Raw genomic sequence first — 55,210 nt, forward strand, 5'->3', positions numbered from 1 at the left:
GTGGAGGGGTAGGTGATCATGATGCAGGACAGGGCGTCCTTGTGCAGCTCGATCTTGGCGGTCAGGTCCGCGTGGTCGATCGTGCCGTCGGAGGCGGTGGCCACGACCACGACCTTCATGCCCGCCAGCACGGCGGAGGCCGCGTTCGTGCCGTGCGCGGACGCCGGGATCAGGCAGACGGTGCGCTGCTCATCACCACGGGAGAGGTGGTAGCCGCGGATCGCCAGCAGCCCGGCGAGCTCGCCCTGGGAACCGGCGTTGGGCTGGATGGAGACCTGGTCGTAGCCCGTGATCTCGGTCAGCTGCGCCTCGAGGTCCTCGATCAGTTCACGCCAGCCGGCGGTCTGGGATTCCGGGGCGAAGGGGTGGATCGAGGCGAACTCCGGCCAGGAGATGGCTTCCATCTCGGCCGTGGCGTTCAGCTTCATGGTGCACGAACCCAGCGGGATCATGGTGCGGTCCAGGGCCAGGTCGCGGTCCGAGAGGCGGCGGATATAGCGCAGCAGCTGGGTCTCGGAGCGGTGGGTGTTGAAGACCGGGTGCTGGAGGTAGTCGGAGGTGCGCTCCACGGCGGGGTCCAGGCCAAAGCCTTCAGTCGAGTCAGTCACGGACGCGCCGAACGCGGCAATGACGTCGGCGACGACTTCCACGGTCGTGGCCTCGTCGGCGGAGATGCCGACGGTGTCGGCGTCGATGGCGCGCAGGTTGACGCCCTTGGCGTCGGCTGCCGCGATGATCTCAGCTGCCCGGCCCGGCACGGAGACGGTGATGGTGTCGAAGAAGGAGGTGTGCAGCACGTCCAGGCCGGCGGCCTTCAGGGAGGCGGCGATGGTCTTGGCGTGGACGTGGACCGACTCTGCGATTGCCTTCAGCCCGTCCGGGCCGTGGTAGACGGCGTAGAAGGAAGCCACGATGGCCAGCAGGGCCTGGGCGGTGCAGATGTTGGAGGTGGCCTTCTCGCGGCGGATGTGCTGCTCACGGGTCTGCAGGGCCAGGCGGTAGGCCGGGACGCCGGCGGAGTCCTTGGAGACACCCACGAGGCGGCCGGGCATGGAGCGCTCGAGCCCCTTCTGCACGGCCATGTAGGCCGCGTGCGGGCCGCCGAAGAACAGCGGCACGCCGAAGCGCTGGGCGGAGCCGACGGCGATGTCCGCGCCCTGCTCGCCCGGAGGAGTAATCAAGGTCAGGGACAACAAATCCGCCGCCACGGTGACCAGGGCACCGCGTTCCTTGGCCTCGGCGATCACGGCGGTGTGGTCGAACACGCGGCCGGAGACGCCCGGCTGCTGCAGCACGACGCCGTTGATGACGCCCTCGGGCAGGCCCTTGGAGAGGTCGGCGACCTCGACTTCGAAGCCGAGCGCCTCGGCGCGGCCCTTGACGATCGCGATGGTCTGCGGCAGGCAGTCGGCGTCCAGGACGGTCTTGCCGTCGTGGGCGGCCTTGTTCTTGTTGGCGCGGCGCATCATCAGCACGGCCTCGGCGACGGCGGTGGCTTCGTCCAGCAGGGAGGCGTTGGCGATCGGCAGGCCGACGAGGTCCTGGACCATGGTCTGGAAGTTCAGCAGCGCCTCGAGCCGGCCCTGGGAGATCTCCGGCTGGTAGGGCGTGTATGCGGTGTACCAGGCCGGGGCCTCGAGGATGTTGCGGCGGATCACCGGCGGGGTGAGGGTGTCGTAGTAGCCCTGGCCGATCATCTGCACGGCGGTCTTGTTCTTCGACGCCAGCTTGCGCAGCTCGGCGAGGACTTCGACCTCGCTCAGGGCCGCGGCGAGCGCGAGGTCGGCGTCCTGACGGATGTCCTTCGGAACGGCGGTGTCCACCAGGGCGTCGACGGTGTCGTAGCCGACAGCCTTCAGCATGGCGTCGACGTCGGCCTGGCGGCGCGCGCCGATGTGCCGGTCAACGAAGGACGTGGAGGCTGGGGTAACAGTCACAAGGAACTCCATAACTCAGGCGGCGCAGGGTACGCCACATTGATTCGGGTTCCTCCCCGCTCTGTATTGGACCTGAGAGTTTCCGCGCAGCCTGCGTTTCAAGGCTCCGCTTGCACCGTCGGTGAGCACAACATGTCCGGGACACGCCTGCTACTTTCCAGAGATGCCTTGCCGCGGCGGTACGTGGGCCTGAGAGATTCCTGGGGAGGGTTTGCTCCTACGGCGCCTGCTTGTACCTACTTGCAGGACTCTCCCGCCGCAGATCAAAGGCGTATTCAATTGGGGGTGACAACAGTCACAGATCTCATTGTCCTATGCCGGGCGCGCGTCCGCAAACTCCCTCCCGGCGGCGGACCCAGGTTACGGCCGCCGAGCTGCCCGCCGGGAAGTCCGGCGGCCTGAATTCGCCGGAAACGTCCGGGGTCGCCGCAACTTTCCGGCGACCCCGGAGGCTTCCGGCGACTTCGGCGGGGGTGGTCGGCGGGGGTGGCCGGCGGCGGCGGGGTGGGCGTCAGCCGCGCAGGCGCTCGACGGCGGCCAGCAGGCCCTGGACGTCCGCCTCGACTTCCGGCAGGGGCCCGCCGGGGCCCCGGGTCAGCATCGCGTTGAAGTACAGCCCGTCCCCCATATACAGGACGGCCTTCGCCATGGCGGGCCCGACGTCGGCGGCCAGCAGTTCGAGCCAGCTCGCCTGGCCGGCGGCGAAGCGGCGGAGGGTTTCCCCGTGTGCCACCTCGGCGAGCCGCGTGGCCGCCACGAAGACCCGGTCCATGGGCGTGTCCGCCCACACCGAGGACTTGATGAAGTATGCCGCCGCCCCCTCGGGGGCTGCCGCCATGGCCGCGACATCCGCGGCCAGAAGCCGGTCCAGCCGTTCCAGCAGGACCGCGATCATCGCCTCCTTGGTCGGGAAGTGGTAGAGCAGGCCGCCCTTGGAGACGCCGGCCCGCCGCGCGACGGCGTCGAGCGTCGCGGCGCGTTCGCCGACTTCGATGAGCAGGGATTCGAAGGCATCGAGTACGGCCTCGCGGGCGACGGGTTTCCTGGGCATGCCTCCCATCATGCCTGCCCGGCCGCGCATTTCTTAACTGTACCGTCCAGACGGTATAGTTACACTCATGAGCATCACATCGATCACCGCAGCCACCAGCACTCCGGCGACCACCGCCCCCCGGGCACCGTGGCGTGACTGGGTGGCCCTGGCCCTGCTGATGTTCCCCGTCCTGCTCGTGGCCGTGGACAACACCGCGCTCACGTTCGCCCTGCCGGCCATCGCCAGCAGCCTGACCGCTTCCGGCGTCGAACTGCTCTGGATCGTCGACGCCTATCCCCTGGTCCTGGCCGGACTCCTGGTTGCGATGGGCTCCCTGGGCGACAGGATCGGCCGGCGCCGGCTGCTTTTCGTCGGCAGCGCGGGTTTCGCCGCGGTGTCGGCCGTGACGGCGTTCGCGCCGAGCGCCGAATGGCTGATCGCCGGCCGCGCCGGGCTTGGCCTGTTCGGCGCCATGCTCATGCCGTCCACGCTGTCGCTGATCCGGAACATCTTTCCCCAGCCCAACCGGCGCAGGCTGGCCGTGGCGATCTGGGCCGCCGGCTTCTCCGGCGGCGCCGCCCTCGGCCCGATTGCCGGCGGCTGGCTGGTGGAACACTTCTGGTGGGGCGCCGTCCTGCTGGTCGCGGTGCCGATCATCCTGCCCCTGCTGCTGCTCGGTCCGGCGCTGATCCCGGAATCCCGCGACCCGCAGCCGGGCCGGGTGGACGTGCCCAGCATTGCCCTGTCCCTGCTGGTCATGGTGCCGGTGGTCTACGGGATCAAGTCCCTCGCCACCCACGGGCCTGCTCCCGAGGCCTTCGCGAGCATCGGAACCGGCCTGCTTATGGGGTATGTGTTCATCCGGCGGCAGCGCAGCCTGGCCAGAGGCCACAGTACAGACCGCAGTACAGACCGCAGGACAGACCAGAGCACCGCGCCGATGCTCGATGTCAGCCTGTTTGGCAACCGGATCTTCAGTACGGCCATCGTGGCCAACGTCCTGGCACTGTTCTCCTTCAATGGCTTCATTCTCTTCCTGGCCCAGCACCTGCAGCTGCTGGAAGGCCAGTCCCCCTCGGCGTCCGGCGTCGCCATGATCCCGGCCCTCATCGCCACAGTCGTGGCGGGGCTGCTCGTGGTCCCGCTGGTGCGCAAGGTGCGGCCCGGCTTTGTGGTGGCCGGCGGCCTGCTGCTGAGCGCGACGGGCTATTTCCTGGTGGCATTCGGCGACCACAGCCGGGGCCCGTCGCTGCTCCTTGCCGCCCTGCTGGTGCTCTGCCTGGGGGTGGGCGCCGCGGAGACGATCTCCAATGACCTGATCCTGGGCGCCGCGCCCGCGGACAAGTCGGGGGCCGCCGCCGCCATCTCCGAGACCGGCTACGAAGTGGGGTCCCTGCTGGGAACGGCGATCCTCGGCTCAATCCTGACTGCCTCCTACCAGGGCAATCTCCGGCTCCCCGCGGGCGTGTCCGAGCTCGCCCCGGCCGCGGCCACCAGCCAGGCCGGTGAAACCCTGGCCGGCGCTGTGGATCTGGCCCGGATGCTGCCGGCGCCCCTGGCGGAGGCCGTGACGGCGGCCGCGCGCACCGCCTTCGACTCGGGCGTGCACGTCACGGCGTCAATTGCGCTGGTGCTGATGTCCGGGGCCTGCGTCCTGGCCGCCGTCGTCCTACGGTCGGTGCCGAAGGCCAAATAGGGCTCAGCGGCCGCCGTCAGCGTCACGGGTTCCGCCGCTTAAACACGAGCGTCCGGCGCCGGGAGGATACCCGGCGCCGGACGCTCGTGTTTAAGGGGCGGCCTGGTGGGAGCCGGTCCCTACTTGCTGTCCGGAGTAGTCACGCTGGCCGTGGCCCGCATGGTCTCGGCATTCACCATCCAGGCGTACTGCTCAAACTTGGCGATGAACTCGTGCAGCAGATCCGCGGTGGTGGGATCTTCCTCGTCCACTTCGTCATGGACCTTGCGCATGGTGCCGACGGCCGCCTCAAGCGCGGCGACAATCCGCTCGATGGCGTCCTTCGTGTTGATCAGGCCATTCGGGAACTCGGCCAGTGCGGTGGACTTGGAAACCGTGGAGCTTCGGCCGTCCGGGAGGGCGTGCAGGGCACGCATGCGCTCGGCGAGGTCATCCGCGAATCCCCGGGCGGCGTCGATGATTTCATCCAGCTGGAGGTGAAGGTCCCTGAAGTTGGTCCCGACGATGTTCCAGTGTGCCTGCTTGCCCTGAACGTGGAGTTCGATCAGGTCCACCAGGACTGCCTGCAGGTTGGTCGTCAATGTGGGTGATGCTTTCATGAATCCTCCTCGATAGAACCGGTGCCGTGCGGGCCGCGCATGCCATGGCTGGCACCCCGGCCGATGCTTCCGACGCTACCGCAGGGCGGCGCCGGGCCGCGATGCTTCTGGGAGGAATTTCTCGGTCAGCTTACTAAGTTGGCTTACTAACCGTTTTTCGGGCGGCTTAGACGGCCTCGTTGAGGATAGGCCCACGCGGGAACACGGCCCGTGTGATGCCGCCGGAGGTGGATTCGGACAGCTGGGTGAGGTAGTCGTTGCGCCGCCGCGGGGTAATCCTGGACTGGGGCTGGAACGGCTGCTCGGGGTCGTCGGCGTAGTGGGCGCTCAGGCCGTCTCGCATGAGCCGGATGGCCTCCGAACGCTGCTGGGACACCGCTGCGTGCGTAGATCCGAGTTCAGCGGCGAGGTCTTTGACCGTGCGGTCGCCGAAGTAGATCTCCTCCACCACGTAGCGCATCCGTTCCGGGAGGGATTTCACGGCGGCCCGCAGGTACTGGAGCCGTTCGTCCGCGAGCACGGAGTGTTCCGGCGTGAGGGTTTCGGCGGCCAAGGTGTCCACCACGGCTTCGTCGAGGGGCGTCAATGTGCGCGAGGCATCCGCGAGCGCGGCCTCCACAACGCTCTGCTGGACGCCCAGGGCAGAGGCGATCTCGTCCACTGTGGGGGTGCGGCCCAGAGCGGACGCCAGTGTTTCCTGCACGGACATGGTTTCCTTGATCCGGCGGCGGGCGGACCGGGTGGCCCAGTCGCTGGCCCGCATCTCGTCCGCGAAGGCGCCAAGGATGCGCCGGCGCGCGAAAGCGCCGAACGGCACCCCGAGGCCTGGATCGAACGAATCGGCCGAGGTAATCAGGGCAATAGCGCCGGCTGACGCCAAGTCATCGCGAGAAAGGTGTGACGCCTTTGAGCACAAATCTGAGACGAGATACCCCACCAGCGGAAGGTGCTGCGTGACCATCTCGTTGCGTTCCACGCGATTCAATACTGTGTCCCCCCATGAGACCGGATCCGAAGGGTCCTCGACCCTTAAAACGCCGAGAGCCGCACCCAAAACCGACCGGTGCTCCCCCCATAGGAGTCAGCGTTCGCAAGTAGGGCGCAGCACCCATGGAGGAAACCTATCACCTGTTCCAAGATCTGCGTGTACCCTCAGGGAAAAGCTGTGCGAAAAATGCGGTGACCGCCCCGAAGCTGTGATTCACAGGGCGGAAAGAGAATGGGGCACATGAGCGCAAGTGATCTCTCCGCGGCACTGTGGCAGGAGCGGCGGCAGCTGGAGCTACTCCTCTTCAGGCTGGAAACGCAGCGTCTGCACGTCGTGGCAGGGAATCTGGAATGGCTGAACTTCATGGCCTCCGAGATTGAAACGGTGCTGGACCGCCTGCGCTTCGAAGCCCTGGCCCGCAGCGTCGAATCTGCTGCCGTGGCGGCCCAATGGGGCTTACCGGCACAGACCACGCTCGTCGAACTGATTGCGGCCGCGCCCGCCGGGCCCTGGCCCGAGATCCTGCGCGAGCATCTGGACGCCCTGCACGCACTCTTGACCCGGCTGGGTGAGGCTTCCAGCGTGAACGAGGAGGCGCTGCGGAGCCTCCCGATGCCGGGACGCCCCGGCCCGGCGGGCACGGCCGGGCTGCTGGACCAGTTGACCACGGGCGGAAACCTGGAGCGGTCCCTGGCCGTGGTCCGGCGTTCGGCCCAGCCGCTCCTGGCCCAGTATCTCGGCGGGGACCACGTCTGATCCGGAGCGGTCCTCAGCCGTCGGCGGGAGTTGCGCGCGGCGGCATGAGTCCGCGCAGCGCCTCCTCGGCGTCCGGGCCCGCTTCCGCCGCCGCGAGGTTCGCCGCCGCGATGGCTTCGATGACTTCCCGGCGCTGGATCGGCACACCCCGAGGCGCCTCAATGCCTATCCGAACACCGTCGCCGCGGCCTTCCAGAACAGTGATGACGATGCCGTCGCCGATCATGATCTGTTCGCCCGGCTTGCGTGTAAGTACCAGCATCTTCTCAATCTACCCTTCAGCCCGGGGAGCATCGTACGATTCCCGCCGGTTCTGCCATGTCGGTTCCGGCCCGGCGGGGCGCCCGTCGATCCAGCCCACGGGCAGCGCCAGCTCGTTGACGCTTTCAGGTGACCCGGTCTCGGACGCGCCCACTACCGCCACAGCGGTCACGTTGAGCTGGGCGGAGAGCACGCCGACCCAGCGCGCCGTGTCTTCGTGCTTGCGTCCGGCGTCGACTACTACCCAGACCTGGTCGGCGGAGAGCGCCGCCACTGACTGCACGCGGGCCAGGGCGTTGCGGGCTTTGCCCAGTCCGAACGCGACCAGGACGGTGCGCTCCGTCACCACGGCGTGGGCGCGCGCGGCCGTGGCGCTTTGACGTCCGTCGACGTGCAGGTGGCCATAGGCGGAGAGCTCGCCGGCGGTCCGCACATCGGCACCCCCGGACGCCATGGACATGGCCAGGGCGGCATCCATCGCGTCCTCCCCCAACCCGACCAGGACCACGAGATCGCCGACGCCGGTCAGCGGAGCCGGAACCGGGGCATCCGCAGCCCTGCCCCGCCCGGTGGCGGGCGCCGGTTCCGCCGAGTTGCGGTCGGCGGGGGCCGGGTGCACGGGGCTCCCGACGGCGGCCTGCCCGGCAGCCGGCGCCGGTTCCGCCGGGGTCCGGAGCCCGGCGCCGAGCTGTTCCAGCAGCTCGGCGAAATCCGGCGATTCGGTGGATACACCGGCAGGAGCGGGCCGGTGCAGGCTCCGCTCAGCGGCGTCCGCTTCTTCCAGGAGTGCGGCGATGGCGGCGCCCTGCAGGTTATGGGACGCGGCGGCGGGCCGTGCCGGCCCGCCGGCGAGGCCCGTCGGCGCTGAGCTCCGTGCCGCCGGCGGGGCTGCCGGCGGGGCCGATGCTGCCGCCGCGGCTCCGGCGTCGTACTTCCCGGCGGGGGTCCCGCCGCCCGTAACCGTGCCCGCGGACGCCGCTCCGGCGGCTGTCTCCCGGGCGGGACCACCAGTCGCCGGGCCGGAATCGGTCCCGGCCAGGATGTCGGCGTCGGGCACTACCTCGCCGGTGACGACCTCGTGCTTGGACTGGATCTCGATCATGGCCTCGTAGCGGTCCTGGGCGAAGAGTCCGGCGATTCCGGGGCTGCTGACGCGTTCGGCCGACACGATCCGGGCCGCCGGACCGTACAGCTGTTCTGCTTTGCGGCGGATTTCCTCGAGCGAGGCTCCCTTAAGCCGATAGCGGTTCGGCATGGCGCACCACTCCTACTGTTTCGATCCGGACGTTGGCGGAGGTCACCTCACGGTAGGACAACACGGGCACGGATCCCGGCTGCGCGCCGACGAGGCGGTAGATGGCGGGCCGGAGCGCGGGGGCGCAGACGAGCACGGCATGGCGGTTGGCGGCGGCCGCGGCGTCGACGGCGGACCGCACTGAGCGCAGCACGGCGTCGAGCCGTTCCTGGCCCATGACGATCTGGCTGCCGCCCTCGGCCGGCCGCATGTCCTCGAGCATGTGTTGTTCCAGGACGGGGTCGATCATGATGACGTTGAGCACCGGGCCGTCCATGAACTTGGCCGTGAGGGCGGGGCCCAGGGCCTGCCGGGCGGCTTCCACGAGCGATTCCGGATCCGTGGAAATCTTGGCGCGGAGCGTGAGGGCCTCATAGATCCGGGCGAGGTCGTTGATGGGCACCTGCTCATCCAGCAGGCCCTGGAGGACGCGCTGCAGCTCGGCGAGCGAGAGCAGCGCCGGGGTCAGTTCGTCGACGGCGGAGGGGCTCTGCTTGCGCACGCCCTCGGTCAGCACGCGGACGTCCTCGCGGGACAGCAGCCGGGCAGCGTTCGACGCGACGATCGAGGACAGGTGGGTGACCAGGACGGAGACCCGGTCGATGACCGTGGCCCCGGTCATTTCGGCGTTGTGGCGCATCTCCCCCGGAATCCATTTCCCGGCGAGCCCAAACACGGGCTCGATCATCGCCGGGCCCGGGAGCGAGTCCAGATTCTCGCCCAGGGCCAGCATCTGGCCGCTGGGGGCAGTGCCGCGGCCGGCTTCCACGCCGGCAATCCGGATGGCGTACGTCGCCGGCGGCAGGTCCACACTGTCCCGGGTGCGCACTGGCGGGATGACCAGACCCAGTTCCATGGCGATCTTGTGCCGCAGGGACCGGACCCGGGCCAGGAGGTCGTCGGAGGCGCCGGAGACCATGTCCACCAGGTCAGGTGCCAGCAGGATCTCCACGGGGTGGATGCGCATGTCTTCCAGCAGCTTCTCGTTGGGATCCTGTTCCGGGAAGTTCAGCGCGGTCGACTCAGCCTCCCGGGCCGTTTCCGCTAGCTGTTGGCTTGCCGCGGTCCGGCGGGAGGCGATGAACAGGCCGGCGCCGACGACGACGAACGGGATCGGCGGCATGCCGGGGATCAGTGCCATGGCGACGGCGGCGACGCCGGCGATCATGAGCGCGTTCGGTGACTGCAGCAGCTGCGTCGAGGCAGTCCGGCCCATGTCCGACTCGGCGTTGGACCGGGTCACGATCATGCCCGTGGAGACGGCCATGAGCAATGCCGGGATCTGGGTGACGAGCCCGTCGCCCATGGTCAGCAGGCCGTACGTGTTCAGGGCGTCGCCGATTTCCAGGCCGCGCTGCACCATGCCGATGGCGATGCCGCCGACGAAGTTGATGATGATAATGATGATGCCCGCGATGGCGTCGCCCTTGACGAACTTCGAGGCGCCGTCCATGGCACCGTAGAAGTCGGCCTCGGCAGAGACTTCGGCGCGCCGCTCCCGGGCCTGGGTGTCCGTGAGGAGTCCGGCGTTGAGGTCGGCGTCGATCGCCATCTGCTTGCCGGGCATGGCGTCGAGGGTGAAGCGCGCGCCCACCTCGGCCACGCGCTCGGCGCCCTTGGTGACCACGACGAACTGGATCACCACGAGGATGAGGAACACGACGGCGCCGATGATCATAGAGCCGCCGACCGTCACCTTGCCGAAGGCTTCAATGACCTGCCCGGCGTAGCCGTTGCCCAGGACCAGTCGGGTGGAAGCGACGTTGAGGCCGAGCCGGAACAGCGTCGCCACCAGCAGCAGGGACGGGAACACCGAGAAGTCCAGCGGCTTTTTGACGAACATGCTGGTCAGCAGGACCAGCAGTGCCAGCAGGATGTTGCAGACGATGAGGAAGTCGAGCAGCGGCGCGGGTACGGGAACCACCAGCAGGAGCACGATCCCCACGATGCCGATGGGCACCACCAGCCGGTTCAGCCTGTTGTTCATGGTGCTGTCCTTTCACAGACGCTGATTCCCGAAGTTTTCGTGCCGTGTTTCCCGCTCTGGTGCCTGCCGCGTTTCATACGGTGGCCAACGTGGTGGCCATGCGGTGCATCCCGGCGGCGGCGCCCCGGGCCTTGAGCGCCATGACGAACGCGAGGACGCCGGCCACCGCCCGGTAGAAGTCCACCGGGATCTCGTCCCCCAGCTCACAGGCCCCGTGGAGGGCCCTGGTCAGCGGGATGTCCTGGACCATGGGCACGTTCTTTTCCTCGGCCTCTTCCCTGATCCTCGCAGCCACGTGGCCGGCGCCCTTGGCCACCACGCGGGGCGCGGACTTGCCGGGCTCGTATTTGAGGGCCACCGCCACGTGCGTCGGGTTGACCAGGACGACGTCGGCGTCCCCGATCGCGGCGATCATGCGGTTGCGGCTCATGGCCATCTGGCGCGCCCGGCGTTGGGACCGGATGAGCGGATCGCCCTCGCTGTTCTTGTTCTCGTCCTGGACTTCCTTCTTGGACATCCGGGTCTTCTTGCGGTTGCGCCGCATGACGACGAAGAAGTCGGCCGCGGCCAGAACGATTCCGGCGGCCACCGCGAACTGGACCAGGGCGGCTATCCCGCCGGCGGCGGCCTGCACCACCCCGGCGACGGGCAGTCCTCCGGCGGTCAGCAGCACCGGAACCAGTCCCTGCACGACGGTGTAGAGCACCAGCCCCACGACGCTTGCCTTGAGCAGCGCCTTGAGCCCGCCCCACACGGCCTGGGCGCCGAACAGCCGCTTGATCCCGCCGAGCAGGTTGAAGTGTTCGAATTCGAGCCTGAATTTCTTCAGGTGCACGCCGCCCTGGAGGGCCGAGCCGGCGAGGACGGCCAGGAACACGACGATCAGCAGGGGTCCAACGATCCCGGCAATGGACGCGAAGCCGGCTTCCAGCGCCCGGACGGCTTTGCCGGGGTCGGGGGCGGACACGATCCCGCGGATGCTGAAGAGCTGGTCTGTGGCGGCGTTGGCGGCCCGGTCCACCGTGCTGGGCAGCATCAGCGCCGCGGCGCCGACGCCAAGCCAGGCGGTGAGGTCCTGGGAACGGGACAGCTGGCCCTTGGAGCGGACCTCCCGCATCCGTTTCTCGGTGGCTTGCTCGGTCTTTTCCTGTGAATCCGCCATCAGCCCACCCCCAGCACGGCTTTGGCCGCCTGCCCGGCGAGGCTGGAAACGATCCGCGGCAGGGCCAGGAACATGAAGCCGGCCAGCGTCAGGGTGAGCAGGATCTTCAGCGGGAAGCCGAGGGAGAAGGCGTTCAGGGCCGGCGCCACGCGGGTCAGCAGGCCGAGCCCGACGTCGGCAAGGAACAGGACCACCAGGAGGGGGCCGGCGATCTGCACGGCGGCGAGGAACATGCCGGACACTGCCGCGATCATGGCCTGTACCGGCTGGGAAAGGTCGATCCCCCCGGCCAGCGGCAGGGCGGCAAAGCTGCCGGTGAGGCCGGTGATGACCAGCTGGTAGCCGTCGGAGGCGAAGAGCAGGGCCAGCGCCGCCATCTGCAGGAGCCGGGTGAACTGTGCACCGTTGACCATCATTTGGGGGTCGTAGGCCTGGGCCATCTGAAACCCGCTGAACAGGTCGATCAGGCTGCCGGCGGACTGGATGGCGGAGAAGACGACGAGGACCAGGAAGCCCAGGACCAGCCCGGTGACCAGTTCCAGGACCACACCGGTGAGGAACCCGGCGGTGTCCCGGGGTGTGTAGCCGCCGGCCAGGCGCTGCGTCACCGCCAGGCCCAGGCCCAGGCCCAGCATGGCCTTGACGCGCCCGGGAATGGCATGGTGCGAGAAGGGCGGTGCCACGACCAGGAAGGCGGTCATCCGGACCGTGGCCAGCAGCAGGACTTCAAGCCAGGCCGGGTCGATCGGGATGCCCACCTCACAGGCCTCCGAGCAGGGACGGAATCTTCGCGAAGAGGTCGTTGGTGAAGGCGACCATCTCCGAAATCATCCAGTGTCCGCAGACAATCAGGGCCACGGCCACCGCGGCCGCCTTCGGCACGAAGGACAGGGTCGCTTCCTGCAGCTGCGTGATGGACTGCAGCAGGGAGATGGCCAGGCCCACCACCAGCGCCGTGACCAGTACGGGGGCGGAGAGTTTGGCGGCCACGATCATGGCCTGGAGGCAGATGTCCAGGACCGCGTTGGCGTTCATCCCGAACCCGCATAGCTCTGGACGAGCGCGGTGATGATCAGGCCCCAGCCGTCGACGAGCACGAAGAGCAGGATTTTGAAGGGCAGCGAGATCATGACCGGCGGGAGCATCATCATGCCCATGGACATCAGGGCCGCGGACACCACGAGGTCGATCACGAGGAACGGGATGAAGATGACGAAGCCGATGATGAACGCGGCGCGGAGTTCGGAGATCATGAACGCCGGGATGAGGGTCTGCAGCGGGACGGTCTCAGGAGTGGCCGGGTTCTCGGCTCCGGCGGCGCGGGACATCAGGGCGATGTCCTCCTCGCGCGTGTGGGCGAGCATGAAGTGCTGCAACGGACCCGACGCGGCGCTGACCGCCCCGTTGAAGTCCAGTGTGCCGTTGAGGTAGGGCTGGATGCCGAGGGTGTTCATCTCGTTGATGACGGGCCACATCACAAAGATCGAGAGGAACAGGGCCAGCCCGGCCAGGACCTGGTTCGGCGGGATGGAGGGCAGGGACAGCGCGTTGCGGGTCATTGCCAGGACCACAAAGATCTTGGTGAAAGACGTCATCATCAGCAGCAGCGAGGGCGCAACGGCCAGGAGCGTGATGCCGATCAGGGTCAGGACGGCGGTGGAAGGTTTCCCGTCCATCCCGTTGATCTGGATGTTGACGTTCCCGCCCTCGGGAGTGGCGGGGTCGGTCGGCGGCACCGGCGCAACAGGGTCGATGGGTGCGGCGTGGCCTGCCGAGGCATTGAGCCACAGCAGGAGGACGGCAAAGAGCACGGCGGCGAGCCCCAGGGCCAGGAGCCTGAGGGGCTTTGCGCCAGCCGTTCGCGCGCGGGTGGTGCCGGTGGGGAGCGGGAAGATCAATTGCGGCGTCCGCTCCTGAGCGCGGCGGCAGCCTGCTTCCAGGTGGAGCCGGCCAGGATGGAGCCGTGCAGCGGCGGATGGCCCGCAGCGCCGCCGGCGCTGCCACGGCCGGCGTGGCCGCGGGCCGGGGGGTTCCGGTGAAGGGAGCTGCGGCGGGACGGCGGCAGATCCCGGACACCGTCCGGGCCGTCGGCGAAATCGGCGGCGAAGTCGTCGGCGTCGTCCGAACCGTCGATGGCGGCCCTGGCCTGGCCGCTGAAGTGGTTGCCGGCGAGCGGGCTGGCGTCAGCGAGGAGCCGGGCGAAATCCCCGAGGCCGCGGCTGGTGCCGGGGACGGGGACTTCTTCGGGTTCGGGCGGGATGTCCCCGGTGTGCAGGACGTTGACGGCGTGCTCGGTGACGCCCAGGAGGAAGCGCTGCCCGGCGGCGTCGACCACCACCACGGAGGCTTTTTGTCCCAGGCTCTGCCGGCTGACGATGGTCAAGGCGCGGTCAGCCCGGCGCCGTCCGGTGCCCTTGCCCAGCCGGTGCTGCAGGAACCACATGAGGCCAAGCACCGCGCCCAGGGCCACGACTACCCGCAGCCCGAGGATCAGTGCATCCATTCAGCTGAGCCCCTCGGCGACGTCGAGGATCCGGGTGATCCGCACCGCGTAGTCCTGGTCGAGGACCACAACTTCGCCGTGCGCGATCAGGCGGCCGTTGAGCAGGACATCGGCCGGGGCACCGGCGGAGCGGTCCAGTTCGATGATCTTGCCCGGTTCCAGCGACAACACGTCCCGGACCGACATCCGGGTGCGTCCGATCTCCACGGTCAGGGCCATTTCAATGTTGTTGATCCGGCCGAGCCGGCCGGCCACGGTGTCTCCGCCGGCGAACAGGTCTCCGCCGCGTTCCTGGCTGTTGCCGTGCTCGCGGAGCCGGACGGCAAACCAGGCCGCGGCGTTGCTGCCGTCGGAGAGTTCAAAGACGGCCGTGTCGGGATCCGAGAGGAGCCCGGAGACGTCGGATTCACGCAGGTCGGACAGGACACCGGCCCCGAAGACTGAGCTGGCGCTTTCCATCGCGGGGCGCAGTACGTCGGTCACGGAGACGTGTCCCAGCTGGGAGCCTGCGCCGGCGGCCTCGTCAAGGAAGGTGCGGTCGCTGAGCATGAGGGCGAGGTCGGCGGTCACCGCGCCGACGAAGGTCGCCGTGACCGCCTGCCGGGCGTAGGCCGCCGCGGACCGGGCGGGAACCAGGGCGACAACCTTCAGGGCCACCGGGCTCGGCAGCTCCTCGACGAGCCGTTCCGCCGACATTTCGTGCTTGGTCAGGGTGATGCTCATCGTTGGTTCTCCTCGATTGTGACAATTACTGCGGCCGCGCGGGAGCCGTTGCGGGCCGGGGCGGCAGTGGCCAGCCGGGTTCCGTCCAGGGTGAGGTCAAAGGGCCGGTTTTCCAGGTGCGGCAGGGTCAGCACGTCACCGACGGCGAGGCCCAGGACCTGGCTCGGGGTAACGAACGACGTCGAGAGCCGTACCGAGAGTTCCACCGGGACCTGCTCCAGTTGGGCGCTGACGCGGGCGGCCGCGTCTTCGCGGGAGTCGGTCGGGTTGACCTTCTTGAGCCGCCCCAGCAGGATGCCGGCCGGAACGGCCAGGGTGGCGGGGGCGTTGACGTCGCCGACGCTCATGGTGAAGGAGGCGACGATCATCAGTTCGCTGGGTGCGGCGGCCTGGGCGAACTGGGAGTTGTATTGGATGGTGTCCACCCGGACGGCCTCGCTGAGCAGCGGGCCGAGGGAATAGCCGAGGTCTTCGAGGGCCTCGTCCATGAGGCCCTTGATCAGCGCCTGCTCGATCTGGGTGAACTTGCGGTCCGGCATGGGCGAATCGTTGGAGGCGCCGAGCATGCGGTTGACCCAGCCGAGGGCGGCCGGGCCGGGGAACTGCACCACGAGTTTGGAATCGTGGGCCTCCACGGTGCACAGGACCATGGCGGTGACGGCGGGCAGCGAGGCGGCGTACTCGTCGTAGCTGAGCATGCTGACGTCTTCCAGACGCACCACGGACTTGACCCTGACCTTGGCGGTGAGCTGGGTGCCCCACTGGCGGGCGAAGGTTTCGAAGGCGAGCTCCAGCACCCGGCTGTGTTCGCGCGCGAGCGTCGCGGGACGGCGGAAGTCATAGACGCTGACGGTCCGCTCCCGTGCCACTTCCCGCTCATCCAGAACACTCACGGTTGCCACTATCGGCAAGGGACGCCGCGGCGTAAGCATTCTGCCGGAGGCAAAAACAGCGGCAAATTACCGCAGGCAAATACAGGCGGAACACGCGGCAGTCGGCCGCAGCCGGGAACGGCTATTTCCCGCTGAGTTTCAAGGCCTCCGGAATCAGTGCCCGGACGACGTCGGGCTTGTCGGAAACGACCACGATGTCCACCCGCCGGTTCCGCTCCATCAGCGCCGGAGTGGAGTCGTCGTTGACCTGGCGGGCGGAACCGAACGCCACGGCACCGATGGTGCCGGGGGCTATGCCGCCGCGGTCCACCATGTACCGCAGGACGTTGACGGCGCGCGCCGAGGACAGTTCCCACGTCGAGGGGTAGGCCGTGATGCCGTTCGCGGCGTGGCCCTCGACCATGATTTCCATGCCGGCCGGCTTGAGTACCGGTGAGATGACCTGCAGCACCCGGGAGGCCCGTGAGGTGAGCTCGGGCCGGTCCGGTTCGAAGAATGCCTGCGATCCGACGAGTTTGACCGTCAGGCCGCGCTGGTCGATCTGGAACTCGACGTTCTCGCTCAGCCCGGCGGCCGCCAGGCCGGCCTGCATCTTCTGCTGCAGCGCCTTGAGCTTGTCCACTTCCTTGATCGCTTCAGCCATGTTCTCGGGGGATGCGGTGGCCGCGCCCTTGACGGCGGCGAACGCCTCAAGGTCCTCCTTCACGAGTTCCGGCGGCACCACTGTTCCCGACGCCGTGTCCACCGTTTCCGTCGCGACCGCGCCGAATCCCGTGGCCAGGGAGTTGCGGAGCTTTTCAAACTTGTTGGCGTCCACCGTGGACATCGCGAAGAGGACGATGAACATGCACATCAGCACGGTGACCATGTCCATGTAGGACGCCATCCAGCGTTCGTCGACGTGGTGTTCTTCCGGCTTCTTCCGCCCGCGCCGCCTGGGGCTCACGCGGCCTCGTCCATCCTGTCGGGCTTGTCAGCGCCGGCCTTCTTGCCGGTGCTCTTGAGCTGGTGCTCGGGGACCATGGCGCGGAGCCGTTCGGCCAGCAGGAGCGGCTGGGCGCCGGACTGGACCGACAGCATGCCTTCCATGAGCAGCGTCATCCGTTCGATGTCCAGTTCCGAGAGCCGGGCCATCCGGGCGCTGAAGGGAAGCCAGATGAAGTTGGCGGACAGCAGGCCCCACAGGGTGGCGACGAAGGCTGCTGCGATCATTGGGCCGAGGTGGTCCGGGGTGGACAGGTTTTCCAGGACGTGGGTCAGGGACACCACGGTGCCGATGATGCCCACGGTGGGGGCGTATCCGCCGAGGCTCGCGAAGAATTTGGAGTTGGCGTGATCGCTCCGGGACTTGGAGTCGATCTCATCCTCCATGAGCATCCGGAGGTCCTCGGCGTCGGTGCCGTCGGCGATGTTCTGCAGGGCACGGGCCAGGAAGGGGTCCTTGACGCTGGCCGCTTCCTCTTCGAGGGACAGCAGGCCCTCGCTGCGGGCCTTTTCGGCGAAGCGGACCATCTGGTCAATGCTTTCCTGCGGCTTGGCGGTTTTGCCGAGGAACATCTTGGGGAGGGCTTTGAAGGCCTGGACGACGTCTTTGAGGGTGTTTCCGGCGATCCCGACGGCGAGCGTGGCGCCGAAGACCAGGATCATGGGGGCCGGGAGGAGCAACGCCGACAGGCTGGCGCCCTCGAGCGACACCATGGCGATAACGGAGCCGAAGGCGAGGAGCAGTCCGATGACTGTTGCGGGATCCATCGTTACTTTCTGGGTTGTGCGGGCGCCGTGGGGCCGGCGCCGTCGTCGTAGGGGTCATCGTCCGGGTCTTCAGTCCGAACCAGGCTGAGCGGATAGCCGGTGATGGCCGGAAAGTCCCGGGCTTTGCTCAGGATGTACGCCCGGTACTCCGCGATGAGCTCGACCACTTCGGCGAGGCTTTCGAGCACCACATAGGCGGCGCCGTCGAGCGTCACCAAGTGCGTATCCGGGCTCTCGTGGATGCGTTCAATGAGGTCCGGATTGACCGCGAAGCGCGTTCCGTTGAGGCGTGTGACGACGATCATGGGCCGATTCTGCTCTGTGAGGGGAAGGGTGTTCTCCTCCGTACTGTCGGCAGGCCGGGCCCCTTCGTTAGGCGCCGTAGCAGAGTGCCGGTTCCCCGGCGCGGCCGCCGCGGCAAGATTCCCCGTGCCAACGCCGCCGCCCGGTATTAGGGTGGGAGCTGACGGGGCCACCCGGCCCGCCCCGTTGGACGCCTGCCCTGTTGCAATTTGCCCGGTGCGGTTCGTCCCTTGCAGTTGGTCCAGTGCCAGGAAACGACGGCCGCCCGCCTCATCAGGAAGGCCAGCCATGGCGCCATTTCCGGATTTTGAGCAGCCGTTGAACCCGTTTCCCCGCTACGCAGCCATGCGGGACAGTGAACCCGTTTTCCAGGACCAGGAGACCGGCGTGTGGCACGTGTTCCGCTACGACGACGTGCAGCGGGTCTTGTCCGAGCACGCCACGTTTTCTTCCCGGATCGGCGGGGACAACCCCTCCGAAACGGGCCAGCTCTTCGCCGCCAGCCTGGTCAACACGGACCCGCCGCGGCACCGCCAGCTGCGTTCGCTCGTGACGCAGGCGTTCACGCCGCGGGCAGTTGACGCGCTCGCCCCGCGCATCTCGGAACTGACCAACGAGTTGCTGGACCCGGTGGTTGCCGGCGGCGCCACCGACCTGATCGAACAGCTGGCCTATCCGCTTCCGGTGATCGTGATCGCCGAGCTCATGGGCATTCCGTCCTCAGACCGGGACCGGTTCAAGCAGTGGTCCGACGTGATCGTGAGCCAAACCCGCCCGGGCGCCGATGAGTCCGTCCACACGGCAGCCAACCGGGAAATGGCGGAGTACTTCATGGGCATGATCGAGGAGCGGCGGCACCGGCCGGGCAATGATCTGATCAGCGCGCTCCTCGCGGCCGAGATCGACGGGCAGAAACTCAGTCCCATCGAGTTGCTGGGATTCTGCAGCCTGCTGCTCGTGGCGGGAAACGAGACCACCACCAACCTGATCGGCAATGCGGTGCTGTGCTTCACCGAATCGCCGGGCACAGCGGAACGCCTCGTCGCCGAGCCTGCCCTGCTCCCGCACGCCATCGAAGAGGTGCTGCGCTACCGCTCCCCCGTCCAGTCCATGTACCGGCTCTCAGCCGTCGACACGACCGTGCGTGGCCGCGCCATTCCGGCAGGCTCGCCGATCGTTGCCTGGATCGGCTCGGCGAACCGCGACGGGGAGCAGTTCCCGCTCCCGGACGAGTTCGACGTCGAACGCTCACCCAACCGTCACCTCGCCTTCGGGCAGGGCATCCATTTCTGCCTCGGGGCGCCCCTGGCACGGCTGGAGGCCAAGATCGCGCTGGAGGCCGTGCTCTCACGGCTGCCGGGGCTTGCGGTAGAACCCGACGCGCAGTTGGAGCGGATGGAAAGCATGATCGTCTACGGGGCGAAACAGCTCCCCGTGACCTGGCAGGCTGCCTGACGCCGAGCGCGGCGTCAGGGGCGGCGATCGTGGCTGTCTTCAGCGCCCTCGAGGGCGGCCCCGAACCATGTCGGCAGGTGGTGGAGCAGGTCCTTCTGGTCAGCGCCGATCCATGCGACGTGGCCGTCCGGCCGGAGCAGGACCGCGGGCGCGTCCAGTTCCCCGCTGACGTCCGCGACGTGGTCGATCCGATCCGCCCATCCTGTGACGGAGAGTTCGCCGGTCTGGTCCAGCAGGAGTCCGCGGCCTTTGCGGGTGAGCTCGTAGAGACGGCCCCGTGACAGTGGGATGTCGCGCAGTCGTCTGCCGAGCAGCTCGGGGCCTTCGCCGAAGTCGTAGCGGATCCCGATCGCGGTGATCTTCTCGGCCAGGAAACGGCTGACGTCCTCGAAGTCCATCAGCTCGGTCAGCAGCCGGCGCACGGCCTGCGGGCCGGGCTCGGTGGACAGCAGCTCGCTTTGGGCGCGGGTGACGGTCAGCACGCTCTCGGCGACCGGGTGGCGCTCGGCGTAATAGCTGTCCAGCAGCCCGTCCGGTGCCCACCCGTTGAGCTCGGCGGCGAGCTTCCAGCCGAGGTTGAAGGCATCCTGGATGCCGAGGTTCAGTCCCTGCCCTCCCAGCGGCGGGTGGACGTGCGCCGCGTCGCCGGCGAGAAGAACCCGGCCCACCCGGTATCGTTCGGCAAGCCGGGTGGCGTCGCTGAAACGGGACAGGGAGTGTGGTGAGTGGACGCCGAAGTCGGTGCCCGTGAACGCCCGCAGCTGCGTCCGGAACTCCTCCAGGGTCGGCGGGACGGAGCGGTCTTCGGCCACGGCCGCCGCGGGCACGACGGCGCGGTACAGGCCGTTTCCGGCGGGGCCGATGCCGAACCCCTTGTGGGTCTTGCGCACCTCGTCCGCTACCTTGGCCAGCTCGTCCGGCGGCGCGGTCACCTCCACCTCGCCCAGGAGCCACTCGGTCGTGGCCGGCTCGCCGGGGAAGCCGATGCCGAGCAGTCTGCGCACCAGGCTGCGTCCGCCGTCGCAGCCGACCAGCCAGCGCGAGCGCAGCCGTGAGCCGTCAGCGAGCTCGACGCTCACCGCGTCCTGGTCCTGCTCGACCCCTGTCACCTCGCAGCCGCGGCGGATCTGGGCGCCGAGCTCCCCGGCGCGCTCGGCCAGCAGGCGATCGGTGACCGGCTGGGGGATGCCAAGGACGTAGCCGTGTGCGGTGTCCAGGTGCGCCGGCGGGGGCTTGTCGATCCCGGCGAAGCGTCCGACGCCGCCGGGGTACTGCTGCCCGTGGGCGAGGAACCGGTCCAGCAGCCCGCGCTGGTCCATGATCTCGATGCTGCGCGGGTGCAGGCCGAGCGAGCGGGCCGCCTGGCTCGGCTCCGCATCCCTCTCCAGCACGAGCACGTCCACGTCGTGCAGCCGCAACTCGCTGGCCAGCATCATCCCCGTGGGGCCGCCGCCGCTGATGATCACGTCGAAAATGTGGAACCCCAATCCCAGAAACTCACTGACCGGATTGCCCGGCTGCGTCCCGCACCCTGAAATGCGGGGGTGAGCCCGATCAGTACTCGCCCTTGATCACGAAGTAGGAGCCGCGGATAACGCCCGCCAGCTTCGATTTTTGGCGGGCGAACTTGAAGCGGGGCGCCAATTCCTCCGGAATTTCCATGCCGTCGGCAAGTTTGAACCCGACCGCTCTCTTCCCGCCGCCCTCGATGCTGTACATGACATTGACCGACAGTCCCGATTCGTAGAAAACGTAGGCCATCCGCAAACCGTCGACTTCGAAGGCGGTCGCTTCCAGCGGGTTGGATCCGATCACGATGTCACGTTCGTCCCGGAGGATCCGGCTCACCCGGTCAACCACGTCAGGTACTTCGCTTGCAGGGCTCACTGTGAAGACGTGGCCGTACTTATTCCCGTAATAGCGGGCTTCGTTGGCGCGCAACCCGGCGAGGGCCTCGGCGACCGGAGACGCTTCCAAACCGACAGTAGAAACGGTCTCGAAGTCAACGATGTACGGCATGCGCCCTCCTTGGACAGACGTGGTGGGACCAATGCTAACGCGACGACGTGCTGCACGGACGACGGAACGTACGCCCCCATTTTTAGGGTGTGATCCAAGGAGACAGCTCCGGGTCCGGCAATACCTGAAGCCCAAAGCTGTCCCCCGGATCCTTAAGGGGCAATCAAGACTTCCCTGATCAGCGCTTGAGCTGGGTCAGTTCCTGGAGGACCTCATCCGAGGTGGTGATGATGCGGGCGTTGGCCTGGAAGCCACGCTGGGCAACGATCAGGTTGGTGAATTCCTGGGACAGGTCCACGTTCGACATTTCCAGCGAGCCGCCGGTCAGGCTGCCAAGGCCGGGATCGCCCGCAGCACCGAGCTGCACTCCGCCGGAGTTGCCGGTCGCGACGTAAGAGGAGCCGCCGGCCTTCTCCAGGCCGCCCGGGTTCGTGAACTTGGCGAGGGCGATCTTGGCGAGGACCTGCTTGATGCCGTTGCTGAACGACCCGATCAGGGAGCCGTCGCTGCCCAGCGTGTAGGACTCGAGCTTGCCGACGGGGGCACCGTTCTGGCCGCTGATGGTCAGCGAGCTCATGGCGGCGTAGCCGGAGACCTTGGAGACGTCGATGGTGATGCCGTTGACGGTGAAGTTTCCGCCGGCGGTAGGCTTGCCGTTCGTGAAGGTCACGGATCCGGTGGCTGTGGTGCCATTGTCGTCAGCGGCGATGTTCCAGGTACTTCCGGCCTTGGTGAAAGTCATTGACACGCTGCGTTCGGTGCCGGCGGCGTCGTAAACCTTGACGAGGCGGTCCAGCTTGGTGCCGTCGGCGGCGTCGCTGGGCAGGTTTCCGTCCAGCGTCACCGTGTCGGTCTTCTTGGCCACCATGGTGTTGGGGTTCAGCGTGATGTCGCCGACGGGGCCACCCGCGTTGATCACACCGTTGGTTGCGGTCCAGCCCTGGAGGATGCCGCCGTCGGGGCTTACCAGCTGGTTGGCTGCGTCCGGGCTGAACGCGCCGGCGCGGGTGAAGAGCTGGCTGCCGCCCTTGCTGGTGACGAAGAAGCCGTCGCCGGAAATCATCAGGTCGGTGGCCCGGCCGGTGCTCTGCGAAGAGCCCTGGGAGAAGTTGGTGGTGACACCGGCAACCCGGACGCCGAGACCGATCTGGGCGGGGTTGCTGCCGCCGGTCTCAGCCTGCGGGCCGGTGGCGCCCTGCTGCAACTGGGACAGGGTGTCCTGGAACTGGGTGGAGGAGGCCTTGAAACCGGCGGTGTTGACGTTGGCGATGTTGTTGCCGGTGACGTCCAGCATGGTCTGGTGGGCGCGGAGGCCCGAGATTCCGGAGTACAGCGAGCGGAGCATGGGAACTGCCTTTCTACGGGTGAAGAAGTGGTTAGGAAGCGGCCGGAGCAGTAAGCCCGGTGATGGAGTCGAGGGGAACGGAAAGATCGCCGATCGTGACGGACGGAACCGATCCCGCATAGCTGACGGAACTGGCGACGCCGGTCCCGGTGGTGCCGTCCGCGAGGGTGTAGCCGACCGAGTGTCCGATCAGCTGGGCCGCCGCCGTCCGCATCTGGAGGGAGAAGCCCTCCTTGCTGTTCGTGGTCAGTTCAGTCATTTTTTCCATCATGGAGAGCTGGAGGGTCTGGCTCATCATCTGGTTGGTGTCCATGGGCGCGCTCGGGTTCTGGTTCTTGAGCTGCGTCACGAGCAGGGACATGAACACGTTGGCATCCATGGTCTGCGAGGGCGTCCGCACGGCAGAAGCCTGGGTGGCCTCCCCCGCCGCCGTTACCGGCTGGGATGCGATCGGCTGAATCGTCATAAGTCGCGTTCCTTCGTGTCAGACAAGAATGTCGAGGGTGGTCTGGGGGCCGTTCAACAGCCTGGCGGTGCGGATGGCCTGATCATCGGCAAGCGCATCCCAGCGGTTTCCGGGCCGCGGCTCGGCCGGCCCGTTCCGGCCGCCCGGGCCGGAGCCGCTGCCGCCGGGGTCCCGGCCGGCGGCGAACTGGCCGCCGGTACCGGCCCGGTCCTGGCCCGTGCCGTGCTGGGCACCGTGCTGTCCGAATCCGGGACCGCGGTGATCGGAGAGGTCAAGGCTGGCCCCGAATCCGGCGCCGTGGAGTTCCCTGCGGAGTTCGGGCAGGATTCCGCGGACCGCTTCACGTCCTGCCTCCCCCGGGGCGAACAGCTCAATCCGCACGCCCGCGGCGTCGATCTGGGCCCGGACCGTCAACGGGCCGAGATCTTCCGGGCTGACCTTGAGCGTCATGATGTGCTGGCCATGGGGTGCCCCCACGAGGGTGAAAAGCGGTTTGGCCAGCTGGGGCTGGAGGGGTGCCGCGGCTTGGGGTGCCGATGCGGAAGACAACTGGAACGCCGGCTGCGCAGCAATCTGGGCAGCCGGCTGGGGCACGGCCTGGGCCACGGTTGCCGCCGCCACAGTTTGCTGGACGGGTATTGCGGCGGCCGCAGGGGCTCCGCCTTCCGGATCGGACGGAGCGCTTGCGGCGTTGGGCCCGGGTGCCGCGACGGGGTCCGCCAGGACGCCGGCATGCGCCGGCGCAGGTGCGGGTGCAGGTGCAGTTGCGGCTGCCGGTGTGGGTGCGGTGCCGGGAGACGTGCTGCCGGAGGGTGTGGTGCCGGCCTGGGCGCTGCTAGACGGGGCAGTACCGGGGGCGGAGGTCGGCGCCGACGACGCTTGTCCGGGCGCGGACGCGGCGGCGGCGGCGACGGCGGCGACGGCGGCGACGCCCGCGTCACTGAGCGCGGGCGCGGACGCGGGCACGGCCGCAGAGGTGGCCGCCGGCAAAGCGCCAAGCACGGGACCAAATCCCGATGCGGACTGTGCCGCCGCTGCCCCGCTCGGTGCTGCCGACGCGGCGGCGCCGGCCTGCACCGGCACTGCCGGGGTTTGCCCTGCCGGTGCAACCTTGGGCGGTACCGCGGACAGCGGCGCTGCGGCAACTGTGGCCGGTGCGGTGTTCACGGCATTGACGGGCGCAGCCGTCAGGGCAGGATCCTGCCCAGTCCGGCCGGCGGCTGCTTTGGACCCGTCGGATGTGTCGGCAAAGGCGCCTGCACCCGCGGTCTGCGAGGCCACAACGGCGCCCGGCTTACCGTCCGGCATGGTCGCAGCGGGGACGGCGGCCGGAGTGGGGCGACGCCAGGCGGGCGATCCCGGGGTCGCGACGGCCGGGTCCTGCGCAGCGGCGGCTTGGGTGTGCGCGGCGGCGGCCGGCACTTCGTCGGGTAGAACCGCCGAGGTCGCGGACGCAGTGGCGGCCGGTGCGGCAGTGCGGGAGCCGTCGTTGCTGTCCGACGCCGGGGCAACGGCTGGTGCCGACTGTCCGGGCAACGCAGCCTGACCAAGTTGCGCAACCTGGCCAAGCTTCCCAAACGAGACAAACTGGGCCGGCGGGAAGTCGGCCGCGGCGAACTGGGCTGGCGCGAATTCGGCCATTCCGTACTGGGCCGGAGGGAAGTCGGCCGCGGCGAACTGGGCCGTGAGGCTGGCGCTGCCGGACGAAACGGCGTCGGTCCCCGGTACGGCCGCGGAAGCAGCACCGGCCGGCGGAGCAGGGGTCGCGGCGATGCCGGTCAGTAAAGCACCGTCCGTGCCGCCGTCGTGCTGCGGCGTTTCGGCCGCCGCGTCGTCGGGCGCCGGCACGGCCTTAGCGGCGCCGGGCTCTGCCGCGGTGCTGTTGCCTGCTGCGCCCTGGACGTCGTTGAGGACCGAGTCGAAGGACGCGGCGGCTGTGTTTCCGTTGTCGTTGCCTGGCCGCGGGTCCGCGCCTTGCCGTGCCGCCCGGACCGGCGCCGCCAGCGCGGCGGCAAGCTCCGTCGATGCCGCCTTCATGATGCCGCCCCTGCGGGAACGATGCGCCGGATGGAGGTCAGGTTGGACTGCTGCTCCCAGGCATCGCGGATCTGGACGGTCTTGCCGGGCACTGGCGCGTCGATCGCCTTGCCGTTGCCCAGGTAGATGGAAATGTGGTTGCCGCCGAAGCTCACCAGGAGGTCCCCGGGTTTCGCTTCGGCGAGGGACGCCACCGGGGTGCCCTGGCGCATCTGGTCGCTCACCACACGGGGAAGCTCCACGCCGAGGTCCTTGAAGACCCGCTGGGTGAAGCCGGAGCAGTCCATGCCGGTGGCCGGATTGGTGCCGCCCCACACATAGGGAACACCGATGTACTTCTTCGCCACGGCCACCACGTCATTGCCCGTCGCTGCCCCACCGGTGTGTACGGATCCGGCGGCCTGGGCGCCGGTCAGCGCGGCGGTTCCGACCGCCGCAGCGCTACCGAGTCCCGATGTGCCGCCAAGACCCAGAGAGGCGCCCAGGCCGAGGCTGTCCGTGAGGGAGGCGGTGTCTGTTGCGCCGCTGCCGCCCAGTGCCGCGGCCAGTGCCTGGGTGAACGTGGCGGAGTCGCCGGTGCCGGTTGCGGTCGCGAGCGAGGCCGCAGCCGCAGCCTTGGCCGCGGCGGCGCTGGTTTCCGTGGCCGCGGGCCGGCTCAATTCCGCGATCATCGACTGGATGCCCTGCATCCGGCCGATCGCCTCCGTCATGCTCATGGCTTCACCTGCTGCTCATCGCGGTGCCAGAGCGTCGAGGCAATCTCGTCCAGGGCCGACTGTTCGGCGCGCAGGTCCGCGGAGTTGACCTCGGCGTCGTGCCGGGCTTGCAGTTTTTCCAGGCCCACGGACCGCGTGCGGGCAGCGATGAACTCGGCCCGGGCGTTGGCTTCGTCGGCCTCGGCCAGGTGGGTGAGGTTTTGCAGGTCCGCGAGCATGCTGTGCGCGGATGACCGGGCGGCGGCGACGGCGCGCAGGGAGGCCGAGCTGGAGATGGGGTCATCCGTGGCGGCAAGTTCGCGGCGGGCGGCGGCTTCGCGGACCCGGACGGAGCTGGAACGTGAGCGGGCGCGCGCCAGCCCGGTTGCCGCCTGGTCCTGCTGGAGCTGGCGAAGGCGCAGGAGGCCGGCCAAAGAGAATTCGCGGTTCATGCTGCTGCTCCCAGGATCGAAGTGAGGTGGCCGAGCCGTTGCCAGGACTCGGGGTGGGCCGTGGATTCGTCTATCGGCTGCTGGAGGAATCCGCTGACCGCGTGCTCGTGGTTCAGCGCTGCGTCGACCAGTGGGTTGGTCCCGGCCTGGTAGGCGCCGACGTCGATCAGGTCCTGTGCCGCCTTGCGGGCCGCGAGGACCCGGCGGAGTGTGGCGGCGGCTTCGAGGTGTGGCCGGGAATTGACCTTGCTGGCCACCCGGGACACGGATCCGAGCACGTCCACGGACGGGAAGTGCCCGGTGACGGCGAGTTTTCGGTCCAGCACCACGTGGCCGTCCAGGATGGAGCGGGCGGCGTCGGCGATGGGCTCGTTGTGGTCATCGCCGTCCACCAGCACGGTGTAGATGCCGGTGACGGAGCCGGTTTCGGCCGTGCCGGCGCGCTCCAGCAGCCGCGCCAGGATGGAAAAGGTCGACGGCGGGTAGCCGCGGGTGGCAGGGGGCTCGCCGGCCGAGAGGCCAATCTCGCGCTGCGCCATGGCCACCCGGGTTAGGGAGTCCATCATGAGGACCACATCCTGGCCCTGGTCGCGGAAGGACTCGGCGATGCGGGTGGCGGTGAAGGCGGCGCGCATGCGCATGAGGGCGGGTTCGTCGGAGGTGGCGACCACCACCACGGAGCGGGCCAGGCCGGCGGTGCCGAGGTCGTCTTCGAGGAACTCGCGGACTTCGCGGCCGCGTTCGCCAACGAGGGCGATCACCGAGACCTCGGCGTCGGTACCGCGCGCAATCATCGAGAGCAGGGAGGATTTGCCGACCCCGGAGCCGGCAAACAGGCCCATGCGCTGGCCCTTGCCGAGCGTGGTCATGGTGTCCAGGACGCGCACGCCGGTCTGCAGCGCGGTGTCGATGCGGGCGCGTTTCATGGCGTTCGGTGCCTCGTTGTCGATCGGCACGCGCGGCCCGCTGAGCAGCGGCCCCCTGCCGTCGATCGGGCGTCCCAGACCGTCCAGGACCCGGCCGAACAGGCCCCGTCCGGTGGGAACCAACACCGCGCTGCCTTTGGCGCGAACCGGGTCACCGGCAGCCACGCCGGCCAGCCGGCCCAGCGGCATGCAGCGCACGGAGCCGTCAAGCGCCGCGACGACTTCGGCGTCGAGGCCCGGGTTCTCCCCCACGGTCACGAGGTCACCCAGGGCGCAGTCCAGACCCGACACTTCCAGGCCCAGCCCGATAACCGAGGTGACGACGCCGACCCTTTGCGGGGCGGCCGCGGCCAGCGCGGCGGCATAGTCGGCGCCCTTGGGCCGCCACTCGGCGATCATGCCTGGCCCCGGTAGGCGCCGTCGTCGAATTCTGCGTGGCCGGACTCTCCCAGCCCTGTGTCTCCCAACAAGGCGTCTCCTGGCAGGGCTCCTGCCGACGCTGCCTCTCCCAGCAGCGCCGCGCGGGCACGCCCCAAGGCTGTGCGGAGGCTGGCGTCGAACCAGCCCTGCTGGTATTCGACCTTCGCGTCGCCGCGGCCGAGGGAGGGGTCCGCGATGAGCGGCAGCCCGGCCGGCAGTTCCTGGCCTTCCCGGCTGAGGACGTCGATGTCCGCCGGGTGCAGCCGGATTGCCAGCACCGTGGCGGAGTCATTCCCGGAGAGGGCGCGGGCCAGGGCGGCCCGGGCGGTCCGGGTGCCTTCGGCCAGTTCGTAGCCGAGGATGGCCTCGGCCAGTTCCAGCGCCGTGCGGGCCAGGATTTCTTCGGCATCCTGCAGCGCCTGCACGTTGCGGTGCGCAAAGTCTGTCCTGGCGACGGCGAGGGCGCGCACGGCACGGTCCAGGTCCTGCTGTCCGGCGGCCAGGGAGGCAGCCTGTTCGGCGGACATCCGGTCCCGCCAACGGCGCTGTTCCTTCGCGGCGGCGCGCACCCCGGCGGCGTAGCCCGCGGCGTGGCCTTCGGTGTAGCCGGCCTGCTCGGCGGCCGGGCCGTTGGCCCGCAGCGACGGAAAGACGACGCGCGCCGGGGCGTTGTCAGTAGACATAGTCTTCTTCGTCCCCGCGCTGGATGGTGATCTGGCCTTCGGCCTCGAGTTCGCGGATGGACCGGACGACGGCGGCACGGGCCTCTTCGATCTGCGAGGCCCGCAGCGGTCCCAGGGCGGCGATCTCGGATTCGAGGATTTCCAGGTTGCGCCCGGAGACGTTCGTGGTGATGGTTTCCAGGACCGGCTCGGAGGCGCCCTTCATCGCCATCGCCAGGACGGCCGCGTCGAGTCCGCGCAGCACCAGCTGCACGTCGCGGCGTTCCAGCTTCACGATGTCGTCGAACGTCACCATCTGGGCCCGGATCTCCACCGCGAGGTCGGGATCGAGCAGGTCCAGGCCGTCCAGTACGGATCGTTCCGTGCCTGCGTCGGTCCGGTTGATGATCTCCAGGAGCGGCTGGATGCCGCCCACCACCTTCGAGGCCTGCTGGGATACGGCGGCGCCGCCGCGGAGTTTGAGGGTGTCGGCGACAATCCCGATCGCCTCAGGCGCGCCGGATCCCATGGTGGCGATGCTGAGGGCGACGTCGGCCCGCAGCGAGCCGGGCAGCCCGGACATCACGGCCGAGGCCTTGCGCGGGCTGAGGTGGGCGAGGACCAGGGCGATGGTCTGCGGCAGTTCGCCGTCGATCAAGGCCAGGATCTGCACGGGTTCGATGTCCTCGAGGAACTCGAAGGACTTGCCGGCCATGTTGACGGTCAGGCGGTTGATGAGCCCGGCGGCCTTTTCCGAGCCGAAGGAGGCCTCCAGCAGGCCCTCGGCGAGTTCCCGCCCGCCCCGGGCCTGGCGCGTGGTTGTCAGCGCGGCCTGGTGGAAGTCCTTCATGATCTGCTCGGTGACGTCAGAGTCCACTTTCCGGAGCTTGACGATCTCGCCGGCAATCTCCTCCGCCTCGGTATCCGTGAGCTGGGCCATGACCTTGGCGGCGTTCTCGGGGCTCATCTGCATCAGGACGACGGCGGCGCGCTGGGTGCCGGTCAGTGGCGTGTCGGTTGCTTTCATGCCGGTTGCCTGTCATCCATGAGGCTGCGCAGGTAGTCGGCGGCCCGTTCCGGGTTGGCGGCGACCATGTTGTCGATTTCAAACCGGCGGCGCTCGGATTCCAGCTGCTCGGTGCTCGGGCCCGGAAGCGGGGGCAGGGCGGTGATCGGGATCGCCGACGTCGCCGGCGGAAGGGCCACCACGGGCGGGGCCACCGGCATGATCTCCAGGTCCAGGCGTTCGCCGAGGTCCACGGGCTCGCGCTTCTGGCGGCGCCGCAGGATGATCGTGACCACCAGGGCCAGGATCAGCAGGCCGAGCAGGATGCTGCCGGCGGTGACGAGGGTTCCGAAGAACGCGGCCTGCTTTTCGGCTTCGGCGTTGGCCTGGGCCTCGGCGAGCGCCTTGGCGGCGTCGTCGGCGGCCGCGGTGCTGAACGGCACAACCTCGACCGTGACCACATCGCCGCGCGCGGTGTCGGCACCGGCGGCGGAGGTGACGAGGTTCTTCAGCGAGGCCAGGTTCAGGCCGCCGGCGGCGGCCTGGCTGACGGCGACGGAAATGGTCTGCCGCTTGATGGCACCGGCCGGGATGACCCGGTCCTCGGTGACCTTGTTGACCGCGTTGTTCTTGGTCTCGGTGGAGGAATCGAAGTTGCCGTTGCCGCTCGTGCCGCCGGGAACAGCGATGTTGTCCGGGCCGAGGACACCCGCGGCGCCTCCCCCGGTTCCGGTGTAGGTCTCGGTCTTGGACGATTCACTGAGCGGCAGGGCACCCTCGGCGTTGGAGAAGGTCTCGCTCTTCTGCTGGGCCGATTCGCCCGTCACGTCGGCGGCAACGGCGACCGTGGAGTTGCCCGGGCCCACCACACGGTCCATCACGGCCCGGACGGCGTCGGAGGTGCGCTGCTGGTAGTCGCTGGCCTGCTTGGTGGACGATCCCGCGGTCCCGCCGCCGACGGTGGAGAGCACGTTGCCCTGGGAATCGACCACGGAGACGTTGGAGGGCTTGAGGTTTTCGATGGCGGCGGAGGTCAGGTGGACGATTGCCTGCACCCTGTCGCTGGACAGGGTGGCGCCGGCGTCGGTCTCGATGAACACCGAGGCAGTGGTGTCCGGGGCCTTGGACACGAACACTGTCTTCTCGGGGATGGCGAGCCGGACGGCGGCGGTCTTCACGCCGTCCATGGCGGAGATGGTGCTGGCAAGTTCGCCTTCGAGGGCGCGCTTGTAGGTGACGGACTGCTGGAACTCCGAGGACGTCACGCCCATCTTGTCCAGCAGGGAGTACCCGGTGGCGGCGGCAGTCGGCAGGCCCGCGGCCGCTGCCTTGAGGCGCTCGTCGTAGACCTTGTCCTGCGGCACCAGGATGGTGGATCCGCCGTCGCTGAGCTCGTACGGAACGTTGTCCTTGCGGAGCTGTTCGACGATGCCGTTGGCGTCGGTGGTCTGGAGGCCGGAGAACAGCGGGGTCAGTACGGGACGGGTAAGCCAGGCGGACAGGGCCACAATGCCCACCACCAGCAGGGCGGCGCCAATCACGGCGATGGTGCGCTGGCCGGCGGTGAAGCTCTTCAGGCCCGCGCCGAAGCGCTGGAAGAAAGCGGTAATCTGCGGAGGCATCAGGCCTGCATCCTCATGATCTCGTTGAACGCGTCAACGCCCTTGTTGCGTACGGTGGCCATGAGCTCGAGCGTCACCTGGGCGCGGGTCGCGGCAAGCGTGGCGTTGTGGATGTCATCCAGGTTGCCGGTCACTGCGGAGACAGCCAGCTGGTTCGACGTCGACTGCAGCTGCTGGAGGTTATCCACCGCGCCGGTGAGGGAAGTGGCAAAGGCGGAGCCGTCAGTGCCGGCAACGGGGGCCGCTCCGGCGCCTGTCACATAGTTTGTCGGCAGGACGCCCTGGACGGGGGCGAGGGGGGCGACAGTCATTAGGAGCGTCCAATCTCAAGGGCGGCCATGTAGGTCTCGCGGGCGCGATCCACCACCTGCGCGTTGGCCTGGTAGCCGCGCTGGGCAATGATGAGCGCACCCATCTGTTCGGCCATGTCGATGTCCGGGTACTTCACGTTGCCGTTGGCGTCCGCCAGCGGGTGGTCCGGCTGGTAGACGATCCTGCCCTCGGCGTCGCCGAGCTGGGTGCTCTTGACGTACACGCCCGAGCCCTGCGAGCCCTCTGCGGCCTCAACATACCGGGCCTGGAAGGCGGGGCCGGACGTGGCGGAGGCGTTGTTCATGTTGGCGAGGTTGTCCGAGACGGCATCGAGCCACTTGCGGTGGACGGTGAGGGCGGAGCCGGCGATGCCGATTGCGTCGAAGGTCATCAGCTGGTCCTCAGGGCGGAGCGCACAGCGGTGAATTCGGTGTTGACGGCGCGGGCGGCGAACTGGAACCGCAGCACGGTGTCGATGTTGGAGAGGGTCTCGGTGTCCAGGTTGACGTTGTTGCCGTTCAGCTGGGTGGGCTCCAGGGATTCCGCCGTGGTTGCCTGGACGCGGCCGCTCCCGGACTGCACCGACGCAGCGAGGGCGTCCTCGAAGCTGACCCGCTTCGCGTGGTAATTCGGCGTGTTGACGTTCGCGATGTTGTTCGCGATGGTCCGCTGGCGCAGTGCCAGCCCGTCCATGGCGCTGGCCAGGGCGGCGGAAGTCACGGATTCGAGCACAGAGTCCTGCCTGGGAAAGGTGGGGGTGGCCGATCCGTGGCCGGTAATCGAGCGATCCGTGCTCTTACAGTGGTTATCGGCACTGCTCAGCGCCGCGTTAGGCGAAATCAGGAGAGGATTTCAGATGTTTTGGAACCCGGGATTCCTAGCCGTTGACATCCAGGTACAGGGCCCCGGCGGACTCCCCCACACCGGGCACGGACGAGACCGCCTGCAGCTGCCGGGCGACGCCCAGCCGCGCCTCTTCCAGCCGGAGGGCAACGCGTTCCTGGGCCGCTGCCAGGGCGACGGCGCGGCGCCGGGCGGTCGCCGGCAACGGCCCGGTCATCGACGGCGGAGACCAGCGCTTTTCCGGCCGGGGTTCCGCCACCGATCCCGCGGGCGCGGACAGCGGGCCCAGCGGATCTTTCAGGGTCCGCTCGGCGGCCTGCACCGCCATTTCAAGTACATCCAGGACGGCCATCCAAGCGGCCAGGGTGGTGTCTTCAGGGATCTTGCCGGGAAGGGATGAAGCGGCGTCGTTGGATCCGGCTCCCCCTAGGCCGATATCCGAGTATGCCTGTTCAGCCAAAGCCGAGACTCCCGCCGCCTGTTCCGGGCCCGGTGTTCCAGGCCCCTGCTGCCGGGAAACCGGCTGGAGCTGCGGCGGGAAACGCCGCGGGGGTTGCGGGCACGGGTGCCGCGGCAGCGGCCTCGTGCCAGGTCTGCCGCAGGGGCTCCAAGAGTTCGATCGCTTCCCGGGTCAGGGCCGCGTCCCGCTGGATATTCGCGTTGATCAGTGCCGTGGAGACGTAGTTGTAGACCCCCAGCAGCCCGTTGGCGCCGTCCCATGCGTCGACCTTCAGCGAGGAGGACAGCTCGGACACGATGGCCTGGGCGTGCAGCAGGTTTTCCGATGCGGTGGCCCAGTCGGCAGCGTGCTGCGCCGTTTCCGCCCGGCCCAGGTCCAGCAGGAGCCGGTCGTAGAGCATGGTGAGCAGGCGTGCCGGCGGGGCCGACAGGACCGAGTCCGCGAGGTACTGGTTCCGCTGGCCGGCACTGCCGTAGCCGCCGCCGAAGGAGGTCAGAGTCATGATGAAGAGCTTCCTGAAGAGAGTCCGGCGAGTTGGGAGGACAGCCATGACGACTGAGCCTTCATGCCGCTGAGAGCGACCTCCAGCGCGGAGTACGTCCGCTGCAGCGTGGTCCGGCGCATCTCCAGGCGGTCGTCCCAGTCGGCGATCTGGTCGGTGTAGTCCTTCGCGGTGGACTGCTGTCCCTTGATCTTGGTGCTCAGCAGCCCAGTGGCGGGATCAGAGGCCTGTTTGGCGGCGTCCGCCACGCGGCCCGCGATGGTGGCCACGGCCGCCATCGTTCCGGCCGGGTCGTTCGCCAAGGCATCGCCGAACTTGGTGGCGTCGAATTCCATCGTCCCGGTCTTGGTGACGCTGATGCCAATCTCAGACGGCGACTTTCCGTTCAAGGGCTGGGACGCGGCGGCGATGATCGCGGCGTTGACATTGCGGATGGTGCTGTCTCCGGTGAACACGCCGCCTGAGGTGACGGGGTTGCCGGCGGCGTCGGTGCTGCTGACCACGGCGCTCTTGGTGCCGATCTGTGCCAGGACTGCGTTGACGGAGCTGACCAGATCAGAGGCGGCCTTGCTGATCTGGGCGTTGTCACGGGCAACTGTGACCCGTGTCGGAGTGGCAGAGACCTCGGAGACGGTGATCGAGACTCCGCTGAGGACATCCGCGAAGGTGTTGGTGGCGGAGCTGAGCGTCGCTTCGGCAGCTGTTCCCGCCCACAGTTTGATCTGCGCGTCCTGCGCAGGCTGCACTTTGGTCAGGCCGGCGGTGCCGTCCGGATCGGCGATGCTGAACCCGCCGGCGACGCCGGTCTTGGACGAGGCAAACTGCAGCCTGTACTCGCCGCCGCCCACGGAAACTTTCGATGCGACAATGCCGGCGCCGGAGAGGTTCACGGCGGAAACGACGTCGTCCAGGGAGGAAGTGAGCGGGGTGACTGTGACGGCCTGGCCGCCTTCACCGGTGACCGTCATGGTGGTGTAAGGCCACGCGGCGAGGTTCTTGCTGACGGAGACCTGGGTCTGGGCCAGCTGGGAGACGGTGAAATCAACCGCACCGGGTTTCGCCCCGGTACCGACCGTGGTGGTGACTTTGGCGGAGCTGCTCGAGGCCGAATACAGTTCCAGGCTTTTGGGGTCGGAGAGCTTGCCGGCCTTGGTTGCGAGGTCCGCGACGGCGGTATTGAGTCCCTGCAGGGCCGAGATGCGGGTTTGGACGGTTGCGGCCTTGTTCTTGATGAGGCTTTGCGGGATTGCTTCCACGGCCATGAGGGAATTGATCAGGGCCGTGGTGTCCAAACCGCTGGAAAGTCCGTCAATAGAAAGTCCCATGCCTACAACTCCTTAGAACAATGGCCGGCTGAATCAGTAATGGCTGGTGGTACTGCACAGCGCCCGGGGAGAAGAATTCTCCCCCCGGGCGCCACGTGCAGTCTGAACTACCTAGCGGAAGTCACCGGAGTGATCGCTTCCCGCAGGGGTTTAGCGCAGGAGCTGCAGTACACCCTGGTTGGACTGGTTTGCCTGGGCCAGCATTGCGGTGCCGGCCTGGGACAGGATGTTGTTGCGGGTGAACTTGACCATTTCCTCAGCCATGTCCGTGTCGCGGATACGGGAGTTGGAAGCCGTCAGGTTTTCCTTGGCCACGTTGATGGTCTGCACAGCGGACTCGAGGCGGTTCTGGGTGGCACCCAGGTCTGCACGAGCCGTTGAGACCGCGACGATCTGCTGGTCGATCAACTTGATGGACGCCTGGGCCTTGGCGGCGCTGGTGAAGTCGAGGCCCGTACCGACGGAAGCCGTCTCGGCTCCGGCGGCGAGGCCGGTACCTGCGGTGCCGTTGTCGGCGTCGAGCAGCGTGCCGCCGTCCTTGGCCTGAACCACGATGCCGGTGCCGGCGCCGTTGGCATCCTTTTCAACGGAAACGGTGAACTTGGCGGAGAAGTCGGCGTCCCCGCGCAGCGCATCGGCGTAACCCTCGACGCTGGTGAACGAGCTGCCCAAGTCAGCGGTCGTAACCGTCGTAACGACGCCGTCCTTCGTGGACGTGAAGGTAGCCGCGCCGGCCAGGGCAGTCGCGTCCGCGATGTCGAAGGTGCTGCCGCCGCTTGCCAGCGCGCCAAGGTTCAGCGTGGTGGCGATCGCCTTGACGTTCGCACCGGACAGGTCAACGGTGATCTGGCTGTTGGCGTCGCTGTTTGCTCCGACCTGGATCTTCAGGTTGGAGTTGTCGCCGTTCAGCAGCTTGGTGCCGTTGAAGTCGGTGGAACCGGAGATCCGGCCCAGTTCCTCGACCAGGCTGGTTGCCTCGGTCTTGATAGCTGCGCGCGAATCGGCGTTGTTCGTGTCGTTAGCGGCCTGGACACCCAGGTCACGCAGACGCTGCAGGATGGAGTGGGTCTGGTTCAGGCCGCCTTCAGCGGTCTGGACCAGGCCGATGCCGTCCTGGGCGTTGCGGGAAGCGACGGTGAGGCCGCCGATCTGGGACTTCAGGCCCTCGGAGATTGCCAGGCCTGCCGCGTCGTCACCGGCGCGGTTGATGCGCAGGCCGCTGGAAAGCTTTTCCAGCGACTTGGACAGGTCGGTCTGGGTATTGGCGAGGCTGCGGTAAGCGTTGTTCGCAGCCATGTTGGTGTTGATCTGCATTCCCATGATGTTTCCTCCATGATTGGGACGATGTGCGATGGCCCATCCGTGGGCCTTCAGGAGTAGTTATCGCCGTTTGGCCAGCACACGTAAGGAAGATTCCAAAAGAGTTTTTCAGTTCAACGCCCGGGCTGCTCCTGACTGTTATCAGCCTTATTGCCGCTAACGGATCCTTTGCCCCTGCCGATAGTTTCTACGAACCCTGCTGAAGGCTGAATCGTCCGCACGATGAAATCGACGCCCCGGCACCACCGCACCAGTCATCTGCACCATTCACACATGAGGGAGCCGTCCGGACCATGGCCATCCACGAACTTTCAGCCCTGCTGTGGCGGGAGCGTGAACTCCTGGACGTTCTCACCTTCAAGCTGGAGGAAGAGCAGTTGCTGCTCACCGCCGGGAAATCCCGCTGGCTGCCCCACGGCACCAAGGAAGTCGAGCAGGTCCTGGAACACCTCTCCAAGGCGAGCCTGGCCCGCACCATCGAAGCCGCCGTCGTGGCCGAAACCTGGGGGCTGCCCACTGACGCGTCCCTCGGCGAACTCGCCGCTGCCGCGCCGGAAGGCGCCTGGTCCGAGATCCTCACGGCTCATCTGACCGCGTTGACCCACCAAACGACACTGATCAAGGAACTGCGCGACTCCAACGAGCAGTACCTGCGCACCGCGGTCCGTTCCACCCAGGAATCCCTCGCCGATCTGCGGCCCACCGCTGCGGCCGGCACCTATGACGCCCAGGGCAAGACCGGGGAAACTGCAGCCTCGCGTATTTTCGACAAGCAATTCTAAGGAAGCGACCATGAGTACCTTCGGCGCCCTGAACACCGCCTACCGTGGCTTGACCGCCGCCCAGCAGGGCATGAACGTGGCCGGGCAGAACATTGCCAATGCCGCCACCGAGGGTTACACCCGGCAGCGCGTCCAGCAGTCGTCCATCGTGGCTCCTGCACAGGGCCTGTTCGGCTCGGGCCGCCCCGAGGCCGGGAACGGCGTCTCCGTGGACGGCATAGCACGCTTGGGCAGCAACTTCCTTGACTCGGGCGTCCGATCGACGGCGGCCCAGTCCGGCTACGCCAGCGCCCGGTCCTCGGCGCTCCAGGGGATCGAAGGCATGCTGCAGGAACCCGGCGAAAACGGCATCTCCACCGCGCTTCAGGGCTTCTGGTCGGCCTGGCAAGGCGCCGCCAACCAGCCCAACGACTCCGCCGCCAAGGGACTGGTCCTGCAGGCCGGCAACGACCTCGCCACCAAGGTCTCTTCTTCCTACCGCTCCCTTGAAGACCAGTGGAGCAGCGTCCGCGGCCAGGCCCAAGGCGCCGTGGACGCCGTCAATGCCGCCGCCACGCAGGTGGCCGCCTTCAACACCAGCATCCGCTCAACCCTCGCCGCAGGAGGATCCGCCAACGAGCTGATCGACGCCCGGGCCAAGCTCACCGAGACCATCTCCCGGCTGACCGGCGGCACCGTCAGGGAACAGGCCGACGGCACCGTGGATGTCCACGTCGGCGGAAACGCCCTCGTGATGGGCAGCTCCGTCCGGGCCCTCGCCCTCTCCGGAAGCCAGACTGCGGACAAGCTCGGCACCGCCGTGCAGCTTGAGTGGGCGGACCGGCCGGGCGCGGCAATCGCCGTCGCCGACGGCGAGATCGCCGGCGCGTTGTCCGTCCTGGCCCCTGCAGCGAACGGCGGCGCCATCGATTCGGCCGCGCAGTCACTGAACAAGTTCGCCGGCGACCTGCGGGACGCGGTCAACGCCCTTCACTTCGGCGGACGGACCTCAGCCGGTACGTCATCGGGCACCTTTTTCGACCCGGCGGCCGCGGGCCCTGCTGCCCTCGCCCTCGCCGTTGTGCCCAAGGCCGCCGCGGAAGTCGCGGTCGGCGTGGCGGGTGCGGGGAACCTGGACGGCAGCCTCGCCGACAAGATCTCACAGCTTGGCACTGGGCCGGGGTCTCCGGACAGCGCCTGGGCAAACATCGTTACCGGGATCGGTGTGCAGTCCCGCGGCGCCCAGCAGCATGAAGCGTTGAGCTCGGCAGCGGAAATCTCCGCGCAGTCCAACCGCGCCTCGCAGGCGTCCGTCAGCCTGGACGAGGAAAACGTCAGCCTGCTCACCAACCAGCACGCGTACCAGGCCGCGGCCCGCGTCATGACGGCCGTGGACGAAGCCCTGGACGTCCTGATCAACCGCACCGGACTGGTAGGAAGGTAGACATGCTGAACCGGGTAACAAACCTGACCATGAGCACAACCGCCCAGCGGACCCTGCAGGCCCAGCAGTCCAAACTGGCCCAGTTGCAGGAAAAGGCCACCACGCTGGACAAGATTTCGCGCCCTTCCGACGATCCTGCCGCCACCGCGCAGGCTCTCGATACGCGCGCACGGCTCGCCGCCAACGCCCAGTACGGCAGGAACATCGACGACGGCGCCGGCTGGCTCAACGCGGCCGACTCCGCCCTCAGCCAGGCCACCAACGTCATGAACCGCATCCTCGACCTCACGGTCCAGGCCGGCAATGGCGCGCTCAACCAGGCGGGCAAGGACGCGATCGCCGTCGAGCTCGAAGGGCTGAACAAGGATCTGCTGTCAACCGCCAACAGCAAGCACCTTGGCCGCAACATTTTTGCTGGAAGTTCTGACGCGGCCACGGCCTTCAGCCCGGCCATCCCGGCCGACCCGACGGTTCCGGGTGACACCGGGACTCCCCCGGTCTTCAACGGCGTCGCCGGCGGTTCAGTGGAACGGCGCATCAGTGCCGACAGAACCGTCCGGGTCGACGCGGACGGCGCCGCGATCTTCGGCAGCGGCTCCGGCTCCGTCTTCGACGCCGTCACCAAGACCATCGAGTCCCTGCGCAAAGGTGAGGATGCCACTGTGAACCTCACAAACCTGCAAGCGTCTTTCAAGAACATCGTCAGCGGGCGTGCTGAAATAGGAACACGGCAGGTGCAGCTGGAACGCGCCGGCAACGTCAACACCGAACTGGAGGCCACCTTGGATGCACAGAAGATGGGCATTGAAAAGGCAGATCTCGGCAGCGTCATCATGGACCTGAAGCTTCAGGAAACCAACTACCAGGTGGCCCTCGCGGCGACGGCCCGGGTGCTTCAGCCCACCCTGATGGACTTCCTGCGGTGAGCACCCCGGTCATGGACACTCCGGTCGCCAGCCTGCCCCTCTCTTTCACCGCACCCATGCCGGGATTCGAGGAGCTGCACGATTTCGCGTTGCGGAGCGTCGAGGGCGCGGCCGGCCTGTACGCCCTGGAGGCAGGTTCGAGCCCGGTGCGGCTGTTCCTGGCCGACGCCGCCGTGTTTGCACCCAGCTACGCTCCGCCGGTCCCGGCGACATCGCTGGAGGCCCTGGAACTCGGTGAGCAGGAGGCCGCCCAGGTCCTGATCGTGGTCAACCACTCCCCCGGGTCCACGACCGTCAACCTCATGGCTCCGATCATTCTGAACCGCGCCACAGGACGCTGCACGCAGCTTGTGCTGGACGGCCGGGACTTCCCGCTCCGGGCCGAACTCAACTCGCTCTAGTCGGCCGCCCGGCAAGCGCGCGGCCCTGCCCTGCGCCCCCTCCAGCTTCACGAGCTTCACCAGAAATGCGCCACGTCCACTACGAGCCGCGACCCGGCGTCCGGCCCGGGCAGGGTCAGGACCCGGAACGGCAGCCGGGCGCGTACCCCCAGGCCAATGGTCGAATAGCCCTCGAAGCTGCCCGCCCACGCCACTTGCCGGAAGGTCTGGTAGCCGGCCACGTCAGCCAGTTCATTCTTGTTCGGCGGGTTGTAGGTGGGTTTGCCGGCGTCGTCATATGCGGGTGCATTGACCGTGAGCTGAATGAAGGCCTGGCCCCGCAGCGGGACCGGCAGGCCGGACCCGTCCTGCACCACCCCGGGTACGTAGCGGACGCTGTAGCCGGCCACGGGGCCGTTGAGGTCAATGACCAGCCGGTCAAAACAGTAGTGCTGACCGGTCCGGACGTTCACCACCTTGGCCTCGCTCATGGCGGGATCCGCTTTGGCCAGCGATCCCCAGGCCTGTCCGCAGTAGGGGTCCGCGGCGGCTGGCGCCGGCGCAAGAATCCCGAGTCCGGCGGCCATCAGCACTGTTGCGAGGAACGCGCGGAACTTCCGCAACTGGGTCTTCTGCAACTGGGTCCTTTTCAACTGGGTCTTCTGCAACCCCGCCACCCCCTCGTACTGCCTGGGCCCTTGGGCTGGCGGAACAGTCAGCGCAGGTCAGACGCTTCCAGCGTAGGCGGCCCCGACCCGGCGGGCGAGGTCCTCCACGGTTTCGGCGCCCAACCGTTAGCGTGGCCCGTTGCTGGTCACGGACGGATTTCACGGACACAACTAGTGAATATCGTTCACGAACAGATAACGCCGCCAGCCCCGGGCCAGGCCGGGAACGGCGAAGCGCCGGCACCCTCGCGGGTCCGGCGCTTCTTACGGCCTGGCTGTCGCTTGGAAGGTTTTAGCCTTCGCAGTCGCGGCAGTACTTCATGCCGTTCTTCTCAAGGGCCACCTGGGACCTGTGACGGACCAGGAAGCAGGAGGAGCAGGTGAATTCATCGGACTGCTCCGGAACAACAATGACCGTCAGCTCTTCGCCGGACAGATCCGCACCGGGAAGATCGATGCCCTCAGCGGTGTCATTCTCATCGACGTCGATCACGGCGGTCTGCGCGCCGCCGCCGCGGGACGCCTGAAGCGCCTCCAGCGACTCAGCGGGAGATTCTTCTTCTGTCTTGCGTGGGGCGTCGTAATCGGTAGCCATATCGGGGTTCACTTTCGTTGCTGCGCAGCGCCATTTCAGGCACCTCAGTGAAGCAGTTTAGGACATTATGCATGGAGTTGAGCAATAGTGTGGCCTATCAGACACAATGAGTCGGACAGGCCCTGGAAAACCGGTGCAGCGGACCCCTGCGGAGAGTCTCCGAGCTTCGAACGGGCAGTTCAGGTGCGGCAGTTCAGGCAACCGGCCAGACCACCAGGGTCTGCCATTTCGCCGGGTCGGGTTCGACGCCGGGATCGGTGAGGTAGTACTCCCACATTGCCACCCCCGGGTTCGCGCCGTCCTGCCGCATCCGCGCCATGATCGCGCCGTAGGTGTGCTGCAGTGATTCGTAGGGGCCGATGTGCATCGCCTCGTAGCCCTGGCCTGCGGGGAGGATCCCGGCGATGACCGCAGTGTCCGCGCCGCCGGGATTCGTGAAAGGTGCGGCGAGCGGAAACCCCGCCTCGACGTCGACGACGTCGGTCGGCGTGCCGCGGTACAGCGCGAACGGCGGTCCGGCCAACTGGACGTGCTGCTCCTGCACCGCACCCATGACGGCGGAGAAGGCACGGCCGAAAAATTCCCGCAATGCATTCATCGGGACTGTCTCACGCACCACCGCTGTGGGCTGTTCCTTGAGTTGGGCGGCCCTGATATCCGGAGCCGGCCCCGGGTTCGTTTGAGTCATACCCCAGACTCTGCCGGGCCCAATCCACGGTCTAGGGCCTTACGTCCCGCACCCCGGGGGAGGTCCGCGCCGCGGGTTGGACGCGGTCCGGCCGCCGGTCCGGGGACACCGCAGGTTGCAGCGCGAATAAATAAATGAACTTTATTCATATTAGGTCTTGCCCCGGGCGGCCGTCGCCCTCAAACTAAATGAACACCGTTCATTAATGTGACGCCCGTCTCACTGGAGTAGCCATGATCGAAATCACGTCCCTCGACACCCCGCCCTCCCTGGCCCGCACCGCCTCGTCCCCTACCGCGCCGTCCAGCATCGCGCCGTCCAGCACAACGCAGGCCAGCCGGCCGGCGCTGCGGGTCGGCGTCGTACAACATCGCTGGCATCCTGACGCCGCGGCCCTGCACGCAGAACTGGACGAAGGCATCGGGCGGGCTGCCCGGCTGGGAGCCGCCGTCGTCTTCCTCCCCGAGCTCACACTGTCCCGCTACCCCGCGGACACGCTTCCCGAAAATGACGCCGCCGGGGGCGGGACCACGCGCCCGCGGCCCTCGGACATCGCCGAGGACCTGTTCACCGGCCCCACGTTCCGCTTCGCGGCGGACGCGGCCCGGAAACACGGAATCTGCGTCCACGCCTCGCTCTACCAGAAGACGGATAATCCGGACGGCACTGACGACGGTCTGGGCCTGAACACCGCCATCCTGGTGTCCCCCGGGGGCGAACTCCTGGCCCGCACCCACAAGCTCCACATTCCCGTCACGGCCGGCTACTACGAGGACAAATTCTTCCGCCAGGGCCCGGACGGCGACGACGCCTACGAGGTCCATGCCCCCGCCGAACTCGGCGGCGCACGGTTGGGCATGCCCACCTGCTGGGACGAGTGGTTCCCGGAGCTGGCGCGGATTTACTCCCTCGGCGGGGCGGAGCTCCTGGTCTACCCCACCGCCATCGGCTCCGAGCCGGACCACCCGGACTTTGACACCCAGCCGTTGTGGCAGCAGGTCATTGTGGGCAACGGCATCGCCAACGGGCTGTTCATGGTGGTCCCCAACCGCTGGGGCAGCGAAGGCACGCTGAACTTCTACGGTTCCTCCTTCATCTCCGACCCCTACGGCCGGATCCTCGCCCAGGCACCGCGGGACGAATCCGCAGTGATTGTCGCGGACCTCGATCTCGACCAGCGCCGGGACTGGCTCACGCTCTTCCCCTTCCTGGCCACCCGCCGCCCGGACACGTACGGGCGCCTGACCGAACCGGTACGCGCCGACGCCCCGCTCGGCTCCTACACCAGCAAGGCCAACGCATGAACGCCTGGCGGATGCCGTCCGAAACGGCACCCCAGGACCGGGTCTGGATGGCGTTCCCCACCGGCGGCTACACCCTGGGCGAAACAGCGGCAGAAGCCCACGCCGCCCGCTCCGTCTGGGCCGCCGTCGCGAACGCCGTCGTGGAATTCGAACCGGTCACCATGCTGGTGGCGCCGGCTGATGTGCAGACCGCTGCGGACTACCTCCACCCGGACGTCGAGGTGGTCCCCGCCGCCCTGAACGACGCCTGGATGCGGGACATCGGCCCCACGTTCGTCCTCGACGACGGCGGCCGGCTCGGCGCCGTCGACTGGGTCTTCAACGGCTGGGGCGGCCAGGACTGGGCCGCCTGGGACAAGGATTCGCTCGTGGCGGCGGCCGTCGCGGCCCGCTCGGGAGCCAGCCACCTCGTCTCCGCGCTGGTGAACGAGGGCGGCGGCATCCACGTCGACGGCGAAGGCACGGTCCTCGTCACCGAGACGGTCCAGCTCGACCCGGGCCGCAACCCCGGGCTCGGCAAGGCCGACGTCGAGGCCGAGCTGGCCCGGACCCTCGGTGTCAGCCACGTCGTCTGGCTTCCCCGCGGGCTGACCCGGGATTCGGAACGGTTCGGCACCCGCGGCCACGTCGACATCGTCGCGGCCATCCCGTCCCCCGGCACCGTGCTGGTCCATTCCCAGCAGAACCCGGCACACCCCGATTTCGAGGTCAGCCGGGACATCATCAGCCACCTCGCCACCACCCGGGACGCGGCCGGCCGCGACTGGAACATCATCGAGGTCCCCGCCCCGGAAACCCTGACGGACGAGGAGGGTTTCGTCGACTACAGCTATATCAACCATCTCGTGGTCAACGGCGGCGTCATCGCCTGCACCTTCGGCGACCCGATGGACGAAAAGGCCTTGCGCATCCTTGGCGACGCCTACCCCGGCCGCAGGGTAGTCGGCATCGACGCCCGCGAGCTCTTCGCCCGCGGCGGCGGCATCCACTGCATCACCCAACAGCAACCGTCCGTCCCCCAGAAGACAGGTCAGCCATGAGTCAAACTATCGGCCGCGAAGACGGCATCACTACCGCGCCCGACGTCGTCGATCCGGCCGGTTCCAAGCACGGCATCACGGGCAAGGGACTCAAGGGCGGCCAGCTGGGCCTGCTCGCCGTCGTCGTCCTCGGCATCTCCTCCGTGGCCCCCGCCTACAGCCTGACCAGTTCGCTGGGACCCGCCGTCGGGGCCGTGGGCCTGCAGCTGCCGGCGATCTTCATTGTCGCTTTCATCCCGATGATCCTGGTGGCGTTCGCCTACCGTGAGCTCAACGCCGATTCACCGGACAGCGGCACCACCTTCACGTGGGCCACGAAGGCGTTCGGCCCGTTCGTCGGCTGGATGGGCGGCTGGGGCCTGCTGGCCGCCAACATCATCGTCCTGTCCAACCTGGCCGGCGTCGCGGTGGACTTCTTCTATCTCTTCCTGGCCCAGATGTTCAACAATCCCGAACTCGCGGACCTGACCTCCAACACGGCCGTAAACATCGTGACGTGCCTGGTGTTCGTGGCACTGGCCGTCTGGGTCAGCTACCGCGGCCTGCACGCCACCAAGCTGGTGCAGTACACCATGGTCGGATTCCAGGTCCTCGTCCTGGGCATCTTCGTCGTCATGGCACTCACCCACGCTGCCTCGGGCGACTCGGGCACCTCGATCGCCTTCAGCTGGGACTGGTTCAACCCAATGAAGATCGGCAGCTTCGAGCAGTTCGCCGCCGGCATGTCACTGGCCGTCTTCGTCTACTGGGGCTGGGACGTCTGCCTCACCGTCAACGAGGAAACCAAGGGCGGCAAGGGCACCGCCGGCCGGGCAGGAACCACGACGGCGGTCGCCGTCCTGGCCCTGTACCTCGTCGCGATCGTCGCCACCATGATGGTTGCCGGCACCGGAACCGACGGCATCGGCCTGAACAACCCGGACAACCAGTCGAATATCTTTGCAGCACTGGCCTCGCCCGTCATGGGCCCGCTGGCCATCCTGATGTCCCTGGCCGTGCTCTCCGGCACCGCGTCGTCCCTGCAGTCCACCATGGCCTCCCCCGCCCGCAGCCTGCTGGCGATGGGCCACTACGGGGCGCTGCCACCGCGTTTCGCATCCGTCAGCAAGCGGTTCGGATCCCCCGGTTTCGCCACGGTGATTGCCGGTGTGATCTCCGGCGGCTTCTATGCCGTGATGAAGGTGGTCAGCGAGAACGTCCTCAATGACACCATCATGGCCCTGGGCCTGATGATCTGCTTCTACTACGGCCTCACGGCGTTCGCCTGCACCTGGTACTTCCGGCACAGCCTGTTCTCCAGCGTCCGCAACTTCTTCATGCGGCTGCTGTTCCCGGTGCTGGGCGGCCTGGTCCTCACCGTGGTCTTCTTCCAGACCGCCGTGGACAGCTGGGCACCGGAATTCGGCAGCGGCTCGGAGGTCTTCGGGGTGGGCCTGGTGTTCATCCTGGGGATCGGCATCCTCGCCCTCGGCGTCGTGATCATGCTGGTCGCCGCGAAACTGCATCCGGGCTTCTTCCGGGGCGAGACCATCCGGAAGGACACGCCCGCGCTGGTGGTTCCGGAGTAGCCTCCCAGCAAGGACCCGCCGGCCCGGATGAGCCCGGAGCCGGCGGGTTTTTGCGTGCCTGCGTCGCCCGCCAAGCTGCCATTGCATGTTGAGGAACACCTCCCCGTGCTAGATTCACGCTGTCTGCATTTCCGCAGGCTCTAGCGCAGCCTGTTCCGGGCGCGGCAATTTGGGGGAAATTTTTATGCTGCTATTCGACCGCGTCCGGACTCTATCTATTCCGTTGATCCTGGTTGGGGTCATGATGCTCTCCCTGGCGCCGCTTGCCCCCGCATCCGCCGCGCCGGCTCCGATGATGGCGGTAGTTGCAGCGGCCGCCGCGCCGCTGAAGACGACCCCTGTGCCGACGGTCACGGGCAAAACAAAGGTCGGCTACACCCTGACCGCAGTCCCGGGCACCTGGGGTCCGGCGCCCGTCACCCTGAAGTATCAGTGGAAGGTCAACGGTGTCGTCGTCATCGGCGCGACTGACGCAACCTACAAACTTGCCGCGGCGCAGGCCGGCAAGGCCCTCACCGTCACCGTCACCGGAACGAAGGCCGGCTACACCACCGCCTCGAAGACCTCGGCCCCCACGGCAGCCATCGCCGCCGGCTCGCTCGGACCGGCACCGGTGCCGACGATCACCGGCATGACAAAAGTCGGCTACACTCTGACCGCGGTCCCGGGCACGTGGGGTCCGGCGCCTGTCACCCTGAAGTACCAGTGGAAGGCGAACGGCGTCGTCATCGTTGGCGCGACTGCCGCAACCTACAAACTAGCCGCGGCGCAGGCCGGCAAGGCCCTCACCGTCACCGTCACCGGAACGAAGGCCGGCTACACCACCGTCGCGAAGACCTCGGCCGGCACAGCTGCCGTCATGCCCGCGGGGCCTGGCGTCGACGTGTCCTGGCCGCAGTGCGGCAAAACCCTGCCCAAGGGCCAGAGCTTCGCGATCATCGGTGTGAACAACGGCCTGGCGAACAACACCAACTCGTGCCTGGCCACCCAGCTGTCCTGGGCCGCCACGTCCACCGGCGGGACCGGCCAGCCCCTCGTGGCCCTGTACGTAAACACCGGGAACCCCGGGACCGCCGGCTCGTGGTGGCCCATCAGCAACACCTATGCCGGGAAAACCGTGGCCAACCCGTACGGCACGTGCACCAAGGGCTCGGTCGGCACGGCCTGCTCCTACATGTACGGGTACGCCAAGGCCTATGACGACGCCACCATCCGCGGGGTCAAGAACCCGGCCTCCTACACTTGGTGGCTGGACGTCGAGACCGAAAACTCATGGTCAACGAACAAGGCCGCCAACAGAGCCGATCTGGAGGGCATGGCCGCCTACTTTGCCAGCATCGGCGCCAAAACAGGGCTCTACTCGACCGGCTACCAGTGGGCGCAGATCGTCGGCGCCGTGCCCTCGACCAGCAACCTTTACGCCCAGCGCAGCTGGCTCGCCGGCGCCAGCTCGCTGTCGAACGCCAGCAGCATGTGTTCGGCGGCGCCGCTGACGGGCGGCGGGAAAGTCACCATGGCCCAGTACATCTCCGGCGGCTTCGACTACAACAAGTCCTGCATCTGAGTTCCAGGCGCTGGCCAGCCGCGCCCGATTTCCGGGCATGAAAAACCCCTCCGCCCGGCGGAATCGCCGGAACGGAGGGGTTCGTTGGGGCCCCTGTCGGATTCGAACCGACGGCCCCCCGACCAGAAGGATTGCCCGGAAGCGTCCGCCAGATGGAGGGCCTTGCGCACCTACTGAGTGGGACTACTGGTCAACGTTTGTGCCGGGCGGCGCTCACGGCCCGACGTTCAGCAGTTCCGGGTCTGACTCTGTCTCGGTCTCCGTCTCTGTCTCTGCCCCCGTCCCCAACTGGCCGCTATTGCGACGATGCAGGTGCCTCTCCACCGCGAAACCTGCCAGACCAAGGAGCACGAAAACCACAATCACTGCGTAGTTCTGGTACCAGGGGGCTTCTGGCTGCCGCGGCCAGGCGATATTGACGATTTCGAAACCCAACCACGAGAGCGCGGCCACGTTCACTACCGGGCCAAGGACTCCCAGGCTGAACGGTCCGGCCTTCCACGCTCCTTTCAGCCGAACTGCCAGGGCGGCCAGCACTGGAAAGATGAATGCCACGTAGAAGCCGGCCGTCGCAAACGCAATGAGGGCGCCGTACACCTGTGATGCCGACAGGGCAAGAACAATCATTGACGCGACCGCAGAGGCCAAGAGGGCGTTGATGGGCAGTCTGTCTGTCTTGCTTAGGCGCCTCAGAATCTTGGCCGCAGGTAGGGCATCCAGCCTGGCGAAGGCGAAAATCGATCGGGATACAGCCGCCTGCAGCGCCACTGTCCCTGCGATGAATCCCAGGACGATGGTCACCAGGAGCGGTTTGGTGATTCCCTCGCCAAGGTTGGCAGTGAGGGTTTTCGTAATGGGGTCCGGGTCTGCCCCCGACATGGCAGCTCCAATATCCGGGATTGCGAGGAGCAGTGCCAGGCACGAGAACGTTATGACAGATGCCACCGTGACCAGGGACGTCAGTACCGCCCGCGGCACTTTGCGTTCGGGTGATCGAACTTCCTCGGCTATTGCGCCCGCACTTTCAAATCCCACGAACGACCATCCGATAATTGCCACGGCCGCCAGGAAAGGCCCAAAGACGTATGCGGTGGTGTCGGGTGCGGATCCGAAGGAGTCCAGGATGGTGCTGAGGGAATTTCGGCGATGGAAGATGATGAGTACTAATCCGACTCCCAGGCTGGCGATGACCTCGCACACGATGCTCACGGTCACCAGCAGGCTCAGCCATTTCCTGCCGGCGGAGTTGGCAACCGTACTGACCAACAAGATGAAGGCGCCCAGCATGATTTTCGTTGTCGTGTCAGGCTGTTCGATGCCGAGCAATGAGGCCAGAAAGGTGCCGCCACCGAAGGCTACAGCGGCAACTGTGATGATGAGGGTCCAGATATAGGCCCACCCCGCATACCAGCTGTAGGTGTGTCCGAGAAGGGACCTGGACCAAAGGCAGACCCCGCCGGCAACAGGCCAACGTGAAGCGAGCTCGGCAAGGACAGCCGCTACCAGGGCCTGGCCCAAGAGGACCACCAACAGACCCCACCAGAAGGCCGGCCCTGCGGCCATCAGGGCCAAGCCAAATACTCCGTACAAGCCGATGATCGGCGACATGAACGCAAACGCCAAAGAGAAGGAGGACCAGAACCCCATCTCCCGTTTGAGTTGGAGGGATTCAGGATTAGGCGGCTGTGTTGGACCAGGTACATCCGACAACAGCTTGGACCGGGAGTTCATTGCTATGAGCCTTCTTTCGCTGGGACGGTCTTAGGGTTGAAGCTTCACAACGTGCGGAGGGCGTGGCTGATGCGCAACCAAGGGCTTCGCCCTTGGCCTGTTGTGTTTTTGGGATCACCCAATGTTGGCTGTGTCGCCCGGGTCAGTAGTCCGGGGGTTCAGTAGTCCGGGTAGAGCTCCGCGGATGCGGTAACGGGGTTGAGGGGCTCGGCTATCATTTCCGGGTCGCCGAGGGCCGCGTCCGCGAGCGCTTCGCATGTCGAGAAGCGGACGTCGCCTCGTTCCAGCGCCGTTTCGATAACCGTCCGCAGGGCTTCCAGCCGTCCTGCCCGTCCAGTGAGAAACGGGTGGCACGTGAGCATGAAGAGCGCTCCGTGACGTCGCATTGCGTCGATCTCGTGAATCCACATGTCAGCGACCACCAGAGGCGACTGGATGATTTCACCGATCCTGGGTTCAGGAAGGAAGGCATACTGTTCCCAGTCGTCCAGGCTCCAATGCGGGGGAAGCTCCGCAAGCGTTCCTGCGGGGGTTTCAATGAGATACGGCACGTCCGCGTCCATCAGGCTGGAATCGTATTTGAGCCCGTACTCAGCTACCAGCGACGGCGTCTGCCAAGAGGGCTCCCACAGCGCGGCGCGGTGCCCCTTTGGAGTAATGCCGAAGCGCCCGAGTGCGGCAAGCGCCAGGTCGAAGTCGGCGCGTTCATCGTCGAAACTCATGTTCACCGCGGTCCGGTGAGTGTGTGAGTGGTGCGCGATCTCGTGCCCCGATTCCAGGACCTGTTCAACCATGCGGGGATATCGTTCCGCGGTTACCCCTGGAATGAAGAATGTCGCCGGCTGCTGGACCTCTTTCAACATTTGGAGAATCCGAGGAACCCCCACTTTGGGTCCAAACGCCTGGTGCGTCATCGCCATCGCGTTCCCGGCATAGCGGCGGCCGGCCGCCAGGATGGGGGACTCGGCGTCGACATCGAACGTCAACGCGGCAACGCATGCCGCCCCCTGCCTCCATCCTCCCCTTCCAAGGTCAGAAGTCATGGCCGGAGAGCCAGTCTGCATAATCGCCGAGGGCCCGCTGCAGCGGCCAGGCCGATTCGTAGCCCAGGTCCGTGGCCGCGGAAGCGATGCTGAAGTGGCCCTGCAAATCCAAGGTGGGATCCGTCCCGGGCCCGATCTCCACGGTGGCGTCCGGGAACGCCAATCGGACTTCTTTGACGACGTCGCTCAGTGTCCAGTATTCGCTGCCGGATATGTTATAAGCCAGGGGCCTGGCTGATGCTGTTTGCGGTGCCTGGACTGCTGCCAGCGCGGCAAGCGCGACGTCGCGGACGTAGACCAGGTTGTAGCGGTGATCGGCACCGTGGTCGAGCGAGAATGAACCGTCACGGACCACGCCGCGCATGATGTCCCGCATGATTTCGTCCATCCGATTTCCGGGTCCGTAAACCTGGCCGATGCGCAGGGAGATAACGTCGATGCCATACCTGTCGCCGTAGACTCGGCCGAGCCATTCCCCGGTAACCTTCGTGACGGCGTACGGCGTCGTGGGATTTACGGGCTCCGATTCGAGAACCACTGGCGCTGAGGTTTTTCCGTACACGCACTCGGAAGAGAAGAAGACGATCCGTTTGACGCCGTGGAGCCGTGCCGCCTCGAAAACCGCCACAGTTCCCTCGACGTTGGCAGCAAAGGTTGCCAAGGGAAAGCTCAGCGAATACGTCGGGTGGGATATTGCGGCGGTATGGACGATGGTGTCCACGTCGTGCTCCCTGAGGACCTCGAGGAGACGAGGGATATCGAAGAGCTCGCCCTGGACGGACACGACATCTGGGCGCGGCGCCTCGAGGAAGTCCCGGTTGTAGCTGACGGTTTGATGACCGGCGCCGGAGAGTTCGTTGACTATGTGGCGGCCGGTGAATCCGGCACCACCTGTGACCAGGACAGAGCTCATGTGATTTTGCCTTTCAGCGCGGGTGTTGGATGGGGGTCAATGCCCTAGCGGGAAGGTTGTCGTTCGACCACCGTCGACCACCAGGTTTGTTCCCGTGACATACGAGGACTCAGGACCCAGTAGCCACAGCGCCGCGGCTGCAATCTCCTCCGGCAGGGCGAATCGGCCAAGCGGTACGGAAGCTTCGTCTCGGGCTCTCTCTTCGTCGTTCGCGAACTCGGCCGCGAGCATAGGCGTATCCGTCGTACCCGGCGAGAGTGCGTTGACCCGGACGCCGGCGGGAGCTAGTTCGGCGGCCAAAGACCGCATCATCGAAAGCACGCCGCCCTTGGTGGCGGTGTACGCGGAGTAGCCCGTCTGGCCGACCAGTGACAGCTCGCTGGCAGTGCAGACCAGCGATCCGCCGCCGTTGGATGTGAGCGTTCGCGCCGCTGCCCTGGCGAAGTGGAAAGTGCCGGTCAAATTCACCTGGATCAGCCTTTGCCACAGCTCGTCGGACGTTTCGGCGATCGGCGCCACGCTGGAGATCCCTGCAGCGTTGAAGGCACCGCTCAGTGGTCCGAGTTCAGCTTCGGCCTGGGCGAAGGCGTTATCGACCTGCACGGACTCAGCCACGTTGGCTTCGATGAAGATCACAGCGCCCGTCAGCTGGCGTTTTGCATCATCAAGCAACCGGTCAGGCAGCCCTACTGCCGCAACCTTGGCACCGTGCGCCAGAAGGGCTCGAGTGGTCGCGAGACCGATGCCGGAGCTGGCTCCGGTGACAAGGTAGGCCTTGTCCTGAAAATGGCTCATGTCGTCTCTTCCCGCGTCGAAATTGGTGGTTAGCCCACGAGGGCCCGCGTGTGGTCGTTGAGGAACATCCCGCGGGGGTCGAACTCCCGGCGGATCTGGATGAAGGTGTCGAGCTCCGGGTAGAGACGCTCCAGGCGGCTTCTGGTCATGAAGTGGATCTTGCCCCAGTGTGCACGTGGCTCGAATTCCTGCAGCACGGCATCGGCATCCCGGAAAAAGGGCCAGTAGTCGGTCCCAGGTTCGGTGGTCAGCGTGATGACGGTGGTGTCGCGTCCCTGGAACTGTGACATGTAGCCCTCGTCGGCTTTCACCCAGCGGACCTCAACGGGGTACTTCTGATCGGAGTGCGTGGTGCGGATCAGGTCCTGGACAGCCTCGACGGCCGCCAGGCCGTGTTGGCTGGGAACGAAGTACTCGAGTTCGTGGAAGGGTGTGGTGAATCCGCCCGGGTAGATGCGGTACGACCGGTCCAGCCGGGCACCCTCCGTGCCGGAAATTTCCCGCTCGTCCTGGACGTCGGCGATGTTGTACCGCTTGGTGTAGCTGCGGTTTGCCATGCTCTGGCCCGGCGATCCGGGCAGGTCCAGGAGCTCACAGGAATCGTTGTCCGGGCACCAGAGGAACGAGTAGTGCCTGTTCCCGTCGATATCGGCCTGCCAGGTTGCCGCGGTCTCTGCCCAGGTGGGATACGTGATCTGCTCCTGCAGGTAATAGCGGTCCTCGACCGCCAGTTCGACCTCCAGGAAAATTCCGAGGGTCCCGAGGGCGACCTGGGCTGCCCTGAGTTCGCGGAGTTGCCCCTCACCGATTTCGACGATTTCGCCGTAGCCGTTGATCAGCCGGACCCAGCGCAGGGCTGATGAGAAGCTGCCCAGGTTCGTTCCGGAGCCGTGGGTGCTGGTCGCCAGTGCCCCGGCGATCTGCTGCTTGTCGATGTCGCCCTGGTTGCCCAGTGCCAGCCCCTGCTCCCACAGCGGATCGCCAAAGGCGTTGATGGTGGTGCCGGCCAGGGCCCGTGCGCGGCGCCGCACGAGGTCGGTTCCGGTGATTGCCGAGAGTGCGGACATGTCCATCAGGACGCCGCCCGTCTGAACAAGCGGAGAGGACGAATGCCCTGAGCCGACCGCGCGTACGGGCAGGCCTTCCCGGATGGCGAACCGGACGGCGTCGAGGGCCTCCTGTTCATTCCGCGGCCGGACGGTGAAGGCCGGCGTGGCGCTCTGGTTTCCGCCCCAATTGGTCCACGTTACGTCGGTTCCGAAGGGAGCGGACGGCGTTGCGGCACGGGCGGACGACGCGGCGTGGTGATGATTCGTGGTGGTCATTGCTGAGCTCCGATGCTGGTCTTAAGGCTCATGCGCCGTGGTTGATCATGACGTGCTTGGTGCGGGAGTAATCGTCCAAGGCGTACAGCGAGAGGTCGCGGCCGTAGCCGGATCCCTTGAATCCGCCCCAGGGAACCTCGCAGGCCAGCACCAGGTGCGAATTGACCCAGACGGTGCCGAAATCGAGTTGCTTCGGAACCCTGAGCGAGAGGCTCGAATCCCGCGTCCATACCGAGGCGGAAAGGCCGTAGGGACTCTCGTTTGCCCGGGTGATGGCCTCTTCAGTGGAGCGGAAGGACTCCACGGTGACCACGGGGCCAAAGATTTCGTGGGTAGCAATATGCGCCCCGGCCGGGACGTTGCTGATTACGGTGGGTTCAATGAAGTAACCGGGGCCTTCCAAGGCCGAGCCGCCGATGGCCACCTGAAGCCCCGCAGCCTTTGCCTCGGCAAGGGCTTCCTTCACGCGCTCGAAGTGCGGGCGCGAAATCATGGGACCGATTTCCACGTCCTCCCCTGCGCCCGGAGCGCCGACGACGAGCGTGCTGACTTCGCGTACCAGGTGTTCGGTGAACTCCTCGGCCACGGACTCGTGCACGAGCACCCGGCAGGCGGCGCCGCAGTCCTGGCCGGCATTCCAGAAGCCGGCGTTTCGCACGCCGGCGGCGGCCGCGCGGAGGTCGGCGTCGGGGAAGACGACAACCGGGGCCTTGCCGCCGAGTTCCAGATGGACGCGCTTGACAGACCTGGCCGCGGTCTCCGCCACGGCCTGTCCGCTGACGACGCTCCCCGTCAACGCAATAAGCGCCACATCAGGGTGTTCGGAGAGCCGCTGCCCGACGGTTCGGCCTTTTCCTGTCACGACGTTGAGGATTCCATCGGGGATGTGTCCGGCGACAAGCTCTGCCAGCTTCAGCGTCGAGAGCGGCGTCTGTTCCGAGGGCTTGAGGACGATGCTGTTTCCGGCGGCGAGGATGGGCGCGATCTTCCAGGCAGCCATCAGCAGCGGGTAGTTCCAAGGGGTGATGACGCCGACGACGCCGACGGGTTCCCTCAGGATGACCGAGGTGTGTCCGGTGGCGTAGTCGCCGCCTGCCATGGAGGTCAGTGTGCGGGAGGCACCGGCCATGAATCGGAAGGTGTCGATGGTGCTGGAGACATCGTCCTCCGCGACGGTTCGCGGTTTACCGGTGTTGGCGGACTCGATGATTTCGAAGGCTTCACGGTTGGCTTCAATGATGTTGGCGATCAGGGAGAGCACCTCGGAGCGTTCCTTCGGTGTCGTGGTGCCCCAGGACTTTTGTGCCGCCACGGCTGCTTCAACCGCGGCGTCCACATCCGCGGCCGTGCCGGCCTGAACCGACGCGATGACCTGTTCCGTGGTGGGGTCCACGACGTCGATCAGCCGGGTCGCGGAACCGGGGACAAACGATCCACCGATGAAGTGCCCCGTCGGAGGCAAAACGGGTGACAAGAAACTGGTGCTGCTTAGCTCCGCTGCAGAGCGTCGGACTGTGAACCGCTCGAGGTCAGTGAGTGTCATGATTTTTCGCCTTTGTTTCTGCGCCGATCGCGGCGCCGGGAGTTTGGTGTTGGGGGTGGCCGGTACGTGCCCGGGATGCGCGGAGCGGGCGTTACGCCCGCTCCGCCTCAATCAGGTCAGTTGCGAATGCGGGAGACTGAAAGGGGGCGGCTTCCGGCGTTTTCCGGAACACACGTGCCGCGAAGTAGTACAGAGGTGCAACAACCACCAGGCCGACAATCCAGGAGAGGTCCACGCCGTTCATCGCTGCGGCAGCGGGTCCTGTGAACATCGCCGTGGCCGAGAACGGAACCTGGATCAGTGCGCCGGCAACATAGGCTCCGATCGCAACCCAGTTGAACCTTCCGTAAACCCCGCCGTCGCGCTTGAAGAAGTCTTCAACCCGGTATTCGCCGTGCCGCAGGAGGTAGTAGTCGACCAGGTTGATGGCCGTCCAGGGAACCAGAACGTACATCAGGAAGGAGAGGAAGTTCGTGTAGAAGAAGATGAAATTGTCGCGGGCGAACAGCGCGATCAAGAGGGCGAGGGTGAAGATGAGGATCGCCGCTATGGTCCGCGTCTTGGCGTGGGGCAACCAGGCCGGCCTGAACGTCTGCCCAATGGTGAGGGTGCACAGGACCCCGCAGTAGAGGTTCATCGCGTTCGACGCCGCAACGCCGAGGCAGAAGATTCCGATGATCACCATGGTCCATGGCCCGAGCATGGCTCCCAGGCTCCCGACTATTTCGACGCTGCTGCCATCGTTGATCAGTGCCAGTGCGAGCGTTCCCACCAGGGCTCCCAAGACCATCGGGAAGAGTGTTCCCAAGACGCAGCCTGAGTAGGAGGCCCAGAACGCCGGGGCCGAGCCGGTGCCCTGGGGCATGTAGCGGGAGTAGTCAGAGACGTAGGGAGCGTAGGCGAGCTGCCAGAGCGCGGAGACCGAGATGGTGGCCATGAAGCCGACCCAGTTGAAGTTTCCCTGCTCCAGGAAGCTGGCCGGCAATCCGTAGACCGCCAGGATCCAGACGAAGGCCAGCACCAGCGCCAGACCGGCCACGACGCTCAAGAAGCGTGCATAGGCGTGGATGAGCCGGTAGCCGAAGATGGTAGCCACGACGCTCACGACGCCAATGACAATGATGCCCGCATCAACGCTGATGCCCGGGGTGACGGCGGCCAGTGCTTG

At 67.2% G+C, this 55,210-nt stretch carries 56 protein-coding genes and 2 riboswitches (1 of these 58 cut by a window edge); of the genes, 11 read left to right on the top strand and 45 right to left on the bottom strand.

The annotated features are described in order from the left end of the window. On the bottom strand, positions 1-1,949 hold a 1,949-nt coding region (gcvP, locus tag C560_RS0115995), incomplete at its 3' end, for an aminomethyl-transferring glycine dehydrogenase (protein WP_197026176.1). Between the two features lie 39 nt (positions 1,950-1,988). Continuing rightward, positions 1,989-2,103: riboswitch (glycine riboswitch) on the bottom strand. A gap of 1 nt (position 2,104) precedes the next feature. Next, positions 2,105-2,203: riboswitch (glycine riboswitch) on the bottom strand. Between the two features lie 245 nt (positions 2,204-2,448). After that, complete coding sequence (locus tag C560_RS0116000; protein WP_026266834.1) at positions 2,449-2,988, bottom strand: TetR/AcrR family transcriptional regulator; 540 nt, start codon at positions 2,986-2,988, stop codon at positions 2,449-2,451. Positions 2,989-3,055: 67 nt separating this feature from the next. Between C560_RS0116000 and C560_RS0116005 the strand changes: the two genes are divergently transcribed. Next, positions 3,056-4,666, top strand: a complete 1,611-nt coding sequence (locus C560_RS0116005; RefSeq protein ID WP_026538954.1) for an MFS transporter — start codon at positions 3,056-3,058, stop codon at positions 4,664-4,666. Positions 4,667-4,785: 119 nt separating this feature from the next. On the opposite strand, the gene C560_RS0116010 is transcribed toward C560_RS0116005, so the two are convergent. Both C560_RS0116010 and C560_RS0116015 read right to left on the bottom strand, forming a co-directional pair. Continuing rightward, entirely contained in the window at positions 4,786-5,265 is a 480-nt protein-coding gene (locus tag C560_RS0116010) for a Dps family protein (RefSeq protein ID WP_026538955.1), read from the bottom strand. Positions 5,266-5,431: 166 nt separating this feature from the next. Continuing rightward, positions 5,432-6,250, bottom strand: a complete 819-nt coding sequence (locus C560_RS0116015) for a sigma-70 family RNA polymerase sigma factor (RefSeq protein WP_026538956.1) — start codon at positions 6,248-6,250, stop codon at positions 5,432-5,434. A 243-nt stretch (positions 6,251-6,493) separates the two neighbouring features. Here C560_RS0116015 and flgN point away from each other — a divergent pair, with 243 nt between their 5' ends. After that, on the top strand, positions 6,494-7,009 hold the full coding sequence (gene flgN, locus C560_RS22740; protein WP_051533234.1) for a flagellar export chaperone FlgN: 516 nt from the start codon (positions 6,494-6,496) through the stop codon (positions 7,007-7,009). 13 nt (positions 7,010-7,022) lie between these two features. Here the strand turns inward: flgN and C560_RS0116025 are convergent, their stop codons facing one another. From C560_RS0116025 to C560_RS0116085, 13 genes are all read right to left on the bottom strand, one after another. Continuing rightward, the gene (locus C560_RS0116025) at positions 7,023-7,271 is read right to left on the bottom strand and encodes a carbon storage regulator (RefSeq protein ID WP_026538957.1); all 249 of its coding nucleotides are present in this window, start codon (positions 7,269-7,271) and stop codon (positions 7,023-7,025) included. A 9-nt stretch (positions 7,272-7,280) separates the two neighbouring features. Next, positions 7,281-8,525 carry a hypothetical protein gene (locus C560_RS22745; protein ID WP_051533235.1) on the bottom strand — a complete coding sequence of 415 codons (1,245 nt, stop codon included), beginning with the start codon at positions 8,523-8,525 and terminating at the stop codon, positions 7,281-7,283. Next, positions 8,503-10,551: a flagellar biosynthesis protein FlhA gene (locus C560_RS0116035; RefSeq protein ID WP_026538958.1), complete on the bottom strand. Its 2,049-nt coding sequence runs from the start codon at positions 10,549-10,551 to the stop codon at positions 8,503-8,505. Before C560_RS0116035 ends, C560_RS22745 begins: the two co-directional genes overlap by 23 nt. Positions 10,552-10,624: 73 nt before the next feature. Then, the gene (locus C560_RS0116040) at positions 10,625-11,713 is read right to left on the bottom strand and encodes an EscU/YscU/HrcU family type III secretion system export apparatus switch protein (protein WP_026538959.1); all 1,089 of its coding nucleotides are present in this window, start codon (positions 11,711-11,713) and stop codon (positions 10,625-10,627) included. Continuing rightward, entirely contained in the window at positions 11,713-12,471 is a 759-nt protein-coding gene (locus C560_RS0116045) for a flagellar biosynthetic protein FliR (RefSeq protein WP_018775798.1), read from the bottom strand. Before C560_RS0116045 ends, C560_RS0116040 begins: the two co-directional genes overlap by 1 nt. 1 nt (position 12,472) lies before the next feature. Continuing rightward, positions 12,473-12,748, bottom strand: coding sequence for a flagellar biosynthesis protein FliQ (gene fliQ / locus C560_RS0116050; RefSeq protein WP_018775799.1), 276 nt, complete (start codon positions 12,746-12,748; stop codon positions 12,473-12,475). Next, a complete protein-coding gene (gene fliP / locus C560_RS0116055; RefSeq protein WP_026538960.1) occupies positions 12,745-13,611 on the bottom strand; it encodes a flagellar type III secretion system pore protein FliP in 867 nt (288 codons plus the stop codon). The genes fliQ and fliP overlap by 4 nt, the downstream gene beginning before the upstream one ends. Further along, positions 13,608-14,216: a flagellar biosynthetic protein FliO gene (gene fliO, locus C560_RS22750; protein WP_051533236.1), complete on the bottom strand. Its 609-nt coding sequence runs from the start codon at positions 14,214-14,216 to the stop codon at positions 13,608-13,610. Before fliO ends, fliP begins: the two co-directional genes overlap by 4 nt. Continuing rightward, entirely contained in the window at positions 14,217-14,939 is a 723-nt protein-coding gene (fliN, locus tag C560_RS0116065; protein ID WP_018775802.1) for a flagellar motor switch protein FliN, read from the bottom strand. Next, positions 14,936-15,832 carry a flagellar motor switch protein FliM gene (locus tag C560_RS0116070; RefSeq protein ID WP_155846934.1) on the bottom strand — a complete coding sequence of 299 codons (897 nt, stop codon included), beginning with the start codon at positions 15,830-15,832 and terminating at the stop codon, positions 14,936-14,938. Before C560_RS0116070 ends, fliN begins: the two co-directional genes overlap by 4 nt. Positions 15,833-15,953: 121 nt before the next feature. Then, on the bottom strand, positions 15,954-16,778 hold the full coding sequence (locus C560_RS0116075; RefSeq protein WP_026538961.1) for an OmpA/MotB family protein: 825 nt from the start codon (positions 16,776-16,778) through the stop codon (positions 15,954-15,956). Beyond that, positions 16,775-17,584, bottom strand: a complete 810-nt coding sequence (locus C560_RS0116080; protein ID WP_018775805.1) for a motility protein A — start codon at positions 17,582-17,584, stop codon at positions 16,775-16,777. Before C560_RS0116080 ends, C560_RS0116075 begins: the two co-directional genes overlap by 4 nt. A gap of 2 nt (positions 17,585-17,586) precedes the next feature. Then, the gene (locus C560_RS0116085) at positions 17,587-17,889 is read right to left on the bottom strand and encodes a flagellar FlbD family protein (protein ID WP_018775806.1); all 303 of its coding nucleotides are present in this window, start codon (positions 17,887-17,889) and stop codon (positions 17,587-17,589) included. 286 nt (positions 17,890-18,175) lie between these two features. Here C560_RS0116085 and C560_RS0116090 point away from each other — a divergent pair, with 286 nt between their 5' ends. Beyond that, positions 18,176-19,342, top strand: a complete 1,167-nt coding sequence (locus tag C560_RS0116090; protein ID WP_026538962.1) for a cytochrome P450 — start codon at positions 18,176-18,178, stop codon at positions 19,340-19,342. A 14-nt stretch (positions 19,343-19,356) separates the two neighbouring features. Here the strand turns inward: C560_RS0116090 and rox are convergent, their stop codons facing one another. The 18 genes from rox to C560_RS0116180 form a co-directional block, all read right to left on the bottom strand. Next, complete coding sequence (gene rox / locus C560_RS0116095; RefSeq protein ID WP_043423293.1) at positions 19,357-20,817, bottom strand: rifampin monooxygenase; 1,461 nt, start codon at positions 20,815-20,817, stop codon at positions 19,357-19,359. Positions 20,818-20,896: 79 nt separating this feature from the next. Next, entirely contained in the window at positions 20,897-21,361 is a 465-nt protein-coding gene (locus C560_RS0116100) for a hypothetical protein (RefSeq protein WP_026538964.1), read from the bottom strand. A gap of 178 nt (positions 21,362-21,539) precedes the next feature. After that, a complete protein-coding gene (locus C560_RS0116105; RefSeq protein ID WP_026538965.1) occupies positions 21,540-22,706 on the bottom strand; it encodes a flagellar hook protein FlgE in 1,167 nt (388 codons plus the stop codon). Between the two features lie 31 nt (positions 22,707-22,737). Continuing rightward, positions 22,738-23,172, bottom strand: coding sequence for a flagellar hook assembly protein FlgD (locus C560_RS0116110; protein WP_018775811.1), 435 nt, complete (start codon positions 23,170-23,172; stop codon positions 22,738-22,740). An 18-nt stretch (positions 23,173-23,190) separates the two neighbouring features. Continuing rightward, positions 23,191-25,209 carry a flagellar hook-length control protein FliK gene (locus C560_RS0116115; protein ID WP_026538966.1) on the bottom strand — a complete coding sequence of 673 codons (2,019 nt, stop codon included), beginning with the start codon at positions 25,207-25,209 and terminating at the stop codon, positions 23,191-23,193. Continuing rightward, complete coding sequence (locus tag C560_RS0116120) at positions 25,206-25,925, bottom strand: C40 family peptidase (protein WP_026538967.1); 720 nt, start codon at positions 25,923-25,925, stop codon at positions 25,206-25,208. Before C560_RS0116120 ends, C560_RS0116115 begins: the two co-directional genes overlap by 4 nt. Then, positions 25,922-26,356 carry a flagellar FliJ family protein gene (locus C560_RS0116125; protein WP_026538968.1) on the bottom strand — a complete coding sequence of 145 codons (435 nt, stop codon included), beginning with the start codon at positions 26,354-26,356 and terminating at the stop codon, positions 25,922-25,924. Before C560_RS0116125 ends, C560_RS0116120 begins: the two co-directional genes overlap by 4 nt. Beyond that, positions 26,353-27,681 carry a FliI/YscN family ATPase gene (locus tag C560_RS0116130; protein WP_026538969.1) on the bottom strand — a complete coding sequence of 443 codons (1,329 nt, stop codon included), beginning with the start codon at positions 27,679-27,681 and terminating at the stop codon, positions 26,353-26,355. Before C560_RS0116130 ends, C560_RS0116125 begins: the two co-directional genes overlap by 4 nt. Continuing rightward, on the bottom strand, positions 27,678-28,385 hold the full coding sequence (locus C560_RS22755) for a FliH/SctL family protein (RefSeq protein ID WP_051533237.1): 708 nt from the start codon (positions 28,383-28,385) through the stop codon (positions 27,678-27,680). Before C560_RS22755 ends, C560_RS0116130 begins: the two co-directional genes overlap by 4 nt. Then, positions 28,375-29,391, bottom strand: a complete 1,017-nt coding sequence (gene fliG / locus C560_RS0116140) for a flagellar motor switch protein FliG (RefSeq protein WP_018775816.1) — start codon at positions 29,389-29,391, stop codon at positions 28,375-28,377. Before fliG ends, C560_RS22755 begins: the two co-directional genes overlap by 11 nt. Continuing rightward, a complete protein-coding gene (gene fliF / locus C560_RS0116145; protein ID WP_026538970.1) occupies positions 29,388-30,992 on the bottom strand; it encodes a flagellar basal-body MS-ring/collar protein FliF in 1,605 nt (534 codons plus the stop codon). Before fliF ends, fliG begins: the two co-directional genes overlap by 4 nt. Next, positions 30,992-31,303, bottom strand: a complete 312-nt coding sequence (gene fliE, locus C560_RS0116150) for a flagellar hook-basal body complex protein FliE (protein WP_026538971.1) — start codon at positions 31,301-31,303, stop codon at positions 30,992-30,994. The genes fliF and fliE overlap by 1 nt, the downstream gene beginning before the upstream one ends. Continuing rightward, positions 31,303-31,695, bottom strand: a complete 393-nt coding sequence (locus C560_RS0116155; RefSeq protein ID WP_026538972.1) for a flagellar basal body rod protein FlgC — start codon at positions 31,693-31,695, stop codon at positions 31,303-31,305. Before C560_RS0116155 ends, fliE begins: the two co-directional genes overlap by 1 nt. Next, positions 31,695-32,036 carry a flagellar basal body rod protein FlgB gene (flgB, locus tag C560_RS0116160; RefSeq protein WP_018775820.1) on the bottom strand — a complete coding sequence of 114 codons (342 nt, stop codon included), beginning with the start codon at positions 32,034-32,036 and terminating at the stop codon, positions 31,695-31,697. The genes C560_RS0116155 and flgB overlap by 1 nt, the downstream gene beginning before the upstream one ends. Positions 32,037-32,181: 145 nt before the next feature. Continuing rightward, positions 32,182-32,607, bottom strand: coding sequence for a hypothetical protein (locus C560_RS22760; protein WP_051533238.1), 426 nt, complete (start codon positions 32,605-32,607; stop codon positions 32,182-32,184). Beyond that, positions 32,600-33,109 (bottom strand): flagellar export chaperone FliS, encoded by a 510-nt coding sequence (locus C560_RS0116170; RefSeq protein WP_026538973.1) that lies wholly within the window; start codon positions 33,107-33,109, stop codon positions 32,600-32,602. Before C560_RS0116170 ends, C560_RS22760 begins: the two co-directional genes overlap by 8 nt. After that, complete coding sequence (fliD, locus tag C560_RS0116175) at positions 33,106-34,434, bottom strand: flagellar filament capping protein FliD (protein ID WP_026538974.1); 1,329 nt, start codon at positions 34,432-34,434, stop codon at positions 33,106-33,108. Before fliD ends, C560_RS0116170 begins: the two co-directional genes overlap by 4 nt. Positions 34,435-34,584: 150 nt before the next feature. After that, entirely contained in the window at positions 34,585-35,754 is a 1,170-nt protein-coding gene (locus C560_RS0116180; RefSeq protein WP_018775824.1) for a flagellin N-terminal helical domain-containing protein, read from the bottom strand. A 293-nt stretch (positions 35,755-36,047) separates the two neighbouring features. Between C560_RS0116180 and C560_RS0116185 the strand changes: the two genes are divergently transcribed. The 4 genes from C560_RS0116185 to fliW are packed head-to-tail and all read left to right on the top strand — an operon-like array spanning position 36,048 to position 39,286. Continuing rightward, complete coding sequence (locus C560_RS0116185) at positions 36,048-36,536, top strand: flagellar protein FlgN (RefSeq protein WP_018775825.1); 489 nt, start codon at positions 36,048-36,050, stop codon at positions 36,534-36,536. 10 nt (positions 36,537-36,546) lie between these two features. Beyond that, positions 36,547-37,959 (top strand): flagellar hook-associated protein FlgK, encoded by a 1,413-nt coding sequence (gene flgK, locus C560_RS0116190; RefSeq protein ID WP_026538975.1) that lies wholly within the window; start codon positions 36,547-36,549, stop codon positions 37,957-37,959. Positions 37,960-37,961: 2 nt separating this feature from the next. Further along, positions 37,962-38,885, top strand: a complete 924-nt coding sequence (gene flgL, locus C560_RS0116195; RefSeq protein ID WP_026538976.1) for a flagellar hook-associated protein FlgL — start codon at positions 37,962-37,964, stop codon at positions 38,883-38,885. Continuing rightward, the gene (gene fliW / locus C560_RS0116200; RefSeq protein ID WP_051533239.1) at positions 38,882-39,286 is read left to right on the top strand and encodes a flagellar assembly protein FliW; all 405 of its coding nucleotides are present in this window, start codon (positions 38,882-38,884) and stop codon (positions 39,284-39,286) included. The genes flgL and fliW overlap by 4 nt, the downstream gene beginning before the upstream one ends. Before the next feature lie 56 nt (positions 39,287-39,342). Here the strand turns inward: fliW and C560_RS0116205 are convergent, their stop codons facing one another. From C560_RS0116205 to C560_RS0116215, 3 genes are all read right to left on the bottom strand, one after another. Then, complete coding sequence (locus C560_RS0116205; protein WP_026538978.1) at positions 39,343-39,888, bottom strand: AMIN-like domain-containing (lipo)protein; 546 nt, start codon at positions 39,886-39,888, stop codon at positions 39,343-39,345. A gap of 337 nt (positions 39,889-40,225) precedes the next feature. Beyond that, entirely contained in the window at positions 40,226-40,528 is a 303-nt protein-coding gene (locus C560_RS0116210) for a DUF4193 domain-containing protein (protein WP_018775830.1), read from the bottom strand. Positions 40,529-40,721: 193 nt separating this feature from the next. Beyond that, positions 40,722-41,216: a GyrI-like domain-containing protein gene (locus C560_RS0116215; protein WP_051533240.1), complete on the bottom strand. Its 495-nt coding sequence runs from the start codon at positions 41,214-41,216 to the stop codon at positions 40,722-40,724. A 233-nt stretch (positions 41,217-41,449) separates the two neighbouring features. Here C560_RS0116215 and C560_RS0116220 point away from each other — a divergent pair, with 233 nt between their 5' ends. The 4 genes from C560_RS0116220 to C560_RS24020 all read left to right on the top strand — a co-directional run bounded on the left by C560_RS0116220 (position 41,450) and on the right by C560_RS24020 (position 46,692). Next, positions 41,450-42,520: a nitrilase-related carbon-nitrogen hydrolase gene (locus tag C560_RS0116220; protein ID WP_026538980.1), complete on the top strand. Its 1,071-nt coding sequence runs from the start codon at positions 41,450-41,452 to the stop codon at positions 42,518-42,520. Then, positions 42,517-43,560 (top strand): agmatine deiminase family protein, encoded by a 1,044-nt coding sequence (locus C560_RS0116225; protein ID WP_026538981.1) that lies wholly within the window; start codon positions 42,517-42,519, stop codon positions 43,558-43,560. The genes C560_RS0116220 and C560_RS0116225 overlap by 4 nt, the downstream gene beginning before the upstream one ends. Next, on the top strand, positions 43,557-45,128 hold the full coding sequence (locus tag C560_RS0116230; protein WP_026538982.1) for an APC family permease: 1,572 nt from the start codon (positions 43,557-43,559) through the stop codon (positions 45,126-45,128). The genes C560_RS0116225 and C560_RS0116230 overlap by 4 nt, the downstream gene beginning before the upstream one ends. Positions 45,129-45,312: 184 nt before the next feature. Next, entirely contained in the window at positions 45,313-46,692 is a 1,380-nt protein-coding gene (locus tag C560_RS24020; protein ID WP_155855812.1) for a hypothetical protein, read from the top strand. Between the two features lie 213 nt (positions 46,693-46,905). Here the strand turns inward: C560_RS24020 and C560_RS22170 are convergent, their stop codons facing one another. From C560_RS22170 to C560_RS0116270, 7 genes are all read right to left on the bottom strand, one after another. Next, a complete protein-coding gene (locus C560_RS22170) occupies positions 46,906-48,423 on the bottom strand; it encodes an APC family permease (RefSeq protein WP_081801744.1) in 1,518 nt (505 codons plus the stop codon). Between the two features lie 158 nt (positions 48,424-48,581). Continuing rightward, a complete protein-coding gene (locus C560_RS0116245) occupies positions 48,582-49,466 on the bottom strand; it encodes a polysaccharide deacetylase family protein (protein WP_026538983.1) in 885 nt (294 codons plus the stop codon). Next, positions 49,456-50,379, bottom strand: coding sequence for an NAD-dependent epimerase/dehydratase family protein (locus C560_RS0116250; RefSeq protein ID WP_026538984.1), 924 nt, complete (start codon positions 50,377-50,379; stop codon positions 49,456-49,458). The genes C560_RS0116245 and C560_RS0116250 overlap by 11 nt, the downstream gene beginning before the upstream one ends. A gap of 36 nt (positions 50,380-50,415) precedes the next feature. Beyond that, positions 50,416-51,174, bottom strand: a complete 759-nt coding sequence (locus C560_RS0116255) for an SDR family NAD(P)-dependent oxidoreductase (RefSeq protein ID WP_026538985.1) — start codon at positions 51,172-51,174, stop codon at positions 50,416-50,418. A gap of 29 nt (positions 51,175-51,203) precedes the next feature. Further along, the gene (locus C560_RS0116260; RefSeq protein WP_026538986.1) at positions 51,204-52,499 is read right to left on the bottom strand and encodes a D-arabinono-1,4-lactone oxidase; all 1,296 of its coding nucleotides are present in this window, start codon (positions 52,497-52,499) and stop codon (positions 51,204-51,206) included. Positions 52,500-52,527: 28 nt separating this feature from the next. After that, a complete protein-coding gene (locus C560_RS0116265) occupies positions 52,528-54,042 on the bottom strand; it encodes an aminobutyraldehyde dehydrogenase (RefSeq protein WP_026538987.1) in 1,515 nt (504 codons plus the stop codon). Positions 54,043-54,133: 91 nt separating this feature from the next. Next, positions 54,134-55,210 carry the 3' portion of a purine-cytosine permease family protein gene (locus tag C560_RS0116270; RefSeq protein ID WP_043423283.1) on the bottom strand. It continues 396 nt past the right edge of the window, so only the last 1,077 of its 1,473 coding nucleotides appear in the window; the start codon falls outside the window, past its right edge — the gene reads right to left on this strand; its stop codon occupies positions 54,134-54,136.

Origin of the sequence: Arthrobacter sp. 9MFCol3.1 (assembly GCF_000620385.1) — a bacterium.
Lineage (GTDB): Bacteria > Actinomycetota > Actinomycetes > Actinomycetales > Micrococcaceae > Arthrobacter.

Excerpts from the sequence above, each read along its gene's own strand:
- C560_RS0116000 (WP_026266834.1), bottom strand. The coding sequence starts at position 2,988 with ATGCCCAGGAAACCCGTCGCCCGCGAGGCCGTACTCGATGCCTTCGAA.
- C560_RS0116005 (WP_026538954.1), top strand. The coding sequence starts at position 3,056 with ATGAGCATCACATCGATCACCGCAGCCACCAGCACTCCGGCGACCACC.
- C560_RS0116010 (WP_026538955.1), bottom strand. The coding sequence starts at position 5,265 with ATGAAAGCATCACCCACATTGACGACCAACCTGCAGGCAGTCCTGGTG.
- flgN (WP_051533234.1), top strand. The coding sequence starts at position 6,494 with ATGAGCGCAAGTGATCTCTCCGCGGCACTGTGGCAGGAGCGGCGGCAG.
- C560_RS0116025 (WP_026538957.1), bottom strand. The coding sequence starts at position 7,271 with ATGCTGGTACTTACACGCAAGCCGGGCGAACAGATCATGATCGGCGAC.
- C560_RS22745 (WP_051533235.1), bottom strand. The coding sequence starts at position 8,525 with ATGCCGAACCGCTATCGGCTTAAGGGAGCCTCGCTCGAGGAAATCCGC.
- C560_RS0116035 (WP_026538958.1), bottom strand. The coding sequence starts at position 10,551 with ATGAACAACAGGCTGAACCGGCTGGTGGTGCCCATCGGCATCGTGGGG.
- C560_RS0116040 (WP_026538959.1), bottom strand. The coding sequence starts at position 11,713 with ATGGCGGATTCACAGGAAAAGACCGAGCAAGCCACCGAGAAACGGATG.
- fliQ (WP_018775799.1), bottom strand. The coding sequence starts at position 12,748 with ATGAACGCCAACGCGGTCCTGGACATCTGCCTCCAGGCCATGATCGTG.
- fliO (WP_051533236.1), bottom strand. The coding sequence starts at position 14,216 with ATGGATGCACTGATCCTCGGGCTGCGGGTAGTCGTGGCCCTGGGCGCG.
- fliN (WP_018775802.1), bottom strand. The coding sequence starts at position 14,939 with ATGAGCATCACCCTGACCAAGCACGAAATGTCGGCGGAACGGCTCGTC.
- C560_RS0116080 (WP_018775805.1), bottom strand. The coding sequence starts at position 17,584 with ATGGATCCCGCAACAGTCATCGGACTGCTCCTCGCCTTCGGCTCCGTT.
- C560_RS0116085 (WP_018775806.1), bottom strand. The coding sequence starts at position 17,889 with ATGATCGTCGTCACACGCCTCAACGGAACGCGCTTCGCGGTCAATCCG.
- C560_RS0116090 (WP_026538962.1), top strand. The coding sequence starts at position 18,176 with ATGGCGCCATTTCCGGATTTTGAGCAGCCGTTGAACCCGTTTCCCCGC.
- C560_RS0116100 (WP_026538964.1), bottom strand. The coding sequence starts at position 21,361 with ATGCCGTACATCGTTGACTTCGAGACCGTTTCTACTGTCGGTTTGGAA.
- C560_RS0116105 (WP_026538965.1), bottom strand. The coding sequence starts at position 22,706 with ATGCTCCGCTCGCTGTACTCCGGAATCTCGGGCCTCCGCGCCCACCAG.
- C560_RS0116110 (WP_018775811.1), bottom strand. The coding sequence starts at position 23,172 with ATGACGATTCAGCCGATCGCATCCCAGCCGGTAACGGCGGCGGGGGAG.
- C560_RS0116115 (WP_026538966.1), bottom strand. The coding sequence starts at position 25,209 with ATGAAGGCGGCATCGACGGAGCTTGCCGCCGCGCTGGCGGCGCCGGTC.
- C560_RS0116120 (WP_026538967.1), bottom strand. The coding sequence starts at position 25,925 with ATGAGCATGACGGAGGCGATCGGCCGGATGCAGGGCATCCAGTCGATG.
- C560_RS0116125 (WP_026538968.1), bottom strand. The coding sequence starts at position 26,356 with ATGAACCGCGAATTCTCTTTGGCCGGCCTCCTGCGCCTTCGCCAGCTC.
- C560_RS0116130 (WP_026538969.1), bottom strand. The coding sequence starts at position 27,681 with ATGATCGCCGAGTGGCGGCCCAAGGGCGCCGACTATGCCGCCGCGCTG.
- C560_RS22755 (WP_051533237.1), bottom strand. The coding sequence starts at position 28,385 with ATGTCTACTGACAACGCCCCGGCGCGCGTCGTCTTTCCGTCGCTGCGG.
- fliG (WP_018775816.1), bottom strand. The coding sequence starts at position 29,391 with ATGAAAGCAACCGACACGCCACTGACCGGCACCCAGCGCGCCGCCGTC.
- fliF (WP_026538970.1), bottom strand. The coding sequence starts at position 30,992 with ATGCCTCCGCAGATTACCGCTTTCTTCCAGCGCTTCGGCGCGGGCCTG.
- fliE (WP_026538971.1), bottom strand. The coding sequence starts at position 31,303 with ATGACTGTCGCCCCCCTCGCCCCCGTCCAGGGCGTCCTGCCGACAAAC.
- C560_RS0116155 (WP_026538972.1), bottom strand. The coding sequence starts at position 31,695 with ATGACCTTCGACGCAATCGGCATCGCCGGCTCCGCCCTCACCGTCCAC.
- C560_RS0116170 (WP_026538973.1), bottom strand. The coding sequence starts at position 33,109 with ATGACTCTGACCTCCTTCGGCGGCGGCTACGGCAGTGCCGGCCAGCGG.
- fliD (WP_026538974.1), bottom strand. The coding sequence starts at position 34,434 with ATGGGACTTTCTATTGACGGACTTTCCAGCGGTTTGGACACCACGGCC.
- C560_RS0116180 (WP_018775824.1), bottom strand. The coding sequence starts at position 35,754 with ATGGGAATGCAGATCAACACCAACATGGCTGCGAACAACGCTTACCGC.
- C560_RS0116185 (WP_018775825.1), top strand. The coding sequence starts at position 36,048 with ATGGCCATCCACGAACTTTCAGCCCTGCTGTGGCGGGAGCGTGAACTC.
- flgK (WP_026538975.1), top strand. The coding sequence starts at position 36,547 with ATGAGTACCTTCGGCGCCCTGAACACCGCCTACCGTGGCTTGACCGCC.
- flgL (WP_026538976.1), top strand. The coding sequence starts at position 37,962 with ATGCTGAACCGGGTAACAAACCTGACCATGAGCACAACCGCCCAGCGG.
- C560_RS0116210 (WP_018775830.1), bottom strand. The coding sequence starts at position 40,528 with ATGGCTACCGATTACGACGCCCCACGCAAGACAGAAGAAGAATCTCCC.
- C560_RS0116215 (WP_051533240.1), bottom strand. The coding sequence starts at position 41,216 with ATGACTCAAACGAACCCGGGGCCGGCTCCGGATATCAGGGCCGCCCAA.
- C560_RS0116220 (WP_026538980.1), top strand. The coding sequence starts at position 41,450 with ATGATCGAAATCACGTCCCTCGACACCCCGCCCTCCCTGGCCCGCACC.
- C560_RS0116225 (WP_026538981.1), top strand. The coding sequence starts at position 42,517 with ATGAACGCCTGGCGGATGCCGTCCGAAACGGCACCCCAGGACCGGGTC.
- C560_RS0116230 (WP_026538982.1), top strand. The coding sequence starts at position 43,557 with ATGAGTCAAACTATCGGCCGCGAAGACGGCATCACTACCGCGCCCGAC.
- C560_RS24020 (WP_155855812.1), top strand. The coding sequence starts at position 45,313 with ATGCTGCTATTCGACCGCGTCCGGACTCTATCTATTCCGTTGATCCTG.
- C560_RS22170 (WP_081801744.1), bottom strand. The coding sequence starts at position 48,423 with ATGAACTCCCGGTCCAAGCTGTTGTCGGATGTACCTGGTCCAACACAG.
- C560_RS0116245 (WP_026538983.1), bottom strand. The coding sequence starts at position 49,466 with ATGACTTCTGACCTTGGAAGGGGAGGATGGAGGCAGGGGGCGGCATGC.
- C560_RS0116250 (WP_026538984.1), bottom strand. The coding sequence starts at position 50,379 with ATGAGCTCTGTCCTGGTCACAGGTGGTGCCGGATTCACCGGCCGCCAC.
- C560_RS0116255 (WP_026538985.1), bottom strand. The coding sequence starts at position 51,174 with ATGAGCCATTTTCAGGACAAGGCCTACCTTGTCACCGGAGCCAGCTCC.
- C560_RS0116260 (WP_026538986.1), bottom strand. The coding sequence starts at position 52,499 with ATGACCACCACGAATCATCACCACGCCGCGTCGTCCGCCCGTGCCGCA.
- C560_RS0116265 (WP_026538987.1), bottom strand. The coding sequence starts at position 54,042 with ATGACACTCACTGACCTCGAGCGGTTCACAGTCCGACGCTCTGCAGCG.